Below are 54,619 nucleotides of genomic sequence, written 5' to 3' on the forward strand. Positions count from 1 at the left end.
GCGGCTCGCCGAGCTGCTGGACGAGGACGGGGCGATCACCGAGGCCGGCGTCGACAAGCTGGTCGGCATGGTGGCGTCCTCGCTCCGGGTGGCCGAGGACAAGGGCGTGGTCGACCTGCTGCCGTTCGCCACCTCGGCCGTCCGGGAGGCGGCCAACGGCGAGGCGGTGATCCGCCGGGTGGCCGAGGAGACCGGGGTCGAACTGCGGGTGCTGTCCGGGCAGGACGAGGCCCGGCTGACCTTCCTGGCGGTCCGCCGCTGGTACGGCTGGTCCGCCGGGCGCATCCTCGATCTGGACATCGGCGGCGGCTCGCTGGAGCTGGCGGCCGGTCTGGACGAGCAGCCCGACGTGGTCTGTTCGCTGCCGCTCGGCGCGGGCCGGCTGACCGCCCGGCTGCCCGGGGACATCGCGGACCCGGACGACGTCCGGGAGCTGCGCCGCTACATCAGGGCCGAGATCGCCCAGGTGGTCGGCGAGTTCGCCCGGCGGGGCGCGCCGGACCACGCGGTCGGCACCTCCAAGACCTTCAAGCAGCTGGCCCGGATGACCGGCGCCGCCCCCGCCGACGCGGGTCCGCTGGCGGTCCGCAAGCTCACCCGGGCTGGTCTGGCCGCCTGGGTGCCCCGGCTGGCCGGCATGACGGTGGCCGAGCGGGCGCAGATCCCCGGCGTCTCCGAGGGCCGGGCCAGACAGCTGCTGGCGGGTGCTCTGGTGGCCGACGCGGCGATGGACCTGTTCGGCCTGGACGAGCTGGACATCGGCCCGTGGGCGCTCCGCGAAGGAATCATCCTGCGCCGGCTCGACACCCTGGACAGCCCGTCCGACCGGCGGCCCGCGCTGACCGGGTGACCGGTGGCACGGCACCGGCACACACCAATACCGCGCGCGGCCGCATACGCTGTTCCCCGTGGCGGAACCAGCGGACGAGGACGGAACGCGGGCGGGCCGCGCGGCCGGTGACCCTGCCCGGCAGCCGCGGCCGGCCCGGCCGCGCCGCGCCAGGGCCGCGGCCGAGCGCATCCCGGACGGCGAGGGAAAGCGGACCCTGGGGGAGCGGGTCGCAAAGCCGGTGAAGCCCGCGAAGGCCGCCAAGGCGGCGAAGAAGGGCTCGGCGAAGAGCGGCGGAGCCACCACCACACCAGCTCCGCCCAAGCCCGCGCGGAAGCAGTCGCAGCTCGCGCTGGCCACCCAGGCGGTGAAGGCGGTCCGGGCCGCGAAGAAGCCGGCCGGCCGGGCCCCGCTGCTGCGCACCACCGACCGGCTGGTGCTGCCGCCGCACGGCGACGGTCTGCACGTACCGGACACCAAGGTGGTGCTCTCCACCGCCTCGGTCTACCCCGAGAACACCGTGACCGCCTTCGAGCTGGCCGCCAAGCTCGGCTACGACGGCGTCGAGGTGATGGTCTGGAACGACCCGGTCAGCCAGGACGTGGACGCGCTCCGCCGGCTCTCCGACGCGCACCGGATGCCGATCCTCGCGGTGCACGCGCCCTGCCTGCTGATCACCCAGCGGGTCTGGACCACCGACCCGTGGACCAAGCTGGTCCGGGCCAGGGCCGCGGCCGAGAAGCTCGGCGCGGACACCGTGGTGGTGCACCCGCCGTTCCGCTGGCAGCGGCAGTACGCCCGGGAGTTCGTCGAGGGCATCGACCGGATGTCGGGCATGACCGACGTCCGGTTCGCGGTGGAGAACATGTACCCGTGGCGCTACCGGGACCGCGAGATGCTGGCGTACGCGCCCGGCTGGGACGTCACCGAGGAGGCGTACCGGCACTTCACCATCGACCTCTCGCACGTCTCCACCTCGCGGATCGACGCCTTCGAGATGGTCGACCGGATGGGCGACCGGCTGGCCCACATCCACCTCGCCGACGGCGCGGGCTCCGGCAAGGACGAGCACCTGATCCCCGGCCGGGGGACCCAGCCCTGCGCCGCCCTGCTGGAGCGCCTGGCCAGGACCGGCTTCACCGGCCACGTGGTGCTGGAGGTCAACACCCGCCGCGCGCTGTCCCCCGCCGAACGCGAGGCCGATCTCGCCGAGGCCCTGGCCTTCACCCGCCTGCACCTGGCCACGGCCAAACGCCTCTAGGCACACGGTGCGGCACCAAAGCCCCGAGCCCCTGATGGCTGATGCCCGGAGGGCCTAGGCTGTCCGGGTGACGACCTATCAGCGGCAGGATCACGCGAACTCCTTCGGTGCGGTGGCCGCCGAGTACGACGCCGGGCGGCCCTCCTACCCCGCCGAGCTGTTCGACGAGCTGGAGCGGCTGACGGGGCGTCCGCTCAAGGACGCCGAGGTGCTGGACGTCGGCGCCGGCACCGGTATCGCCACCCGGCTGCTGGCCGCCCGGGGTGCCAGGGTGACCGCTGTGGAGCCGAGCCCGGGGATGGCCGCGGTGCTGCGGCGGGTCAGCCCGGAGCTGCCGCTGGTCAAGGGCACCGGTGACGAACTGCCGTTCCACGACGGCACCGCCGACCTGGTCACGTACGCCCAGGCGTTCCACTGGACCGACCCGGACCGCTCGGTCCCGGAGGCGCTCCGGGTGCTCCGCCCCGGCGGCTCGCTGGCCACCTGGTGGAACGTCAAGGACCAGCGGGCCCCGTGGATCAAGGCGATGGGCGAGCGGTTGGACGCCGGCATCCCCGGGGGCTACCACGGGTACGGCGCGGTCAACGAGATCGCCGAGGTGTTCGCCCCGTACGGCCTGCCGGTCGGCCGGGCGGTGCTGCACTGGGAGCGGGTGATCACCGTGGACGCCGTGATCACCGACCTGCGCTCGCGTTCCTACATCGCGGTGCTGCCGCCCGAGCGGCGGGAGCCGCTGCTCGCCGTGGAGCGGGCCGAGCTGCTGGCCGCGTTCCCGGACGGGCAGGTCACCGAGCCGTACGTGCTGGACCTCACGGTGCTCACCAAGGGGTGACCGGATGCCGGACAGAGTGTCCGTCCGCTGGTACCGGGGCGTAGGCTCGAAAGCCACGGCGACCCTGCACCCTTCCACCTTCAGCAGGGCCGCGAACGCGCCTGAGAAGGAGTGGACACAGTGCCCGAGCTGAAGTCCCGTACGGTCACCCACGGTCGCAACATGGCAGGCGCCCGGGCGCTTCTCCGGGCCGCCGGCGTAGCCCGCGAGGACTTCGGCAAGCCGATCATCGCGGTGGCCAACTCCTTCACCGAGTTCGTGCCCGGGCACACCCACCTGCAGCCGGTCGGCCGGATCGTCTCCGAGGCGATCCAGGCCGCGGGCGGCATCCCGCGCGAGTTCAACACCATCGCGGTGGACGACGGCATCGCGATGGGCCACCACGGCATGCTCTACTCGCTGCCCTCGCGCGACCTGATCGCCGACTCGGTCGAGTACATGGTGAGCGCGCACTGCGCCGACGCGCTGATCTGCATCTCCAACTGCGACAAGATCACCCCCGGCATGCTGATGGCCGCGCTGCGCCTCAACATCCCGACCGTCTTCGTCTCCGGCGGCCCGATGGAGGCCGGTCAGGCCGTCCTGGTGGACGGCACGGTGCGCAAGCTCGACCTGGTGAACGCGATCTCCGACGCCGTGAACGAGAACGTCTCGGACGCGGACATCGCGATCATCGAGGAGAACGCCTGCCCGACCTGCGGCTCCTGTTCGGGCATGTTCACCGCCAACTCGATGAACTGCCTGGCCGAGGCGATCGGCCTGGCCCTGCCGGGCAACGGCTCGGTGCTGGCCACCCACACCGCCCGCAAGGCGCTGTACGAGGACGCCGGCCGGACCATCGTGGAGATCACCAAGCGCCACTACGAGCAGGACGACTACTCGGTCCTGCCGCGCTCGGTCGCCTCCCGCGCCGCGTTCGAGAACGCGATGGCGCTGGACATCGCGATGGGTGGCTCGACCAACACGATCCTGCACCTGCTGGCCGCCGCCCAGGAGGCGGAGATCGAGTTCGACATGCGGGACATCGACGCGATCTCGCGCAAGGTGCCCTGTCTGTCCAAGGTCGCGCCGAACGGCAAGTACTACATGGAGGACGTGCACCGGGCCGGCGGCATCCCCGCCATCCTGGGCGAGCTCTACCGGGGCGGCCTGCTCAACGAGGACGTCACCACCGTGCACTCCACCTCGATGGAGCAGTGGTTCAAGGACTGGGACATCCGGGGCGGCGCCGCCACCGAGACGGCGGTCGAGCTGTTCCACGCGGCCCCCGGCTGCGTGCGGTCCGCCACCGCCTTCTCGCAGTCGGAGCGCTGGGACACCCTGGACACCGACGCGGCGAACGGCTGCATCCGCAGCATCGAGCACGCGTACTCGACCGAGGGCGGGCTCGCCGTGCTGTACGGCAACCTGGCCGAGGACGGCTGCGTGGTGAAGACCGCCGGTGTCGACGAGTCGATCTGGACCTTCAGCGGCCCGGCCGTGGTGCTGGAGTCCCAGGAGGACGCGGTGGACGCGATCCTCACCAAGCGGATCAAGGAGGGCGACGTCGTCGTCATCCGCTACGAGGGCCCCAAGGGCGGCCCCGGCATGCAGGAGATGCTCTACCCGACCTCGTTCCTCAAGGGCCGGGGCCTGGGCAAGGCCTGCGCGCTGATCACCGACGGCCGGTTCTCCGGCGGCACCTCCGGTCTGTCGATCGGTCACGCCTCGCCCGAGGCGGCCTCCGGCGGCACCATCGCACTGGTCGAGGACGGCGACGTCATCGCGATCGACATCCCGAACCGCTCGGTCGAGCTGAAGGTCTCCTTCGAGGAGCTGCACGAGCGCCGGCTCAAGCTGGAGGCCGGTACGGGCTACCGCCCGAAGAACCGGGTCCGCCCGGTCAGCGCGGCGCTGAAGGCGTACGCGGCGATGGCCACCTCCGCCGACAAGGGCGCGGTGCGCGACGTGAGCAAGCTGGGCTGACGCCCGGTCAGGCGGCCGCTTCCTGTTTTGGGAGGCGGCCGCCTTCGTCGTTCCGGTGGGTGGCCGGGCCATAATCGGTCCCGTGGACGAGCAGCTGAACCCCCAGGCCAAGCCGGTAGGCGCCCCCGAGCCCGAGCCGATCCGCTGGTTCGGCACCAGCTGGCTGGAGCGCGGCAGCGGTTACTGGGCCCGCCGGGTCGCGGTGCCGCTCGGCGCGCTGGTGGCGGTGGCGGCCGGGGCACTGCTGCTGCGCTTCGCGGTCGCCGGGGTGCAGGACTCCTCGGCCGGCGGCTTCGTCTACGGGCTGCTGGTCGCCGCGATTGGGCTCTGCTCGCTGCTCTCCGGCCTGCGGATGTGGAAGCTGCTGAGCGAGGGCAAGCCCGCCCTGACCGGCTGGATGACCGAGGAGAAGTCGCTCGGCGCGGTCTGGCTGATCGGGTTCGCCGGGGCCCTGTTCGCCTACTTCCTGCGCAGCCTCGCCGAGGCCCCGGGCGAGGCGGTCAAGCGCGCCGAGTACGACCGCGCGGTCGCCGCCTTCGACCGGCGGAAGACGGGACAGGCCGCCCGCAGCGGGAACCCGAAGCGGGCGAAGAAGCGTCGCTGAGCCGTCCTCCGACCCTGGGTCAGACCGGCTTGGGCACCTCGGTGACCGCCTTGAGCGTGAAGTCCGCGCTGGGCTGCGCGGGGGCCGGGCTGCTCGGGGCCGGGCGCGGGCTCGGCTGGACGCCGACCGTGTCGGTGGCGACCTTGAGGCTGAACAGCACGATCGCGATCACCGCCAGCACGATCAGCCAGGTCTGCCAGGACTTGCCGCCCTCACGCGCCGGCCTTCGCCGCGGCCCGTCGTTGACGGAGCGTCGGCCGCCCGGATCGACCGGCGGCTGGTGCTTCCAGCGCGCGGCGAGCATCCGGGTACGCCCGGACGGCTCCTTCACGGTGGCGGCCCGGACGAACTCCTCGTCCAGCACCAGCCCCTCGAACGGGTCGGGCTGCTCCGCCGGACGGGGCTCCGGCTCTTCGGCTATCGGCACGTCGTCAGTATGCCTCGCGGAGCCGTCCGGGGGCCGCCCGTTTCCGATCAACTCCGGCTGACCGTCCCGCATCCGCCGCCCTGACGGAGGTCCCCGCTGCGGTCGTACGGGTCGGTGGTCGGCCCGGTCCTGGACGGCTCCGGCGAGGTGCCGATGGCGAGCTGGGCGAACTGCGGGTGGTAGAAGCCGTCGTAGACGTCGCACGCGCTGTTGCCGGCTGAGCTGTTGGTGTCGTGGAAGTTGATCTTCTTCGGGTCCACCTGGAACGCCTTGGGGTTGGCGAACCGGACGGTGATCAGCCGCCGCACCACGGTGCGGGCGGTCCAGGTGGCGGGGGCCGCCGTACTGCCGGGGACCGGGGCGGCGCCGGTGCCCGGCCGCAGGGCGTAGACGAAGGTGTAGTCGGTGTGCACCAGCACACCCTTCTCGCCGTCACCCTCGAAGGTCATCCGGCCCTGCACCTTGACCGTGTCGGTGGCCGGAATCGCGTCGCGCAGGTTGAAGCGGCTGAACAGCGAGGTCCCCTCGTGCTCGACCGAAGGGTGGTCCAGTGCGGTCTCCGCCCGTTCCCGGGGCTTGCGGTCCAGCAGCGCGAGGGCTGCCTCGGGGCGGCCCGCCGCGATCACCGCCGGGTCGAGGTTGGCGGCCACCAGGAAGTCCTTGACCAGCTTGAGCTGGGCAGTCACGTCCTCCTCGTCGAAGACGCCGACGGCGGTGGCCGGCGGCAGCACGATCGCGTCCGGCCCGGCGGGCCAGCCCTCGGCGGGGGAGCCGGCCCAGGGGTGGGCCACGGTCGGCTGGTTGTCGTCCACCGGCGGCGGGGCGGCGGACGGCTTGGCGGTCTCCGGGCCGACGGTCGGCACGGCGCGGGCGGGGGCACCGGTCGAGTCGGTACCGCGCCGGGCGGCGTTCCAGTTGCGCAGGTCCTCGATGTTGATCGCGGCGATGGCCACCCCGACCGCGAGCACGACGAAGACCGGGGTCTGCCAGTTCCGCTTCGGCCGTCGCCGGACGTTGCCCCAGGGGTCGACCGGCTTCGGCTTCCGGCCGAACCGCCGCTTGGGCTTCGGCCCGTCGTTGACGGAGCGTCGGCCGCCCGGATCGACCGGCGGGCTGTCCTTCCAGCGGGCGGCGAGCATCCGGGTGCGCCCGGACGGTTCCTTCGTCCGGGCGGCGCGGATGAACTCCTCGTCCAGGACGAGTCCCTCGAACGGGTCGTCGGCGGGACGCTGCTGTGGATCTTCGGCGGTCGGCACGCGCACAGTATGCAGATCGGCTTTTCCCAATACCTCCACCGGGTCCGGGGTTTGACGGGCCGACCAGGGAGTTCCGTACCGGTACGACGTGTTTCGTCCGGTGCTGACCCGGTGTCAGCCCTGCTTCCGGGCCTTCTTCACCGAGCCGACCACGCCCGCGATCAGCAGCAGCACCCCGGCGGGCAGCAGTGAGCCGAACAGCGCCGCGAACAGCCCGGACCCGCCGAGCAGCATCATCGACACCGTGTTCAGCCCCCAGAGCGCACCCGCCGCCGGCAGGGCCGAGCGCCACGGGTGCTCGCTCGCCCAGCGGTGCAGCCGCCGGTCGGCGGTGTCCCGGCGGAGCTTGCCGCCGACGGTGCCCACCAGGAAGAAGAAGAACAACCCGAGCCCGACCGGCCCGGCCAGGATGTCCAAGGACCAGTGCCCGGTCACCACGTCCACCCCGAGCGCGGCCCCCCCGACCAGAGCCCCGACCCCGGCCGCCGTCCGCCACGGCCCCAGGCCCGCCGAGGCGACCGCCAGCTGCCGGTTCTCACTACGCGACAAATCTCCGTGTCCCATACCTCCAAGGTGCTCCGCCGACGGCCCGGAAGCCATAGGGGTAGCCCCGGAGTTTCCCCCTACGGGGTATCCGGCGCCGGGTGACCCGGCCGGAGTCGTCCGGCCGGGTCACGCCGGGGTCAGCTTCGGTACTCGACCGTGAGCGTGGCGTTCGCGCCGCGCTGGAGGAAGAGGTAGGCGGTCGAGGTCAGGGCGTGGTCGAAGCCGAGGCGGAGCTGGAGGGTGCCGCCCGGGGTGATGGCCGCGAGGCCGGCGGGGCTGAAGTCGGTCGAGGTCCGGGTGCCGGTGGTGAAGGCGGCGAGGGTGGCCACGGCGGGGGCGTCGGCCGTCGCCGCGTAGTCGTCGGTGCCGGTGGTGCAGGTGGTGCCGAAGCAGCCGGTCCGGGCGTCGACCGTCAACTGGCCCTCGTTCCACGGGTTTCCGCTGCCGCTGCCGTACGAGACGGTGAGCCGGGCGGCGGTGACCACGGCTCCGGCGGGGAGGGCGGTGGTGTCGAAGGAGAGCAGCGAACGGTTCTGCTTGCCGTCGGTGCCGCGGCCGACGGCCAGGCCGAGTGAGCCCGCGAGGGTGCCGACGGCGGGGGCGGAGCCGTCCGCGTTGGCCTTCACGTAGCCGTCCCGGGTGGTGTCGTCGGTCAGGGTGAGGGTGCCGCCGCCGCTACTGGGGGAGGGCGAGGGGGTGGGGGTGGGGGTGGGTGAACTCCCGTCCAGGCCCCAGAACTTGCCGATCCGGTAGGACGCGCAGATGTTGACGTCCAGCAGGTACGCCCCGGCCGTCCCGCACTGTTCGGGGCCGGTGCCCGGGTCGACCGGCTGGCCGTGACCCATGCCGGTGAGGGAGTAGGTCTCGACCCTGGCCTGTCCGCCGGCGTCGGTGTAGACGGCGTGCGGGTAGCCGCCGACGGTGTCGCTCACCGTCGGGGTCTGGCCGGTCCCGTTGGCGTCCGTCCACTGCTCCATCAGCTCGGTGAGGTTGGTGGACTTCACCACGTAGTCCGAACTGCCGTGCCAGATCGACACCTTGGGCCACGGTCCGGTCCAGGACGGGTAGGAGCCGCGGACCAGGTCGCCCCACTGGGCGGGGGTGAGGTTGCGGCCGGTGGTCATGCAGTCGACGCTGGCCTGGGTCTGGCTGGTGGCGCACCGCGCGGGCAGCCCGGCGACCACGCCGCCGCCCGCGAATACGTCGGGGTAGTCGGCCAGCAGCGCGGCGGTCATCGCACCGCCGGCCGAGAGCCCGGTGACGTACACCCGGGCGGCGTCGGTGCCGAGGTCGGCCTTGGTCCGGTCGATCATCTGACGGATCGACAGCGCCTCGCCCTGGTCCCGGGAGAAGTCGCCGGACTGGTACCAGTTGAAGCAGGACGAGGAGTTGTTGGCGGACTGCTGCTGCGGCAGCAGCAGCGCGAAGCCCCACTGCTCGGCCCACCTGGTCCAGCCGGTCTCGTCGTCGAAGGCGGCGGCGGACTGGGTGCAGCCGTGCAGCGCGACCACCAGCGGCCGGCCGCTCGCCAGCCCGGTCGGGACGTAGCGGTACATCAGCAGGTTGCCCGGGTTCGAGCCGAAGCCGGTGACCTGGGTGAGCGAGGCGGCGGCGGTGGCCCGGCCGGGCTGGAGGCCGAGCAGCCCGGCCAGGACGGCGAGCAGGGTCAGTGCGGCCCAGCAGAGTCTGGGGACGGAACGGACGTGCATGGTGGCGGCTCCTGGGTGGGGGTGGAGGCCATGGGTGGGGTGCCGCGACGGTACGGCGGAGCGGAACCGGTCGGGCACGGTCCGGGCGAACACCACCGGGACCACCGGGTATCGGCCACCCACATTGCCCACACCGTGGAACGTCGTCCCGGCCGCACCCGGCCTGGTGCGAGGATGGCCGCACACGTACGTAAGGAGCGGCCATGTCCGGACAGAAGATCGCCTTCCTCGGTACCGGCAAGATCGGGGAGGCGCTGCTCTCCGGCCTGCTGCGGGCGGGCACCGACCCCGCCGACGTGCTGGTCACCGCCCGCCGCCCGGAGCGGGCCGCCGAGTTGGCCGAGCGGTACGGCGTGACCGCAGTGACCAACGCGGAGGCGGCCAAGCTGGCCGACACCCTGATCCTGGCGGTCAAGCCGCAGGACATGGGCACCCTGCTGGAGGAGCTCTCCCCGCACGTCAGCCCGGACCGGCTGGTGATCTCGGCCGCCGCCGGTGTGCCGACCCGCTGGTTCGAGGCCAGGCTCGCCGCCGGTACGCCGGTGGTCCGGGTGATGCCCAACACCCCGGTGCTGGTGGACGAGGGGATGAGCGTGATCTCCGGCGGCTCGCACGCCGAGGAGCGGCACCTGCAGCGGGCCGAGGAGATCTTCCGCTCGGTCGGCAAGGCGCTCCGGCTGCCGGAGTCCCAGCAGGACGCGGCCACCGCGCTGTCCGGTTCGGGCCCGGCCTACTTCTACTTCCTGGTCGAGGCGATGACCGACGCGGGCATCCTGCTCGGCCTGCCCCGGCAGGTGGCGCACGACCTGATCGTGCAGTCGGCGATCGGCGCCTCGGTGATGCTGCGCGACTCGGGCGAGCACCCGGTCAAGCTGCGCGAGGCGGTCACCTCCCCGGCCGGCACCACCATCGCGGCCATCCGCGAGCTGGAGAACCACGGCGTGCGGGCCGCGCTGCTCGGCGCGCTGGAGGCGGCCCGGAACCGCTCGCAGGAGCTTGCCTCCGGCGGAATGTGACCCTCGCAGTAGGCTCGCCCGGGTGAGCTACGACTTGGTGATCTTCGACAACGACGGCGTCCTGGTGGACAGTGAGCCGATCTCCAACCGGGTGCTGGCCGAGTACCTGACCGAACTCGGGTACCCGACCACGGTCGAGGACTCCTACCGGGACTACATGGGCTGCGCCGCGCACACCGTGCACGACGTGATCGGCGAGCGGTACGGGGCGACCCTGCCGGAGGGCTTCGACGAGCTGTTCCACGCCCGGGTGTTCGCCGCCTTCGAGCGTGGACTCGTCGCGGTCCGGGGCGCGGAGCAGCTGCTGAAGAAGCTTCAGCAGCACGGTGTGCGGTACTGCCTGGCCTCCTCCGCGCACCACGAGTGGATCAGGACCGCGCTGGACCGCACCGGCCTGCGCGGCCACCACGCCGAGCAGCGGATCTTCAGCGCCCAGGACGTCGGCATCGGCAAGCCCGCGCCCGACCTGTTCCTGCACGCGGCCCGCACCATGGGCGTCGAGCCCGGCGCCTGCCTGGTGCTGGAGGACAGCCGCAACGGCGTGCTCGCCGCCCGGGCGGCCGGGATGGACGTGTACGGCTACGCCGCGCTGACCGATCCCGCGAAGCTCACCGGCGCGGGGGCCACCGGCCTGATCACCGCGCTGTCCGAGGTGCCGGCCCTGCTCGGGCTGCCGGACTGACCTCGGGGCTCACGAGCCGTCAGTTCTGGTCCTCGCCCGTCTTCTCCGGCCGTCTGCGGGTGCCCAGTTCGCCGAGCGGGCGGGGCCGGGGGACGGCCGGGCGGTTCTTGCCGCGCCGCCGCCGATGGGCCATCAGCTCCCGGCCGCGCTCCGTGTCGGACGCGCCGACCAGCGGGATCGGGTGCGGGAAGCGCAGCACGGTGCCCTGGTCGGTGGAGGGCTCCAGGGTGTCGGGGAGCTCACCGGCCAGTTCGAGCAGCTCGGCCACCAGGTCGGCGGTGACGGCCGGTTCGCCGACCGGGGCGGCGGGGGCGGGAGCGGCCGGGCCGGATTCGATCCGGGGGCTGCCGCCGACCGCCGCGCACTGGTAGGCCATCGAGTCCTGCCAGCCCATCGCGTAGGAGCGTTCCTCGGCCCGGCCGAGTTCCTCCCTGGTCATCACCACCAGGCCGTCCGGCACCGCGAGATGGGCCAGCCGGGCGAGCAGGCGGGCGACGGCCTCCGGGCCGAGCACCCGGGCGGCCTCGATGCCCGAGAGCTGGTCGGCCGAGCCGTCCTGACGGTCCGTCGGCCCCGGCCGGTGGTCAGTCCCCGGGCCCCGAGGCCCACCGTCCCGCTCCACCCCGCTGCACCTTCCTGTGTCCGACTACCCCGCGGCGCGCCTTCCCCCGACGTTGTCGTCGGTCTCCTCCAGGGCGAACTGTGCGGCGATCCGCAGGAACATCGCGCGGCGCTCGGCGGGGATGCCCAGGGCCTCTGCCGCCTCGTCAGTCGTCATCCGCCGCCGGGATTCTTCGTCCTGGGAAGAGTACTCGGTCGCCATCGGAAGATCATCAGCGGTCAGCTTTCCGGACCTGATCAGGACCTCTCTGACCGGCACCTGGAGTGCCCGGGCCAGCCCGCGCATGGTGTCCAGGTCGGGCATGCTCTGCCGGAGCAGCAGCCGGGTGACGGCGGCCCGGTGCACGCCGGCGTCCTCCGCCAGCTTCGACTTGCCGCCCCCGCGCGGGCTGTCGATGTCGTAGCCGCGATCCCGCATCAGGCCTTCGATCCAGGCCGCAAACGGTTCGAGGCCGCTGTCCTTGTTGTCCATTGGTCGCGCTCCCTCCATCCAAGGGCAAGGCTATCGCGCGCACGCGCACGTGACTTGACAGTGCGCGCATGCAACGGCGTCGATTTGGTCAAGAAACGCCGGAGATCCTGGGCGGGATCGGGTGCGACGGCCGACTCGGGTGGCGATAAGCCCTTGCGTGCGCGAGCGCAACAAGACAGGATCGGAGCGCGCCCGCAACATCCACCCCTCCCGTCCCGTCGCACGCAGGAGTACCACCGCCATGCCCGGACGCCCCGGCCCCTCGCTCCCCCCGCACCTGCTGCTCGACCAGGACCAGGACCTCGACGCCGGCCGTCCGGACACCCCGGTCGCCGCCTGTACCGGCCTGCCCGGCGGCACCGTCTTCGCGACCCGGTACGCCCAGGCCCTGCCCGCCCTGCTGGCCTGCGGCCGGTGCCCGCTCCGGGCCGAGTGCGAGGCCGCCGTCGACCCGGCCAACTCCTGGTTCGACGGGGTCTGCGGCGGCCGGCTCTGGCGGAACGGCCGCCCGATCGCCGACTCCCCGGAGCTCGCCGCCTCGACCGCCGCGCCCGCGGCCTGACGTCCCGTCGGCCCCGTACCCGTCCCACGCCCCGTCAGAGGAGCACTGCCATGCCCCGTACCGCCCCGTCCGCCGCCACCTCCTCGGTGCTCGCCGAGTCCGATGCCGCCCGGGCCCGGCTCTGGCTCGAGATCCTGGCCCGCCAGTTCCCCGAGCTGATCGAGGAGTTGGCGCCCGGTCGGCCGGGCGCCCGGCACACCCCGGCTCCGCTGGACCCGGCGGCGCTGGCCGCCCGTGCCGTCCGCGACCGGGAGGACCGGGCCGCCGCCCGCTGGAACGAGCAGCACGGCCACTCGACGGCGGGCAGCGGGGCGGCACCGATCCGGCTGCACGTCTCGGACGCGCTGCGCGACATCACCGACGGCGTGGTCGAGTTGGAGGAGGCGGTGCTGGACAAGCTCGGCGCGGGCCGGCCGCGCAAGGCGGGGGTCCCGGAGCGACTGGCCAGGCTCACCGCGCTGCTGGGCCGGATCGGCGAGCACCCGGTGCTGGCCTCGCACGTCCTGGACGAGTGCCGCCGGATGGCCCGCCGCTGCTCGTCGGCGCTCGGCGAGGCGGAGTCGCTGATCCGGGTCCGCGGCCGCTGCCCCTGGTGCGACTCGGTGTCGCTCCGGGCCTTCCCGGCCTGGCGGGCGGTGCTCTGCGTCAACCCGGGCTGCCGGTGCACCGAGCCGGACTGCGGCTGCGGCGAGAACCCCTCCCACCGGCACACCTGGCGGGAGACCTCCTGGACCCAACTCGCCCTGGACGCCGGGGTGGACGCAGAGGAGATCGCCACGCTGGTGGACGAGGCCGAGGCCACTCCGGCGGTGCGGGCATGAGCGCCGCCCTCGCGCTCGGCGCGGCCCTGGTGACCGGCCCGATCGCGGCCGAGGAGGTGATGGTGGCCCCGGCGACCATCCGCAAGTGGGTCCAGCTCGGGCACCTGACCCCGGCGGGGAACCGTGGGCGGGCCCTGCTGTTCCGGCTGGAGGACGTGTTCGCGGCCGAGCGGGCCACCCGGCGCCGGCCCAGATCTTGACGTCGTCTCAACTCATGGAACCCCCTTCGCACTTCCGTGCGGAGGGGGTTTTCTGCATTCGTGCTGCGAACCCGCTCGTACAAGTTGCGCGCTCGCACGCACATGGATCACAATGAGTGCAGCGGCGGAGCTGTGCCCGACACCGGGTCACGGTCCGCCGTTTCGCGTCGGACGGTCTTCCCGGTCCCGAGCGCACACGGCACCCCAACCTCCCTCCATCCAATCGGGCTGCCCTGTCGTGCACTTGGGACAGGGGAGCCGTCCGGCGCCCACTCCGCCCCTCCATGCAGAAGGGAGCAGCCCCTTGAGCGGTCCGGTGATCGCCTTCCCCGACGTCGAACGCGTCGTCGTGGACTCTCTGAAGAACCGCCCCGAGCTGACCGGGGTGACCGTCGACAACAAGCCTCCGGCCGGTTTCGACGGCACCCAGAAGGCCGTCCTGGTCTCCCGGGTCGGTGGCGCCTGGCTGGACGACCAGTTCCTCGACCGCCCGCTGGTCGACCTGGAGGTCTACGGCCCGGACAAGACCACCGCCCACGGCATCGCCCTGGCGGCCCGCTCGCTGGTGCTCCAGCTCGGCGGCACCGCGGCGGGCACCGGCACGGTGACCGACGTCGCCGAGGCCGACGGCCCGCGCTGGCTGCCGGACTTCAACCGCCCGGCGGCCAGCCGGTACATCAGCACGGTGCGGCTCACGCTCCGGCTGTCCTGAACGTCCGCTGACGGACGCTCACCCCTGATCGGGCCCCGCTCTCGGGCGGGGCCTTTGCCGTACCCGAGCCCGGGTCGGCGCTCCACCACCTCACCAAGGAGTACGCATGGCAGGCAACAACGCCGCTGAGATCCGCGTGGCCGGCACCGGTCGCATCCTCGTCGCCCCGGTCGGCACGCTCGCCCCGGTCGACACCTCCGTCGCCTGGGCGGCGGGTTGGAAGGACCTCGGCTACACCTCGCCGGACGGCATCAAGTTCACCAAGAAGGACAAGCTGGACCCGGTGGACACCTGGCAGTCCGTCAGCCCGGCGCGGTTCATCTACGCCGACCGCGACCTCACGGTGAAGTTCGCCCTGCTCCAGATGAACGAGGACACCCTCCCGTTCTTCATGGGCGGCGACTCCATCGCGGAGACCGCGGCCGGCTCGGGCATCTACAAGTACGACCTGTCCAGCAACCCGAAGTTCAACGAGAAGGCGCTGGGCGTCGAGTTCACCGACGGCAACGCGATCACCTACCGCTTCGTGATCCCGCGCGGCCAGGTGACCGAGAACGAGGAGATCTCCCTCACCCGCACCTCGGCCATCAAGCTCGGCGTCACCTTCACCGCCCTCGCGGTGGACGACACCAAGCCGCTGGCCACCTTCCTGATGAAGGACGGCGCGTACAACCCGGCCTCCTGACCGGGTAGTTCGCTCCACTCCTGGCCCGGTGCCGCCCCGGCACCGGGCCAGGCCCCTTTCCCCGTTTCTTTCAACTCCCCGGATGGAGAACAGCCATGGCCCGTTTCGACGTGAACGCCGCGCGTGCCCAGCGCCAGGAAGCGCTCGGCCGTATCTGGACCTTCGAGCTCGATGAGGACGTCTTCGAGCTGCCGACCGAGCTCACCCGCAAGGTGGCCCGCAAGCTCGGACAGCTGGAGGACGACGACGTCGACGGCCTGTTCAAGCTGCTGCTCGGCGAGAAGCAGTTCGCTCGCTTCGACGAGCACGACATCACGATGCAGGACATCAGCGCGATCCTCGAGGCCTACGGCAAGGAGACGGGGCTGGCCCTGGGGGAAGGCTGAGCCTCGTCGCGTTCGTCGATGAACACGCCGAGGCCCTCGAAGCCGACCTGCTGAAGCACTACGGCGTGGACCTGCTCGACTGGCACCGCGGCCGGCTCTCCTCCCGCCGACTGTCGGTGCTGCTCAAGCACCTTCCGCGCGACAGCAACACGGTCCGCGCCCTGCACGGCGAATCCGCCGAGTGGACCCTGACCGACCACCTCCTGGCCGCCGCCGTCGACCACCTCGCGGTGGCCAACTGGATGTTCCTCTCCGTCAACCGTGACGAGGACGGGGAGGCTCCGGAGCGACCGCAGCCGGTTCCCCGGCCGGGCGAGGACGTCGAGGACGAGGCGGAGGCCGTGACGGAGCGGGCCCAGACCACTCCGGAGGAACTGCGGCAGTTCTTCCGATGACCACCGGCCGGGCCGGCGGGGCGGCCGGACTGCTGTCGAACTGCATTCCGGAGAAAGGGAGTTGTGTCCATGGGTGAGATCGATCCGGCAGTTGCCGCCGAGCTGGCCAAAAAGGCCTCGGCGACCGATGTCGAGGACATCAAGAAGGACCTGAAGAAGAAGGAAGACGAGGAGAGCCAGTGGATCGCCGAGTGGAAGAACCGGCTCCCCACTGAAATCAACGGCTTCAAGAGCGAGTTCAACATTCTGAACGCCGCGGTCAACGTGATCAAGGCGGAGACCCCGGCGCTGATCAACACCGAAGAGTTGATCAAGAAGCAGCTGAACCTCGACTACAACAAGTGGGGAGTCCTCACCCGGGCCGCGCCCGACCCCGGCACCGGCCCGCGTGGCCCGGTCGGCCCTGCGGGCCCCGAAGGCCGGCAGGGCCGTAAGGGTGAGCGCGGCGACAAGGGCGAGCGTGGCAACAAGGGCGAGCGCGGCGACAAGGGACGCCAGGGCGACAACGGGCGCAAGGGCGAGCGCGGCGACAAGGGTCCTCGCGGCGATGCCGGTGCGGCCGGCACCCGGGGTGCCCAGGGTGAGGCCGCCGACTCGACCGAGATCCGCGAGGTCACCCGCCAGGCCCGAGAGGCCAAGTCGGCTCTGGAGGAGCTGATCCGCACGGCCGAGACCACCGGTCGGACGATAGCCAGTTAGTGCTCGCTGTCGGACTCCGACGAGTACAAGGGAGCGGAAATGAAGAAGGCAGTCAATGACGTCGCGGCGTCCCTCCGGAAACTGCAGCAGTCCGCCCGGCAGGCCGGCTCCGGGATCGAGCGGGTCAAGGGCACCGCGAAGTCCGCCGAGGGTGGACTGAAGAGCCTCAAGAGCTCTGCCGACGAGGCCGAGAAGGCCGTTTCGAAGACTGGGAAGACGGCCGGGTCCTCCGGCGGTCTGATGGGCAAGTTCAAGTCCGGGCTCGGTGCGGCGACCACCGGGGTCAAGGGGCTGAACACCGCGATGAAGGCCAACATCATCGGCCTGCTGCTCGCGCTCCTCGCCCCGCTGATCGCCAAGATCGTCGACATGGCGATGCAGTCGAAGACCATGCAGAAGGTGATGCAGAAGGTCTTCGCGGTGGTCCAGAAGGTCATCGACGTGGCGATGAAGATCGCCGTGAGCGTGATGAAGTGGGCGGCCCAGTGGATCGCCAAGATCTGGCCCGGCATCAAGAAGGTCATCGAGACGGTCGTCAAGGTCATCTCGACCGTCATCAAGTTCTACTTCAACCTGTACAAGACGATCATCACGACCGTCTTCAACGTGGTGAAGAACTTCATCAGCACGGTGTGGAACGGCATCAAGAAGGCGATCGAGGTGGTCGTCAAGGTCATCTCGACGGTCATCAAGTTCTACTTCAACGCCTACAAGACCGTCATCATGGCGGTCTTCAACGCCGTGAAGTCCTTCGTCTCGATGGTCTGGAACGGCATCACCGGCGCGATCCGGTCGGCCGTCAACACGATCAAGAGCGTGATCGAGGGCGTCCGGCGGGTCTACGAGGTGGTCCGGGACGCCTTCGGGCGGGCCAAGGACGCCGTCGCGGACAAGATCGGCGGGATGGTCGACTTCGTCCGCGAGCTGCCCGGGAAGATCACCAACGGGCTCGGCAACATGGGGCATCTGCTCTACGACAAGGGCAAGGACATCATCAACGGGCTGATCAACGGCCTGAAGGACATGATGGGCCGGGTCGGCGACGTGGTGAAGAGCATCGCGGACAAGATCACCGGCGGGCTGTCCAGTGCGCTGAAGATCTTCTCGCCGTCCCGCGTGATGATGGGCCTCGGCGGTCACGTCGGTGAGGGCCTGGCGATCGGTATCGAGCAGACCGGGGACCGGGTCAAGAAGACCATGGCCGAGCTGGTGCCGGTGCCGGACGGGCCGCAGACCCGGGCCGCGATGGCCAACGCCAGTAAGGCCAGCCTGTTCCAGAGCCGGACCGACATCCTGCGGGCCAGGGCGGCCGCGGTGCAGTCGACGGCGCACGGATACGCGTCGAACGCCGGGCTGGCGATCCAGAACTACTACGAGTCCAGCACGGGCGGCGCCCGGCAGACGGCCGAGGAACTGATGTTCCTGGTCAAGGCGCGAGGGTGAGGAGGAGTCAGTCATGCCCGACAACCCGACAGCACAGGGCGACCCAGGCTCGCTGATCACCCGGGACGGTCAACTGCAGTGGGGCGGGCTGCTGATGGGGCCCGGCACCCGCTACCAGCTCACCGCCGAGGGCCTGACCGGCTGGCACGACCTGCCGGGGATGGACCTGGGCGACTCGCCCCGGGCGGCCGACCACGGCAGCACCCCGGGCACCCGGCTGGCGCAGGCCCGTACGGTCGGCGCCACCGTGCTCGCCATGCCGGGGCGGTCGACCGACCCGGCGCAGGACTGGCAGTCGGTCGCCGACGACCCGGACCCGGCCACCGCGCTGACCGAACTGCGGTGCCACACCGGCCTGTTGGCCGGTGAGCAGTGGCTCGCCGTACGGCTGCACGGAGTGGTCAGGGCGGTCCGGGCCCGGGTCTCGGCCCGGGTGGTGCCGGCCAACCGGCAGTACGCCGTCTCCGGGCTGGCCCGGGTGGCGCTGCAGTGGGTCTGCACCGATCCGTACGTGTACTCGGCGGAGCAGTACCAGGCCCGCACCCCGGTCCGCCGTGGTGGCGGCCGGGTCGGCTACCCGCTGGTCTACCCGGTGGCGTACGGCACCGCCGGGATCAGCGGTGCGGTGGCGGTGGTCAACGTGGGCAACGCGGCGGCCCGGCCGGTGCTGAGCATCAACGGCCCGGTGGTCAATCCGCGGATCGCCAACGCCGCCACCGGCAAGGTGCTGGAGTACCGGATCACCCTGACCGAGGCCGACCGGCTCACGGTCGACACCGGGGACGGCACCGTCACCCTGAACGGCTCGGTCTCCCGGCTGGGCAGCGCCAGCCCGAGCAGCACCCACGAGCAGGACTGGACGCTGGTCCCGGGCGCCAACCAGGTGGAGTTCTCCGACGACGCGAGCGACGCGGCGGCCGCCCTGGTCATCGCCTGGCGGGACGCCAGCCTCTGACGATCGGTCAGCTCACCGCACAACATCCAGGCAGTCCAAGGGAATTGGGCTGCCCCAACCTCCGGAGCATCCCATGACAGTACGTGTCGGCCGACTGGCCAGCGGCATGTCCGCCGAGGACCACCGGCTCGCCGCCGCCATCTTCATGTCCCCCACCGGGCCGGTCACCACCCGGGGCGGCTGCGTCCCGGGCGGGTTCGTCCGGGACGTCGCGCTCGGCGACGGCATGCAGATGCGGATCCTCCCGGGTCAGGCCTGGGTGGACGGCAACAGCAAGAGCGCGCAGGGCGGTTACACCGTCACGGTGGACGCGCCCGAGACCGTCTCGTTCTCCCCGGGGCACCTCAGCTACGACCGGATCGACTCGGTCGTGCTCCAGGTCTTCGACGACGCGACCGACCAACTCGGCCAGGGCACCCGGGGGTTGGTCCGGGTGGTGGAGGGTGTGCCGGCCGCTTCGCCGGTGGCCCCGATCTCGCCGTTCAACAGCGAGAAGCTGTACGAGGTCCGGGTGCCGAGCAAGGCCTCCACCACCAACACCGGCATCCCGTTCACCACCGGCGCGGCCAGCGACCGGCGGCGCTACACCTCGGCCTTCGGCGGCATCATCGCCGAGGGCTGGGGGAGCGCCTTCAGCGGCGGCTACCCGGGCCAGTACCGGGACAACAAGGGCCGGTTGGAGCGCTGGGACGGCGCCGCCTGGCAGCCGCTGCCGGGCACCGTCGGCCCCTCCGACGCGCCCGGCGGCTACGTCGGCCAGTACCGCGACAACGGCACCCGGATGGAGCGCTGGAGCGGCTCCGCCTGGCTGCCGGCCGCCCCCGCGACCGCCTTCGCGTACAGCGCGGACTGGGGCGGCACCACCTCGATCACCTACGCGGAGACGCTGACCGACACCCCCGGTGTCGCGCTCGCCGCGACCTTCACCGCGCCGGCCTCCGGCCAGGTGCTGGTCACGGTCGGCTCGTACGCGGGCAACTCGCTGTCCACGGTGGCCTCGTACGTGTCGGCCAACATCCGCAAGGGCTCGACCATCGTCTCCGCCGCGATGGACGAGCACGCCGCGCTGACCTACAAGAACGCCGGCCAGAGCTCGGTCGTCTGCACCTACCAGGTGACCGGACTGACCGCCGGCGCGGTGCACACCGCGACCCTGGCGTACCGGACCGGCGCCGCCACCGGCACCGCCGGTTTCGACAACCGCTTCGTCCGCGTCGACCCGATGCTCTGACCGACCACCCGCCAGCAGCAGGAGGAGCAGCCATGCCCACTCCCAGCGCGGTACTCGACACCACCACACCCGGCTCACTGATCACCTGCGACGGACAGGTGCAGTGGGCCGGGCTGCTGATGGGCCCCGGTACCCCGTACCAGATCACCGCCGACGGCATCACCGGCTGGGAGGACCTGCCCGGCCTCTCCTCGTCCGACGTGCCCCGGCCGACCGCCCACGGCGCCTGGCCGGGCGCCCGCTGGGCCCAGCCCAGGACCGTCACCGCGACGGTCTGGGTGCTGCCGCCGAGCGGCGGCGCGCCCGACGACGCCCTGGCCACCCTGCTCGCCGTCACCGCCCCGGCGCCCGACGGCGACGGGGAACGCTGGCTGACGGTGCGTCTGCGCGGCGAGACCCTGGCCTGCCGGGCCCGGGTGGCCCAGCGGACCGTACCGGTGGACCGCACCTACGCCCGGCAGGGCGCCACCCGGGTCGTCCTGCAGTGGACGGCCAACGACCCGCGCCGGGTCGAACCGGCCCGGCTGACCGTGGTCAGCGGCCTCCCCGAGCCGGAGGCCGGGCTGGAGTGGAACCTCACCTGGGGCCAGCGCGACCCGGCCAACCCGAGCTGGGAGTCGCTGGACTGGGGCGTGCTGCCCGGCACCGGCGACCTGCTGGTCCGGAACGAGGGCAGCGCCCCCGCGCAGCCGGTCATCACCATCACCGGCCCGGTGGTCCGGCCCCGGCTGACGGTGGCCGCCACCGGTGCACGGCTGTCCTACAACGTCAACCTGGCGTACGGGCGGCGGCTGGTGATCGACACCGCCACCGGCAGCGTGCTGGACGGCAAGGAGGACCGGCGCTCCACCGCGACCGCGGGCAGCCTGCCGGAGACCCTGTTCACCGTCCCGCCCGGCGAGACGGTGCTGCGGTTCCGGGCCGACTGGGGCACCGGGGACGCCAAGGTCTCGGTCCGGCTGCGCAACACGCACTGGTGAGGCCGTCGGTCTGACCCGCCGTCAATTCGCCCGCGCGCCCGGCCGGCGCCACCACCGACCAGGAGTATCCACATGACCATTCGTACCGCCTGGCTGCCGCCGACCGGGCAGACCAGGGCCGACACCAGGCTGGCGCTCTCGGCGCTCACCACGCCGGGCAACGCGCTGGCCGTCAACCACGGGTGCACTCCCGGCGGTCTCACCCTGACCGGGCTGACCGGCGCGGACGGGATGAAGTGCCGGATCGGCACCGGCCGGGCCGTCGTCCAGGGGCTCAGCGAGCAGGGCAGCTACCCCGTCGCGGTGACCTCCGGCGAGACGCTGGAGTTCGAACCGGGCGACCCGACCATGGACCGGATCGACCTGATCGTCCTTCAGGTCTACGACGCCGACTACGACAACAGCGGCCGGACCGACGCGGTGCTGCGGGTGATCAAGGGCGCGCCCGCCGCCGCACCGGTGGCCCCGGCCACCCCCGGCTGCGCGCTCGCCCTCTACCGGGTGCTGGTCAAGGCCAACGCCTCGGTCGCGAACGGCGGCATCGCCTGGGCCGTGGACGGCGTCAAGGTGGACGTCCGGCACTACACCGCCGCGCTGGGCGGCATCCTGCCGCCGCGCGACCCGGCGTTCAGCGGCGTCTACGCCGGTCAGTACCGGGACAACGGCGGCCGGCTGGAGCGCTGGGACGGCACCGCCTGGCGGCCGAACCCGGGCGCGGTCGGCCTGCCGAGCGCCCCCGGGGTGTACGCGGGCCAGTACCGGGACACCGGTGACCGGATGGAGCGCTGGGACGGCTCGGCCTGGCGCCCGTACCCGATCCCGACCGCGCTGGCCTACACCGCGGACGCGGGGTACACCACCGGCGTCACCACCTTCGTGGAGTACCTCGCCGACACCCCGACCAACAGCACCCTGGCGGTGACCTTCCTGGCCCCGCCGTCCGGCCGGGTCGCGGTCAGCGTGGGCGCCAGGTTCGACCTGCTCGGCACCACCGCCACCACCTTCGCCGAGATGTCGGCGACGGTCCGGCAGGGCAGCACCGTGGCGTCCGCCCCGGCCGACGAGACGGTGGCCACCGTGCTGAGCACGGTCAGCCCGACCCGGGTCTCCGCCTCGACCACCTTCGTGGTCACCGGTCTGACCAAGTACTCCACGTACACCGCGACCACCTGTTACCGGATCTCCGAGGCCACCGGACGGGCCTGGTTCGACAACCGGTACGTCCGGGTCGACCCGCTCTAGTCCGCACCAACTTCACTGTCAGGAGGCAGAGATGGCCGAGTTGAACCCCGTCACCGCGTGGCTCCAGCCCACCGGTCAGACCCGCGCACACACCCGCGCCGCTCCGCTGGGAGCAATGGCTCCCGGCAGCGGCCACCGGATCAGCGTCAAGTCCGGCGTACTGCCCGGTGCCGACCCGTTCGGTCTGCTGGAGCCGTCCGGGATGCAGTTCAAGCTCCAGTCCGGCAAGGCGGTGCTCCAGGGTGGCGCCTACCAGGGTGCCTACCCGGTGATCTGGTACGGCGACGACCCACTGGTACTCGCCGACGGCGACGCGCAGTTCGACCGGATCGACTCGGTCGTGCTGCGGGTCTACGACACCGGTTACGAGGCGGCCGCGAGCGACCGGGCCACCATCGAGATCCTCAAGGGCACCCCGGCCGCCGCGCCGGTCGCACCGGCCCTGCCGGCCGCACCGGCGGTGGCGATCCGGCTCTGGGACATCCGGGTCCGCAAGGGCGCCTCGGCCGGCACCGCGATCGACTGGAACCTGGACGTCACCGACAAGCGTGCCTGGACCGTCGGCGTCGGCGGCATCCTGCCGAAGGACACCAGCGGCGTCGGCGGCGGCTATCCGGGCCAGTACCGGGACAACGGAAGCGGCCTGGACCGCTGGGACGGCACCGGCTGGGCGGAGGTCGGAGCCTGGAAGGCCTACACCCCGGTGTGGACCGCCGAGACCACCAACCCGACCCTCGGGGACGGCACCCTGGAGGCCAGGTACACCAGGATCGGCCGCACCGTGCACGTCCGCGGCTACCTGCTCACCGGTACCACCACCGGCTACGGCGCCGGGCGTTGGCAGTTCACCCTGCCGCTGACGGCCTCCGCCGTCCCCGGCTATCAGATCGGCCAGGTCCAGCTCAGCGGCCAGTTCCGCTACATCGGCCAGCTGATGGTCTCGCCCAACACCGGTGCGGTGACCGTCTACTCACCGGGCCCGACCGGCTCGGCCCTCCAACTGGTCACCTCCACTTACCCGTTCACCTGGGGCGGCGGCGGGCAGCTGCTCCGCTTCTCCATGACCTATGAGGCGATATGACCGGCGCGGACCCCGGCTACCGCGCGGTCTTCTGCGATCTGCGCACCGACCAGGTGATCGACGTACTCCCGCTCAGGGACGTCGAGTTCGACGACTACATCGGCAAACCGGGATCGCTGAGCGGGACCATCCCGGTGCCCAACCCCGACCTCGGCCGCCGGGTCCGCCGGGTGATCGAGGGCCGCACCTCGCTCTACCTGGAGCGGGCCGGCGAGGTCTGGTGGGGCGGCATCGTCTGGACCGTCACCCCGCAGTCGGACGAGAACGGCGTGCTCACCGTCCCGGTGCAGGCCGCCACCTTCGACTCCTACCCGGCCCGCCGGCGGATCCGCGACGACCTCCGGCTGAACACCCGGGACAGCGCCGACCTGGTCACCGACCTGTGGCGGTACGTCCAGTCCGCCGCCGGCGGCGACATCGGGGTGACCTACGGGGACGGACTGGCCGGGGTCGAGCAGGAGTTCTTCTGGAAGGGCAGCGACGACACCGTCGTCGAGGAGGCGATCGACCAGGTGCTGGCCGGAGCCGGCGGCCTGGAGTACCGGATCGCGGTCTACCGCGACCCGACCACCGGGGTCCGGCTGCGCCGGCTCCAGCTCGGCACCCCACAGATCGTCAGCACCGCCGCCGAACTGGTGCTGGACCGCCCCGGCGCGGTGCTCAGCTACTCCTTCCCCAGGGACGCCACCCGGGGCGGCACCACGCTCCGGGTCAAGGGCGCCGACGTGGCCGGCGGCGACCTGTCGAACGACGCCAAGCCGATGCTCTCGGCCGAGGCCGTCGCGCAGAACCTGATCGACGGCGGCCACCCCAGGATCGACCTGTCCGCCGAGTTCAGCACCGTCAGCAAGCAGGCCCAGCTCGACAAGATCGCCAAGGACCAACTCAAGGCCGCCACCGGGGCGGTGGTGATCCCGACGGTCCGGATCGCGCTCGGCCAGGGCGCCCCGTCCGCGCTGCTCGGGCGGACCGCCCGGCTGCGGATCGTGGACGAGTGGTTCGCCGAGGGCCTGGACGCCCGGTACCGGGTGGTCGGCCTGCGGGTCACCCCGCCGGAGCGTGGCCGGCCCGAGGCGGCCGACCTCTACCTGGAGGAACTGTGACCAGCACGTTCGAGGAGGGACCGTAGATGGCAGTGCTGCCCGAGAACATCGTGGACCGGCTGCGGGACATGCAGCGGAAGATCCAGCAGGTCGCCGTCGAGGCCCGCAACCGCCCGGCGCTCACCCGCATCCTCGGCGACCTCACGGTCTCCGGCGGCGGTCGGCTCACCGTCCGCGCACCCGACGACAAGACCCTGCTCCGGATCGGTGACATCACCGCGCCGAACGCCGCCCCGCAGCAGGGCATGCTGACCTACCGGGACGACGGCACGCTCGCGTTCAGCATCAGCGGCAGTGGCAGCGACCGGCAGTGGGTCGGCATCTGGGACCGCTTCGAGCACCTGGTGGTCTCCGACGACACCCTGACCGGCGGACTGGCCCGGCCGTACATCCCGATCCCGCTCTACCCCGCCCCGACGCCGATCACCTCCTCCGGCTGGACCCGGGTGCTGCAGGCCGGGATGTTCCTCCAGCACCCGAAGATCGCGGTCGGCGTCTGGGTCTCGGCGGCGGCCGCCACCACCGTCGAGGCACGCGTGATGTACCTCAACTCCTCCGGTGTATCGGTGCAGTTGGGCAGCAGCGTGACCGCCAACGGGACGGCGACCACCCAGCAGGTGATCGACTTCCACGGCCAGACCCCGTTCACCTGGAGCAACCTCTACATCGAGGCCCGCCGCACCGTCGGCACGGGCGCGGCCTCGGCGGGCGTGCTGTTCGCCGAGGGCCGCCAGACCTGACCAGCCGTCAACTCCCAGGAGGACCACATGTCCGTACCCGCGCCGGAGCAGCCGGCCGAGGAGGTCATCACCTTCCCCGGCGGCTTCATCCTGCTCCCGCCCGACCCCAATCCGCTGCCGCTGCCCGAGCTCCCGCAGGACGAGGTGCCGGCCGCACTGCCGGTGGACGTCGAACTCCCCTGACCCGTCCGCGTGTTCGGCCCCGTACCCGCCTCTCCGGCGGGTGCGGGGCCGCTTCGTTTCCCCGACTCCCCTGGAGGCACCGCCATGTCCGACTCCACCCGCCGCACCCTGCGCACCGCCGTACAGACCGTGCTCGGTCTGCTCGCCGCCCTTCCGCTGCTGGTCGACAGCGGCACCCTGCCCGCCACCCTGCCGGGACTGGCGCTGGCGGTCACCGTCTCCGGGACGGTCACCCGGCTGATGGCGCTGCCCGGCATCGAGCGGCTGCTGCCCGGCTGGCTGCACCGCGAGACCGCCGACGCGCCGTCGGGCGACCGGTGATCGCAGACGCCCTCGGCACGGCCCCCGTCGACACCGTCGTGGTCTGGTGCGGCGCGCTCACCGCCGTCACCGCGGCGACCGGAATGCTCTGGCGGCTGGGCCGGGTCGTCCGCCAGATCGCCCACCGGGTCGAGGAGTTCAGCGAGGACTGGCAGGGCACCGAGCCCCGCCCCGGCGTCCCGGGCCGCGAGGGCGTGATGACCCGGCTCGACGGCATCGAACGACGGCTCAGCGCCGTCGAGCACGAACTCCGCCCCAACAGCGGCTCCTCGATGCGCGACGCGATCGACCGGGTGGACCGCCGCACGCTCCGCTTCTCGCCCGACGCGGAGGCGTGAACTCCCTTGCCCATACACTGAATTCAGGAGGCAGCCATGCAGTTCGTCTCACGCGCCCAGTGGGGCGCCACCCCGCCCAGGAGTGACTGGCGGTACGTCGACGGCACCCGCGGCGTCAAGATCCACTACGAGGGCACCGCCGTCCCGTCCGACCTCCCCGCCGACCACTCCCGCTGCGCCGGCCGGGTCCGGGCCATCCAGGCCGCCCACCTGGCCGACCGGAACGAGGGCTGGATCGACATCGCGTACACGGCGGTGGTCTGCCCGCACGGCCACGTCTTCGAGGGCCGCGGCGCGCACCACCAGACCGGCGCCAACGGCGGGGCCTCGCTCAACCGGGACCACTACGCGGTCTGCGCGATGGTCGGCGACTCCGGCCTGACCGAGCCCACCGAGGCGATGCTGCACGGCCTGCGGGACGCGGTCGAGTGGCTCCAGCGCGACGGCGGCGCGGGCCCGGAGATCAAGGGCCACCGGGACGGCTACGCCACCAGCTGCCCCGGCGGCCCGCTCTACGCCTGGGTCCAGTCCGGCGCCCCCCGCCCCGGCGGGGCACCCGCCGTGCAGCCGCCCGCCCCCCAGCAGCCCACCGGCCCGGACTGGCCCGGCGTGTACCTGCGCGCCACCACCCACCACGAGGCCGCCCGGATCTGGCAGCAGCGGATGCGCGACCGCGGCTGGCCGATCGACGTGGACGGCTGGTTCGGCCCGGCCTCGGCCGAGGTGGCCCGCCGCTTCCAGGAGGATTGCACAACTCACGGTTGGCCACTGAGTGCTGACGGTATTGTTGGTCCGGCCACCTGGAAGGCTTCTTGGGAGCGGCCGGTCTCGTGAAGGTATGCACGCGATGCACTGTTGAAAAGTCGATGGACGCCTTCCACGCGCACGCCGGGCAGCCGGACGGCCGGCATCCTTGGTGCAAGGACTGCCGTAGTGTCCTTGGCAAGGCGGAACGTCTGGCCAAGAACCAGCATGCCCTGCGGGCAGCGGAGTTGGCGAAGGACGGCCTGAAAGCCTGCTCGAGTTGCGGGCAGGTCAAGGACTTCGAGGACTTCTACCGGCGTTCGGCCAGTCCGACGGGCCGGAAGTCCCAGTGCATCGCGTGCTACCGCGACGGGCAGCGGGAGTACAACGCGACCGAACAGGCCAAGCGGCGCAAGCACGCCGAGCGCGCCCGCCGCCGCGCCCAGGACCCTGAGCGCTACGACCGTTCGCTGCGGGCAGCGCAGTTCAAGAGCAAGTACGGGATCACGCTGGCGCGTTACGAGCAGATGCTCGCCGACCAGGGAAGTTGCTGTGCGGTGTGTGGCCTGCTTGCGGGGGACCGGGCCTTGCAGGTGGACCACTGTCACACGACCGGGAGAGTCCGAGGCCTGCTCTGCCGGAAGTGCAATAGCGGAATCGGGATGCTGGGCGACAGCCCGGAAGGCGTTCAGCGAGCTCTGAGTTATCTGCTGCGGACGTAGCCCGGCAGGGATTCGGTCCGACCCCTCCCGGAAACACGATCGAACGCCTACGCTCACGGCTCAACATCTCCGTACCGGCCGGTAGCGCCGTAGTGAGTGAGGCCGAGCCATGCCCGAGCAGCAGGTGGACGCGCGGTTGCGCCGGTCGCGGGCGGCGGTGGCGGTGAGCTTCGTGCTGCAGGGGGTCACCTTCGCGCTGCTGGTGACCTGCATCCCGGAGATCCAGCGCCGGTACGGGCTGAGCGACGGGCTGCTGCCGGTCTTCCTGGCGGCGGTGCCGATCCTGGCGGGTGTGGGTTCGGTGGCCTCCGAGTCGGTGGCCGGGCGGGTCGGGGCGAAGGTCGTGCTGCGGGTGGTGCAGCCCGCCGTGTGCGTCAGTCTGGCGCTGGTCGGGCTGGGCGGCGAACTGTGGGAACTCGCCATCGCGCTGGGCCTGTTCGGCCTGCTGGTCGGGGCTCTCGACGCGAGTATGAACATGCTCGGGGTCGGCCTTCAGCGCCGGTACGGCCGGAGCATCATGATCGGCTTCCATGCCGCGTTCAGCCTCGGCGGCATCCTCGGCGCCGCACTGGCCGGCCTCGGCTCGCACTACGAACTCGACCTGCCGCTGCTGTTCGGCGGCGCGGCCGCGCTGCTGATCCCGCTCGCGCTGGCGGCCGGCACCCGCTTCCCCGGACCGGCCGAACTCGGCGACGCCGTACGGGAGGCGGCCACCGCCGCGGCCGCCCGGATCCCCTGGCGTCCGCTGCTGCCGCTGTGCGCCGCGATGGCGTTCGCGTACATCGCCGACGCCTCGGTCTCCAACTACAGCGTCAAGTACCTGACCGACGTCCTCGGCAGCCCGGAGGACCTGGCCAAGCTCTCCTACCTCGGCTACATGGTGGCGATGCTGCTCGGCCGGGCGCTCGGCGACCGGGCGGTGGAGCGCTGGGGCGCGGTCCCGGTGGTGCGCGGCGGGGCGGCGCTGGCCGCGCTCGGCTTCGCGCTGGCCGCCGCCGCGCCGGGCGAGTGGGCCGGGGTGGCCGCGTTCACTGTGCTGGGCTTCGGCATCTGCGCGATCATCCCGCAGGTCTTCGCGGCGGGCGGCCGGCTCCTCCCGGACGCCTCCGACGCGGCGGTCGCCCGGCTCAACCTGTTCAACTACGTCGGCTTCCTGATCGGCTCCCCGCTGGTCGGCGCCCTGGCCGAGGCGGGATCGTTCCGGCTGGCGCTGCTGGCCCCGATGGTGCTGATCCTCGCCATCCTCCCGCTGGCCCGGCACTTCGGCGGAGCACCCGTCGCCCGATAACGTGTCACCCATGCCCGAGAACTGCGCCGGCCTGCACCTGTACTGGGACGAGGCCGTCACCTCGTACGACTTCGGGGCGGGGCACCCGATGGACCCGACCAGGCTGGCGTTGACCATGCGGCTGGTGGAGGCGTTCGGGCTGACCACTGCGCCCGGGGTGACCGTCCGGGCCGCGCCGCCGGCGGGGGAGTCGACGCTGCGGCTGGTGCACACCGCCGGGTACGTGGACGCCGTCCGCCGGATCGCCGCCGAACCGGAGCGCAGCGACCCCGCGCACGGCCTGGGCACCGCCGACAACTGGGCGTTCAAGGCCCAGCACACCGCCTCCGCGCTGATCGCCGGCCAGTCGGTGGCCGGCGCCGAGGCGGTCTGGCGCGGCGAGGAGGTCCGACACGCCGTCAACTTCGCGGGCGGCCTGCACCACGCGATGCCCGACAAGGCGGCCGGCTTCTGCGTCTACAACGACCCCGCGCTGGCGATCGCCCGGCTGCTGGAGCTCGGCGCCGAGCGGGTCGCGTACGTGGACGTGGACGTGCACCACGGCGACGGCGTGCAGGCGGCGTTCTGGAACGACCCCCGGGTGCTCACCGTCTCGCTGCACGAGAGCCCGGCCACCCTCTTCCCGGAGACCGGCTGGGCCACCGAGACCGGTGGCCCGGACGCCCCCGGCACCGCCGCCAACCTGCCGCTGCCCGCCGGGACGGGCGACGCGGGCTGGCTGCGCGCCTTCCACGCCTTCGTCCCCGAGCTGCTCTCCGCGTTCCGCCCGCAGGTGATCGTCAGTCAGCACGGCGCCGACACCCATCTGGCCGACCCGCTGGCCCACCTGACGGTCAGTCTGGACGCCCAGCGGCTGGTCGCCGAGGCGATGCACGAGCTGGCCCACCACTACGCGGACGGCCGCTGGCTGGCCCTGGGCGGCGGCGGGTACGCGGTGGTGGACGTGGTGCCGGCCGCCTGGACCCACCTGGTGGCGATCGCTGCCGGGCACCCGATCGACCCGGCCACCGAGCTCCCCGCCGAGTGGCGCGCCGAGGCCGAGCGGCTGACCGGCCGCCCGGGCCCGGCCCGGATGACCGACGGCGTCGAGCCGCACTGGCGGGACTTCCACGACCACGGCTACGACCCCGGCGACCGGCTGGACCAGGCGATCCTGGCCGCCCGCCGCGCCGTCCTCCCGCACCACGGCCTGCTGCCGTGACCCGGGCGGAGCTGACCCGGGCCGAACTGATCGCGCACCTGCTCCGGCACCGGCTGGCGGGCCCGGCCGTCCCGACGCCCCGGCAGAACAACCTGCGGCACTACCGCCTGTTCGGCCAGGCCGACCCGGCGGCCCTGATGGGCCTGGACCCGGAGCGCCGCTGGGGGCCGGGCGCGGTGCTCGAGCTGATGGCCGAGCGGGTCGGCGTGCACCCGGACTTCGGCTACGGCCAGGGCCCCGACACCATCGACCCCGAGCGCACCGTGGACGCGCTGGAGCGCCTCGCCGGGCTGCTGGCCGCCACCGCCCGCCGCCGGGGCAGCGTGCTGGCCGGGACGGGGCACCCGACCAAGCTGGCGGGCTTCCACGGCGCACTGGCCCGCGCCCTGGAGCGCGCGGGCTGCGCCCTGCGCACGCCGGCGCTCGGCACCCGGTTCCGCGAGCCCACCCCGGCCGGACAGCGGACCTGCGTGCTGGACGCGGTCGGCCCGGTCCTGGTGGTCCGCTCCGCGGACAGCGCGCGCGAGCTGCTGCACACCCACTCGCCGCAGCCCGTCCGACTGGCCCTGGCCGCGCTCACCGCGGCCGGGGAACCGCTGCCCGACCTGGTGCTGGGCGACCACGGCTGGCTCTGCGGGGCGGGCCGACTGGGCATCCCGGCCGGTGGACCGGCCGACTCCAACGACGTGGCCCCGTTCGTCGCCGAGGCCGAGGGCACCGTCGCGGTGGCCGTCCCGATGGACGACGGTGCGCACCCGGACTGCTACAGAGCGCTGAGCGACTACGTACTGCAACGGGCGGATCTCGCACCGTACAAGGACTGAGCTTCCCCCTCTTCCCACTGGTACCACCCTTAACTACTCTGGGGATACACGTGTGCCGGTGGAGTCACCGAAGGGGAAGTCGGTGCCTTGCACACGGGTAAGGGTCGGGTGAGGGTCATGAGTTCCGGCGAACGCCCATTGCAGGAGGTCGTCTTCCTGACCGTGGCGGAGGTTGCCTCGGTCATGCGGGTGTCCAAGATGACGGTGTACCGCTTGGTGCACAGTGGAGAGCTGCCCGCGATCAGGGTCGGCCGCTCCTTCCGAGTTCCCGAGCAGGCCGTCCACGAGTACCTCAGGGATTCCTACGTGCGGCTCGAAAGCGCGTAACGTAAGCCCCCATCAGGGCGCGATTACGGCTTATCCGAGGTGACGGGTAGGCTAGGCCCTCCGTCAGTCGTATGGACTCCGTCTCTCACGGACGAGAGTCTCAGTGAGCGAGGGTAGTTCCGTGGGCTCTGTCATCAAGAAGCGTCGCAAGCGTATGGCCAAGAAGAAGCACCGCAAGCTTCTGAAGCGCACTCGCGTTCAGCGTCGTAACAAGAAGTAGGCACCCACGGCCGCGCCCTGCGCGCCAGGTGTGCAGACGGCGCCCGTCCCGGCTCAGGCCGGGGCGGGCGCCGTCGTTTGTCCGGATCGAACCCCGGCGCGATACGGTGCGTGCAGGGCTTTCGAGAGGGGTGCGGCGCAGTGGGCAAGGTCGTGCTCGTCACCGGCGTCGCCCGGCACCTGGGGGCCAGGTTCGCGGCCCGGCTGGCCGGCCGGCCCGGCATCGACCGGGTGGTCGGCGTGGACAGCCGGGAGCCGTGGGGCGGGATGACCGCCGACGGCGTCGAGTACGTCCGGGTCGACCTGCGGCGCCCCGCCGTCGCCCGGGTGATCGCCGAGTACGACGTGGACACCGTGGTGCACCTGGACGTCAGCGCCGGGGTGCAGGGTGGCAGGGCCACCGCCAAGGAGACCAACGTCATCGGCACCATGCAGCTGCTCGGGGCCTGCCAGAAGGCACCGGGGCTGCGCCGACTGGTCGTCAAGTCCACCACCGCCGTCTACGGCTCCGCCCCGCGCGACCCGGCGGTGTTCGGCGAGCGGATGCAGCTCAAGGACCTGCCGCGCAGCGGCTTCGGCAAGGACGCCACCGAGGTCGAGGGGTACGTCCGGGGCTTCGCCCGGCGCCGTCCCGACGTCGCGGTCACCGTGCTGCGGTTCGCCAACATCGTCGGCCCGGCCGGGGACACCCCGCTCTGCGACTACTTCGCGCTGCCGGTGCTGCCCACCGTGCTCGGCCGCGACCCCCGGCTGCAGTTCGTGCACGAGGACGACGCCGTCGCGCTGCTGCACCTGGCCGCCACCGAACCCAGGCCCGGCACCTACAACGTGGCCGGGAACGGCGTGCTGCTGCTCTCCCAGTGCGCCCGCAGGCTGGGGCGGCCCACCGTCCCGCTGCTCGGCCCCGCGCTCGGCCTGGTGGCCGGTCTTGCCCGGCGGACCGGGCTCGCCGACATCTCGCCCGAGCAGCTCCAACTGCTCAGCCACGGGCGGGTGGTGGACACCACCGCGCTGCGCGAGGGTTTCGGCTGGACCCTGAGCATGACCACCCCCGAGGCGTTCGCGGACTTCGCCGCCGCCCAGTCCGGCGGGCTGCTGCCGCCCGAGCGGCTGGCCGCCGCCACCGACCGGCTGGCGGGGCTGCTGACCCGTCAGAACCCTCCGAGGAGCTGAGGCCGAGATGACCGCTGCGAGGAACGCCGAGCAGGCGAAGGTGATCCCGATCGAGTCCGCGCCGAGCTGGCAGCCGGAGCCGTCCGGGCCTGCCCTGGCGGACCGGATCGCCGACGCGGTCGGCGGCGCGCTGGCCGGTCCGCTCGGCGCGGCCGCCACCCGGGCGCTCGGCAAGGGCTGGGAGCAGCGGGCCGCGGGCGGCCTGTCCTTCCTGCGGCGGCGGATCACCGGCGACTACGAGGTGGACGAGTTCGGCTTCGACCGGGAGCTCACCGAGGAGGTGCTGCTCTCGATGCTCCGCCCGCTGGCGGAGAAGTACTTCCGGGTCGAGGTCCGGGGGATCGAGAACATCCCGGCCGAGGGCGGGGTGCTGATCGTCGCCAACCACTCCGGCACCATCCCGCTGGACGCGCTGATGACCCAGATCGCGATCCACGACCACCACCCCCGGCGGCGGCACCTGCGGATGCTCGCGGCCGACCTGGTCTTCGTCCTGCCGGTGGTGGGTGAGCTGGCCCGGAAGGCCGGGCACACGCTGGCCTGCGGCGAGGACGCCCAGGCGCTGCTGGAGCGCGGCGAGGTGGTCGGGGTCTGGCCGGAGGGCTTCAAGGGGATCGGCAAGCCGTTCGCCGAGCGGTACAAGCTGCAGCGCTTCGGCCGGGGCGGCTTCGTGGCCTCCGCGCTGCGGGCCGGGGTGCCGATCGTGCCGTGCTCGATCGTCGGCGCGGAGGAGACCTACCCGATGATCGGGAACGCCCGGACGCTGGCCCGCGCGCTCGGTCTGCCGTACCTGCCGATCACGCCGACCTTCCCCTGGCTCGGCCCGCTCGGCGCGATCCCGCTGCCGACCAAGTGGACCATCCAGTTCGGCGAACCGATCCCGACCGACAGCCACCCTCCGGAGGCGGCGGACGACCCGATGCTGGTCTTCGACCTGACCGACCAGGTCAGGGAGACCATCCAGCACACCCTGTACAAGCTGCTGGTGCAGCGGCGGTCGGTGTTCTTCTAGCTCGGTCCTCTTCCGGACGTGCCGGAGGCGGGGCCGGGGCAGCTGCCCCGGCCCCGCCTTTTTGGTGCGCTCAGCCCAGCGAGATCTCCGGCAGCAGGCCCGGGATCAGCGCGGGGATGCGCAGTTCCTGGGTCGGCGGCTGGTCCTGCGTGGTGGTGCCGGCGTCCGGGGCGGGTGCCTCGGCGGCGCGCTCCGGCGTACCGGCGGCCGGGGAGGCCGAGCCGCCACCGGTGAGGCCGCCAGGCAGCAGCTTGTCGAGCAGGCCGGGGCTGGCCTTGCCGCTCGGCGTGGCCGCGCCCTGTCCGGTGCCGGAGTTGGGCCGGCCCGGCTCGGTCCGCGGGCGGTCCGCGCTGCCCGTACCGGCGGCCGGGGAGGCCGCCGCACCACCGGCGGACTGGGGTGCGCCGCCGGGAGCGGCCGGGGTGTTGCCCTTGGCGGCCGGCGGAGCCAGCTGGAGCGGGGCGACGTCCTCGGTCATCTCGTCGAAGAGCTCGTTCACCTTGCTGGCCTGGCCGGTGAGTTGGGCCGGCAGCTGACCCTTGACGGCCGCCCACCGGTCGTCCTCGCCGTCGGCGAAGCCGGCCAGCTTGCGCATCGGGTCGAGCGATCCGTTGCTCCGGTAGACCGAGCGCAGCAGCTCCCGGCCCTTGACCGCCTCGGCGTGCATGTCGTCCAGTGCGCGGCGGACCTGCTCCACCGTGGCCGGGCTCAACGTCGTACCGGTGTCCGCCCGGCCGAGCAGGCCCTGGGCCTCCTCCAGCCGGGTGGAGGCCTGGTCCAGCAGCAGGGCGCCGACCTCGGTGTCGGAGCCGGCCCAGCTCAGCCGGAGATCCTCCAGACCGCGCTTCATGCCGTAGAGGGTGTCCCCCGGGAGGGCGTTGGAGCTGGCTGCGGCCGCGCCGGCGAAGCTGCCGACCGCGACGCCGGCCACCAGGCCGCCGATCGCCAGCCGGCGGCCCCAGCGCAGCCGGGCCCCGGACCTGACCGCCCGATGCCTGCGCTGCTGCGGCACCCTGGCGGCCGGGCTGCCCGTCCAGTCGCGCTCGAACGCGGCCATCAGCTGGGCGCGTTGGAGCGTCCTGGCCTCGGTGCTCAGCTCAGGCTCGGGCAGGGCGCCGAGGGCGTCCGCCATGCTCAGCAGCTCCGCCATCGCGGTGGAGCCGCCGGGCTGACCGCTGTCGGGTCTCCGGTCCCCCTGGTGGGGCTCTGTGCGGTGGGCCTCCAGCGCCTCGGCGAAGGCCCTCGCCCGCCGGTGTTCCAGCATGTTTGCCGTCACGGGCCACACCTCCCTTCGTCGTTGTCGACTCCCCGGCCTACCGGACGGTTGCCTCGGTGGGCCAAAACCACTCCATCGGGTGAGCGTGGCCGATCCTGCTTGACCGACGGCCCGGTGGGGGCTTGCAGGTTGGCCAACGAGCAGGGCGGGGCGTCGGTTACGCACGGCCCCTCTTCCGCATTAAGCAGAGCATGTGACCGCTCGTTCACCCGGCCGGGTAAGCCAGGCAGTTGATATGACGCACGGTCAGCTATTGCGCTCACCGGGCGTCGGGCGGCAGCAGCCGGGCCAGGGTGCGCACCGCGCGGTACTGGAGGGTCTTGATCGCGCCCTCGTTCTTGCCCATGATCCGGGCCGTCTCGGCCACCGAGAGCCCCTGCAGGAACCGGAGCGTGACGCACTCCTGCTGCTGCGGATTGAGCCGTCGCACCGCGTCGAGCAGGGCGGCGTTGGAGAGTGACTCCAGCACCGAGTCCTCGGGGCTGCGCTCGCACTCGTTGGAGTCGAGCATCTCGCCGGTGGTGACCTCGAGGCGGAACCGGCTGGACTTGAAGTGGTCCGCCACCAGGTTGCGCGCGATGGTCACCAGCCAGGCGCCGAAGTCCCGGCCCTGCCAGGTGAAGGTGCCGATCCGGCGCAGCGCGCGCAGGAAGGTCTCGCTGGTCAGGTCCTCGGCGGTGGCCCGCCCGCCGACCCGGTAGTAGATGTACCGGTAGACGGTGTCCGAGTAGTGGTCGTAGAGCCGGCCGAACGCCTCGCTCTCGCCGGCCTGGGCCCGCTCGACCAACTCCATGATCGGGTTGTGCTCGGACTCCAGCCCGGGGGTGGGCGTGGTTCTGGCCCGGCTCCGGGAGCCCGGGCCGGTACCCGCGCCGACTCGGCCGCGAGTGCCGGCACCGGCACCGGTGCCGCTGGTGGTGGTCGAGGAGCGCAGCGCTACCCCGGCGCCCAACGGGACACCGGCCAGGGCCGGTTGGGGCACGTACAGCTCGAACTCCCGGATCGCGGACCGGAGTCGGTCGAGGTGTGTACCGCGGCGCAGGTTGGTGGGCGACGGGCGGGAGGAGGCAGGCGCGTCGTTCCGGACGGGTGGGTACACGGGACTCCCAGAGGCAGAACTGTGGACGGATCACCTCCGCCTGCGCGGAGAGCACACTCCGACTGACCCCTCGTCACCGGGGACGTGTGGGTGGCGTGCATCCAGGAGAGAATAACGCTTTGTGCAATGACAGCTACACCCTGTGGCCGAAGTGGTCGTTTGAGATCCGCTTGGCGTGCATATGCGGCTGGAACTGACCGAACATGGCATCAGCCGCCCGGCTCAATGTGATCGCGCGTGTGCGCCGGGTGACAGTTTCCGGAGGTGGCGGGCCCGATTCCCGGGATCCGGGCTCAGCAACCCCCGACTTTCCCAAGTCTCCGAACGATCGCTTCCGGTCACGGTCGAACACGATCGGAACGCCCGGATCGGGTGGCCGAGTTCGCCCTTAAGAGTGAGTCGTGGCCGGTGCGTTGCTGACCAGCCGTCAGGCCAGCCGTCAGACCGGCCGTCAGGCCGCCCGCTGCCGCCGTCGGATCGCCACCGCGGCGGCGGTCGCACCGGCCAGAACTCCCAGGCCGGCCGCGGTCGGCAGCCCGATCCTGGCCGCCTTCCGGCCGGTCCTGAAGTCGCGCACCCGCCAGCCGTTGGCCCGGGCGTGCCGCCGCAGCGCCGAGTCCGGGTTCACCACGTACGGGTGGCCCACCAGCGCCAGCATCGGGATGTCGTTGGCCGAGTCGCTGAACGCGGCGCACCGGCTCAACTCCAGCCGCTCCCGCCGGGCCAGCGCCGTGACCGCCGCCGCCTTGGCCTCACCGTGCAGCAGCCCGCCGACCAGCCGGCCGGTGTAGACGCCGTCCACCTCCTCGGCCACCGTGCCCAGCGCACCGGTCATGCCGAGCCGCCGGGCGATGATCCTGGCCACCTCCTGCGGGGCCGCGGTGACCAGCCAGACCCGCTGCCCGGCGTCCAGGTGCAGCTGCACCAACGCCCGGGTGCCGGGCCAGATCTTCCGGGTGAGCACGTCCTCGAAGATCTCCTCGCAGATCTCCTCCAGCTCGGCGGTCCGCTTGCCCGCCACCAGGCCGAGCGCCTTGTCCTTGGCGTCCGCCATGTGCGCCGGGTCCTCGGCGCCGTGCACCCGGAACCACGCCTGCTGCCACGCGAACCTGACCATGTCGCGGCGGCTGAAGAACCTCCGCCGGTACAGGCCGATGCCCAGGTAGAAGATCGCCGCACCGCGCAGGATGGTGTTGTCGCAGTCGAAGAACGCGGCGGCCCTCGGGTCGTCCGGGGCCGGCGTGTGGTCCTCCGCGGCAGCGGCGGCGGCCTCACCCGCCAGGGCCGACTGCTCGTTCGGAGAGCGCCGTACGTGGGAGAGCCTTCTGAGGGCGACCATGGCCCCGAGCATAACCAGGCCGCGTGACGGGCACTTGAACGCAGGCGCAAGGTCAGGGCACATGGTTCGGAAAGCAGGGGCTCGGGGAACTGCGACGCCGACCTCGTGCAAGGTGATCGCTGCGTGGGTGGTCAGGCACTTTCGCCTGTGACCCCGGCGCCAGATCTCCTCGCAGTTCCCCGAGCCCCTGGGCCGTAGACGGCTGAGCAGTTGCAGAATGGTGCGGTGAGCCCACTGTTGCGACGTGACACCAGCAAGAAGCCCGCCGAGCGGACGGTGACCCTGATCGGGAAGCCCGGCTGCCATCTGTGCGACGACGCCCGGGCGGTGATCGTGCGGGTGACCGGGGAGCTGGGGAGTGCCTTCGAGGAGCGGGACATCACCCAGGACGAGGAGCTGTACCGGAAGTACTGGGAGCAGATCCCGGTGACGTTGATCGACGGGAAGCAGCACGATTTCTGGCGGGTCGACGAACGGCGGCTGCGCGCGGCGCTCGGCGCCTGACGACACGGCAGCCCCTCCGTTCGGCGGGGGTGCTTCGCCAAATCGTTGTCTGCAAAAGTGAAGATCGGCTTAGGAAACGTCAATTGGTCGGCTTACGATCTAAAACGTTTCTGTCCGCCGGGGGCTGGATGACGGAGGAGAGCGTTCATGCTTCCCGGCCGACAACTTCCGCCCGCGTCGGGCGGTTTCGCCGTGGTCGATGTCGAGGCCACCGGCCGCAGTCCGTGGCGGCACCGGGTGGTCGAGGTCGCCGTGGTGCTGTTGGACGGTCAACTGCGGGCCGAGGGTGAGTTCTCCACCCTGATCGACCCGGTCGGGCCGGTCGGGCCGACCCATGTGCACCGGATCAGCCAGTCCGACGTGGTCGGTGCGCCGAGGTTCCGCGAGGTCGCCCCGACCCTGCTGGAGCTGCTGGCCGGTCGGGTGCTGGTCGGTCACCACGTCAGCTGCGACCAGGCGTTCCTGGAGCGCGAGTTCGCCCGGATCGGGGTGCCGCTGCCGCCGATACCGACGCTCTGCACGCTCCGGCTGGCCCGGGCCCACCTGGCCGAGGCCGGCGGGTACGGCCTGACGGCCTGCGTCGAGGCGGCCGGGCTCGGCTGGTACCCGGCGCACACCGCGCTCGGCGACGCCCGCGCCACCGCCGACCTGCTCCGGTACGTCACGGGGGCGCGCCCGGACTGGTCCCCGCCGCTGCGCGAGGCCGCCGGGCTGTCCTGGCCCCGACTGGGCCGGGCGCTGTCCCAGCGCCAGGCGGGCGCACTGCCGCTGATCCGCCGGGAGGCCCCGTTCGGGCCGTGGCCGCAGGGCGTCGAACCGCCGGCTCTGGTGCTCACCGCTCTGGGCGCCGAGCGATGAGTGGCGCACACTGTCGCAAGGGCGACCTGACATACGGCGTGATGCGCGTCACTGTGCCCGGACAAATCGGACACCATCTTTGTGCACACGTTCACAAACGCATAGCCTGGCTGCCAAAGCCCAGCTTCACCCACAGGAGCACCGTGGCAATCGGCCGATCCACCCAGAGCACTTCGCAGACGCCCGAGCCGGGCGCCGCGCGCCGACCCTCGCGTGCCCGGGGCATCCCGGAGGCGACCGTCGCCCGCCTTCCCCTCTACCTGAGGGCACTCACCGCGCTCTCCGAGCGCTCCGTACCCACCGTCTCATCCGAAGAACTGGCCACCGCGGCCGGGGTCAACTCGGCGAAGCTCCGCAAGGACTTCTCCTACCTCGGCTCCTACGGGACCCGTGGCGTCGGTTACGACGTGGAGTACCTGGTCTACCAGATCTCCCGCGAGCTGGGCCTGACCCAGGACTGGCCCGTGGTCATCGTCGGAATCGGTAACCTCGGCCACGCGCTCGCCAACTACGGCGGCTTCGCCTCCCGCGGTTTCCGGGTCGCCGCCCTGCTGGACGCCGACCCGACCGTGGTCGGCAACAGCGCCGCCGGTCTCCCGGTGCGGCACATGGACGAGTTGGAGGCGATCGTGGAGAGCCAGCACGTCTCCATCGGCGTCATCACCACCCCGCCCGGTGCCGCCCAGCAGGTCTGCGACCGCCTGGTCGAGGCCGGGGTGACCAGCATCCTGAACTTCGCCCCGACCGTGCTGACCGTCCCGGACGGCGTGGACGTGCGCAAGGTGGACCTCTCGATAGAGCTCCAGATCCTCGCCTTCCACGAGCAGCGCAAGGCCGGCGAGGAGTCCGGCCAGGGCGACTCGATGCTCGACCGCGCCCCCGGCCCGGTCCGGGCCGCCGCCGCCAAGCTCCGCCGCGCGGCCGGTGCCAAGGCCGAGCCGGTCAAGGGCAAGCCCGCCAAGGGCACCGAGGGCGACCTCTCCGCGGTGATGCCCGCGTGAGCCGCCAGCAGATCCGCAACTCCAGGGGGCGGGCATGAGTCTTCTCGTCGTCGGTCTGAGCCACCGCAGCGCCCCCGTCGGCCTGTTGGAACGCGCCGCGCTGACCGGTCAGGTGCCCACCCGGCTGCTGCACGACACCGCCGCCTCGCCGGCCGTCGGTGAAGCCGCCCTGCTCAACACCTGCAACCGGATCGAGCTCTACGCCGACGTGGACAAGTTCCACGCCGGGGTGGCCGAGCTCTCCCTGCTGCTCGCCCACCACAGCGGCGTGGACCTGGAGGAGCTCACCTCGCACCTCTACGTGCACTACGAGGACCGGGCCGTGCACCACCTCTTCTCGGTGGCCTGCGGGCTGGACTCGATGGTGGTCGGCGAGGGCCAGATCCTCGGCCAGCTGCGCGACGCGCTGGCCCGCGCCCAGGAGGAGCACACCGCCGGGCGCGGTCTGAACGAGCTGTTCCAGCAGGCCCTGCGGGTCGGCAAGCGGGCGCACAGTGAGACCGGCATCGACAAGGCCGGCCAGTCCCTGGTCACCTTCGGCCTGGAGCAGGTCGCCGTCGGGGCCGGGGAGATCGCGGGCAAGCGCGCCCTGGTGGTCGGCGCGGGCTCGATGAGCTCGCTGGCCGCCGCCACCCTGGTCCGCGCCGGGGTCGCCGACCTGCTGATCGCCAACCGGACGGCCGAGCGGGCCGAGCGGCTGGCCGCCAACCTGGGCGCCCGTACGGTCGACTTCGGCAAGGTCCGCGAGACGCTCGCCGACGTGGACCTGGTGATCTCCTGCACCGGCGCGGCCGGTGTGGTGATCAGCGCCGAGGACGTCGCCGCCGCAGTGGCGGTCCGGACCGCCGAGGCGCCGCTGGCCTTCCTCGACCTGGCCATGCCGCGCGACGTGGACCACGCCGTGCACGGCCTGGCCGGTGCGCTGCTGGTCGACCTGGAGAGCCTCTCCCAGGCGCACGCCGCCACCCCCGGGGCCGGGGACGTGGACGCCGTGGTCGGCATCGTCGCGGACGAGGTGGACGCCTTCGGCGCCGCCCAGCGCGCGGCCCGGATCGCGCCCACCGTGGTGGCGCTCCGTCAGATGGCCTCCGAGGTGGTGCTGAGCGAGCTCGGCCGCCTCAACACCCGGCTGCCCGACCTGGACGAGCGCACCAGGGCCGAGGTCTCGCAGACCGTCAAGCGCGTGGTGGACAAGCTGCTGCACGCCCCGACCGTCCGGGTGAAGCAGCTCGCGGCCGAGCCCGGCGGGGCCGGGTACGCCGACGCCCTCCGCGAACTGTTCGACCTGGACCCGGCGGCAGTGCAGGCTGTCTCCGGCACACCCATCGGCGCGCAGGCCAAGGCCGATGCCACTCTCGCGGGGGGAAACCCCCGATGAACCACCAGCCAGCCCACGAGCATGACCGGGACGATCACCTCATGAATGGTCAACTGAGCAGCAGCGACGGCCAGTCGCAGCCGCTGCGCCTCGGCACCCGCCGGAGCGCCCTTGCGATGGCCCAGTCGGGCATGGTCGCCCGCACGGTCGAGCGGGTCACCGGGCGCCCCGTCGAGCTGGTGGAGATCACCACCTACGGCGACACCTCCCGGGAGGCGCTGGCGCAGATCGGCGGCACCGGGGTCTTCGTCTCCGCGCTGCGCGACGCGCTGCTGGAGGGCCGGATCGACCTGGCCGTGCACTCGCTCAAGGACCTGCCCACCGCGGCCCCCGAGGGCCTGCTGCTGGCGGTCGTCCCCGAGCGCGAGGACAGCAGGGACGCCCTGATCGCCCGGGACGGCCTGAGCCTGACCGAGCTGGTCGAGAAGCTGGCCGGGCACACCGCCCGGATCGGCACCGGCTCGCCGCGCCGGATGGCCCAGTTGAACGCCTGGGCGAAAGCCCGCGGCGTCGAGCTGGAGACCGTCCCGATCCGCGGCAACGTGGACACCCGGATCGGGTACGTCGGCTCGGGTGAGCTGGACGCCGTGGTGCTGGCCGCCGCCGGGCTGAACCGGCTCGGCCGGAGCGCCGAGATCACCGAGCTCCTGGACCCGGAGCTGATGCTCCCCGCCCCCGGCCAGGGCGCCCTGGCCGTGGAGTGCGTGAGCCCCGAACTCGCCGCCGTACTCGGCGAGTTGGACCACCTGCCGACCCGGGTTGCGGTGGCCGCCGAGCGCGCCCTGCTGGCCCGCCTGGAGGCCGGCTGCTCCGCCCCGGTTGCCGCCCTTGCCACCTGGCAGGGCACCGAACTGCGGCTGGAGGGCGTGGTCGGCACCGTCGACGGCGCCACCCTGCTGAAGAAGACCGCCAACGGTCCGCTCGTCCTCGACGAGACCGCCGAGCGGCAGGCGGTGGCCCTCGGCCACGCGCTCGCCGAGCGGCTGCTCGACGCGGGAGCGGCCAACCTGATGGGGGAGCGAGCCCGATGAGCGCCGCCGCCAACCTCGCGCACACCCCGGCCGTTCCGGCCGGCCGCTGCACCTTCCTGGGTGCGGGCCCCGGTGACCCGGGCCTGCTCACCCTGCGGGCCGTGGACGTGCTGGCCTCCGCCGACGTGCTGATCGCCGACCCGCTCACCGCGGCCGCCGTCCGCACCCACTGCCCGGTCGGGGTCGTGGTGCACAGCACCGTCGGCGAGGACTGCCCGGACGTGGCGGCCCTGGTCGCCGAGGCCGTCCGGTCCGGCAAGCACGTGGTCCGCACCGTGGACGGCGACCCCGGCCTGGACGGTGGCGCCGCCGAGGAGATGCTCGGCTGCGCGCAGGCCGCGATCCCGTTCGAGGTGATCCCGGGCGTCGCCCAGTCGGTCGGCGTGCCGGCCTACGCCGGGGTGCCGCTGCGCGGCAGCCGGGGCGCGGACGTCCGGTTCGTGGACGGAGCCGGCCTGCTGGCCGGTCAGACCGTCGACCTCGGCGCCCCCGAGACCACCCTGGTGGTCCGCACCACGCTGGGCCAGCTGCCCGCCACCGCCGCCGCGCTGGTGGCCAACGGCCGCAAGCCGGAGTCGCCGCTGTCGGCCACGCTCTCCGGCACCACCACCCGGCAGCGCACCTTCACCGCCACCCTGACCACCATCGCGGCCGACCTGAAGGCCGCCCGGGTGCTGCCCTCGCCGGTCTCGGCGCCGGTCGACCCGGCCACCTCGGTGATAGCCGTGGTGGGCGAGCAGGTCGCCCACCGCTCCTCGCACTCGTGGTTCGAGACCAAGCCGCTGTTCGGCTGGAACGTCCTCGTGCCGCGGACCAAGGAGCAGGCGCACGGCCTCTCCGACCAGCTGCGCTCGTACGGCGCGGTGCCGCAGGAGGTGCCGACCATCGCGGTCGAGCCGCCGCGCACCCCGCAGCAGATGGAGCGCGCGATCAAGGGCCTGGTGACGGGTCGTTACGAGTGGATCGCCTTCACCTCGGTGAACGCGGTCCGCGCGGTCCGGGAGAAGTTCGAGGAGTACGGTCTCGACGCCCGTGCCTTCGCCGGGATCAAGGTCGCGGCGGTCGGCGAGACCACCGCGCAGGCGCTGGTCGACTTCGGCGTGAAGCCGGACCTGGTGCCCAGTGGCGAGCAGTCCGCCGCCGGTCTGCTGGAAGACTGGCCGCCGTACGACCCGGTCTTCGACCCGATCGACCGGGTGCTGCTGCCGCGCGCCGACATCGCCACCGAGACCCTGGTGGCCGGCCTGGTCGAACTCGGCTGGGAGGTGGACGACGTGACGGCCTACCGCACCGTCCGCGCCTCGCCGCCGCCGGCCGAGACCCGGGAGGCGATCAAGGGCGGCGGCTTCGACGCGGTGCTCTTCACCTCGTCCTCGACCGTCCGCAACCTGGTCGGCATCGCGGGCAAGCCGCACAACGTCACGATCATCGCCTGCATCGGCCCGGCCACCGCGAAGACCGCGGAGGAGCACGGCCTGCGGGTGGACGTGATGGCCCCGGCCCCGTCGGCCGCCGCACTGGCCCAGGCCCTGGCAGACTTCGGCGCGGGGCGCCGGGACACCGCCACGGCGGCCGGTGAGCCGGTCTACCGCCCGAGCGAGCGTCGTCCGGGCTCCCGCCGCAAGGCTCGCTGAGGCACACGCTTCGGCAGACAGGGGCTCGGGGAACGGCGACGAGATCCGGCGTGCGGGTCACGGCGAAAGTGCCTGACCATGCACGCGGAGGTGACCTTTTCCGAGGTCGGCGTCGCAGTTCCCCGAGCCCCTGATGGTTCCCATCGTCGTTCGGAGAGAGAAGCTCGTGTCCGCTGAGTTCCCGTACGTTCGTCCGCGTCGTCTGCGTTCCACTCCGGCGATGCGGCGGCTGGTCGCCGAGACCAGGTTGCATCCGGCCGAGCTGATCCTGCCCGCGTTCGTGCGGGAGGGGATCAGTGAGCCGCGTCCGATCGGGTCGATGCCGGGTGTGGTGCAGCACACCAGGGACACGCTGCGGCGGGCGGCCGTGGAGGCGGCCGAGGCGGGGCTGGGGGGCATCATGCTGTTCGGGGTGCCCGAGGTGCAGGACGCGATCGGGAGTGAGGGCACCAACCCGGACGGGATCCTGCAGCAGGCGATCCGGGACGTGGTCTCCGAGGTCGGGGACCAGCTGGTGGTGATGTCCGACCTGTGCCTGGACGAGTACACCGACCACGGGCACTGCGGGGTGCTGGCCGAGGACGGCAGCGTGGACAACGACGCCACCCTGGAGCGGTACAAGGAGATGGCGCTGGTGCAGGCCGAGGCCGGGGTCCACCTGGTCGGCCCGTCCGGGATGATGGACGGTCAGGTCGGGGTGGTCCGGCGGGCGCTGGACGAGGCCGGGTTCCAGGACACCGGCATCCTGGCCTACACGGCCAAGTACGCCTCGGCCTTCTTCGGCCCGTTCCGGGAGGCCGTCGGCTCCTCGCTCAAGGGCGACCGGAAGGCGTACCAGCAGGACCCGGCGAACGCCCGTGAGTCGCTGCGCGAGCTGGAGCAGGACATCGCCGAGGGGGCCGACCTGGTGATGGTCAAGCCGGCCATGGCGTACCTGGACGTGCTGCGGCAGGTCGCCGACGCCTCCCCGGTGCCGGTGGCGGCCTACCAGGTGTCGGGCGAGTACTCGATGGTCGAGGCCGCCGCCGCGAACGGCTGGGTGGACCGGGAGCGGCTGATCCTGGAGACGCTCACCTCGATCCGCCGGGCCGGTGCCGAGCAGATCCTCACCTACTGGGCGACCGAGGCAGCCGGGATGCTGCGCTGAGCAAGCGGTAGCCGAGCATGCGGAAGGGGTGGTGGGGAACCAGGTTCCCCACCACCCCTTCCTGCTGACCGGACGTCAGTCGATCGTGGCGCCGCCCTCGGCGCCGCCGGCCGCCCAGTCGTCGCCCGCCACGAACCAGTCGTGGAAGCAGGCCTCGATGTGGCTGGTCTCGGCGTGACCCCAGCGCTCGACGGCCAGGAAGGGCTCGTCGGCGGTGGCGGCGAACTGGGCGCCACCGCTCGCGCTGACATGGGCGTAGGCGGGGGCCGAGATGCCGGCCAGGGCCAGGGTGGCAACCGCGGTGATCGCGGCCTTGCCCAGGATGCTCTTCATCAGATGTTCCTCTCTGCGTGACAGCAGTGTGACTACACGTGACCACAGTTCGGGCCGCCCGGCGCGCAGCACGCGCCGCTTGATCGACGGGCCACCCGAAAGCAGCAGAAAACCGCCGGGCCCGAGGGGAGTTGCTCCCCCTCGGGCCCGGCGGCCTGGTGCATCGGGCTTGATCAGCCGATCAGGTGGGAGACGCCACCGTCGCCGCTGCCCAGGGTGTTCTGGCCCACGTTGCAGATCTGCTTCGGCTCGTTGTTCAGAACGTCGGCCTCGATCGGCACCGCGACACCGATGACCGCGACGGCGATGTTGTGAACCTCGGGCAGGCAGATGTTCGGGTTGTCCAGGGTGTGGAAGTTGTTGCTGTGGTCACCGTGGGTGCCGGTGGCGTTGGTGCCGCCGTTGCCCGAGATGGAGGTGGCAGCACCGTCGGAGTCACCGATCGCCATGGCGGGAGCGGCGGTCATGGCCAGACCAGCGGTGGCAACGCCCACGGCGGCGAGAGCCTTCTTGATCATTGTTCTGTTCCTTTTCGGATCTGATGGGAGAGATGGAGCAGGGTGGATCAGTCGGCCCTTACGGGCCAGGCCGGCGAGAGGTCAGCCGACCAGGTGGGAGACACCACCGTCACCGCTGCCGAGCGTGCCCTCGCCGACCACACAGGTCTGCTTGGGCTGGTTGCTCAGAGCCGCGACCTCGACCGGCACCGCGACACCGAGCACGCCCACGCCGATGTTGTGCACCTCGGGCAGGCAGATGTTGGGGTTGTCGAGCACGTGGTAGTTCGGGCTGTGGTTGCCCCAGGTACCCGTGGCGTTGGTCCCGCCATTGCCCTGGATGGAGCCGGCCGCACCGTCCGCGTTGCCGATCGCGGAGGCCGGGGCGGCGGTGGCGGCCAGGGCGGCAGCGGCCAGTCCGACAGCCGCGAAAGTCTTCTGGAGCATGGTGGAGCTACCTCTCTGGATGAATCACATCGGTTGCCGGCCTGTCCGGGGGGATTACCTCCGACACCGTCCTGGCTGCGACATTTAGATCAAAGAATGACGGGCGCGAAGGTTACGCGGAATCTTCGGAAATCGATGACGGATCGCCAAAGTCCTTGCCGTGCGGTCGGATTATTAGGCCATACCGGTTAACCCGTGCTATCCCGAGCGCCGCTTACTCGTTTAGGCAGATTGCTTTCGGCCGCGCGGCGGCCGTCATCCAGGCTCCACAGGCAAGCTCCACAGACAGAACGGTGAACAGCATGAAGCTCTCCAAGCGGGCGACCGGCGCGTTGTTGCTGGCGGTCGGGTCCGGCGTACTCGCGGGCCAGTCGGCCGCGATGGCCGCCCCCGGCAACGCTCCGGTGACGCCCGGTCAGGTCGCGACGATCGAGGAGGAGTGGGGCACCGAGGAGGTCCCGTTCACCATCCCGCTGGAGACCGTCAGCGAGCACCTGCCGCTGCTGCCGAAGGGCGGTCAGGTGTCGGGCGGGGTGCCGACCTCGCTGCTGATGCCGCCGGTGCCGGACGCGAAGCCGGGCGCCCAGCTGATCCCGGACCGGGTCGTCCCCGGGGTCGAGGTCGGCAAGGTCGGCCCCCGGCTGCAGGCCGCGCTGCCGCTGCCCACGGCCGATCACAGCACCGAGCTGGGTGACCTGGCGCTGGACGCGCCGGCCGCCCCGTTGAACGCCAAGGGGCCCGGTCTGACCCTCGGTCAGCCGTTCTCCGTGGTCGAGGGCGGCACCGGTTCGGCCGCCGACGACGTGCTGACCGCCGGCGAGCTGGACCCCCAGCTGATCACGGCGCCGGTGCAGGCGATCCCGGGCGCCAAGGCGAGCCTGGGCAAGGGCGACGAGAAGATCGCGGTCACCGACTCGCTGGCCGACCTCACCTCGACCACCACCGGCACCATGCGTGAGGTGCTCGACCAGGCCTGACGCACCGTCTGACGCGCCGTACACCTGACGCACCGTACGGAAGAGCCCGGCATCCACCGTCCAGGAGGTGCCGGGCTCCGCTGTACGCGTGGGGGAGCGGGGTCAGCCGGGCAGCAGGTCGGTGACCTCACCGACCAGCAGCAGGTCCTCCGGGCCGCCGCCGCCGCTCAGCGGGGCGGTCAACGGGGCGGTGGAGACCGGCTGGAGGCCGTTGTCCGGTTCGAGCGCGAGGCCGTTGTTCAGCACGTCGGCCGAGGACTGGGCGAACGGGTCGAGCCGGAGCGTCTTGGCCGGCCGGACGCCGTGGCCGAGCGCGCCGGTCACCGCGCCGAGTCCCGCGCCGGCGTCCACCGGCTGCAACTGGCCGCCGGGCGCGGGCAGATCGACCGCCTGGGCGGCGGTGGGGGCGCCGAGCAGGGCGACGGCGGTGAGCAGGCCGAGCGACAGGTTCTTCCTGAGCGTCATGGGTGCAACTCCTGGATGGTGCCTGGGCGGACGCCGAAGCCCCTCGGTCGGCGGACCAAGGGGCTTCGCACGGATGTGCTGCCGATCAGGGGAGATCAGCAGTCCTCGTCGACCACCGGCGCCTCGACGTTGGCGCAGGAGTTGCCGAACGCCGGGTTCAGCAGGCCGACCAGGTTGGCGCTGTTGCCGCACAGGTTGACCGGGATGTGCACCGGAACCTGGATCGAGTTGCCGGAGCCGACGCCGGGGGAACCGGCGGTGACGCCCTCGGCGGAGGAGCTCGCCAGCGCGGTGCCCGCACCGGCCGCGACGATGCCGACAACGGCGGCGCCGACGGCGGCGGCCTTCTTCACGTTCTGCATGGGGGTTGATCTCCTAGATCACACAGGTGGGGTGGGTGGTGCCCCCGTACGGGTACGGGGGCACCACCCGGTGAGGCGTGGCTCAGCCGGGGCCGAGTCAGCCGACGTTGGCGCAGGAGTTGCCGAACGCCGGGTTGAGCAGCGCGATGACGTTGACGGTGTTGCCGCAGACGTTCACCGGGATGTGGATCGGGACCTGGACGTTGTTGCCCGAGAGCACGCCCGGGGAGCCCGCCACGACGGCCTCGGCCTCGGAGCTGGCGGTGGCGGCACCGGCCGAGCCGAGCAGCAGGCCGGCGGCGGCGAGGGAGAGGACAGCAGCCTTCTTGATGTTGCGCATGGGGATTCCTCCGTTTGGGCGGGCGAACCGAAATGTCGCCCGAGTTCTGGGGGGTACCGTGTGTGGTGTTTCAATCGAGCGGCCCAAGTGCCTTGTTGCGCCCGTGGCTTGGACGGTCTCGCTCGGCCGCTTCGTTCACGCGCCCCGTCGTTCAGTTCTCGCACGGTCGAGATCCGGACGCAATCGCGGCGCGCCCAGGCGGGTGTCGAAATACTCCACCTGGAAGTCTTCGGTCTGACGGATCGTCAGAGTCAGGCGTTGACGCAGGAGTTGCCGAACGCCGGGTTCAGCAGGCCGATCACGTCGACGGTGTTGCCGCACAGGTTGATCGGCACGTGCACCGGGACCTGCACGGAGTTGCCGGAGAGCACACCGGGCGAGCCGGCCGTGACGGCCTCGGCGGAGGCGCCACTGCTGTGGTGGCCGTGGGCGGCGGCAGCAGCGGCGCCGCTCAGCAGCAGGGCCGCGGTGGCGGCGGTACCGAGGGTGCCGTAGGCGAGCTTGCGCATGGTGCGAACTCATTTCTTGCGTGTGGATCAGTGGACTGGGTGGAGCTGGGTTCGCCAGTAAGAACGACGCAGTGCGCGGAGGGAAACGGGCGGCTTCCGCGATCACCCAAATGCCCGGATTGCTGCATCCGGGTGATTGTCGGAGGGTCGGCGCAACCCCGCCGGTCGGCCCTCGTTGGACTCGACGCACGCCTGTGCGCTTCCTTGCTCGTCCGCTGTTGGTACGGCAACTGGAAGAACTGATCTACGAGGAGACTCAAATGAGCGTCAAGAAGGCCGCCGCTGTCGGCGCCGCTGTTGTCGGCATCGTTGCCGCCGGTGCGGGCACCGCGATGGCGAGTGCCGAGGCCGAGGGCGTCACCGCCGGCTCCCCGGGTGTCATCTCCGGCAACTCCGTCCAGGTTCCGGTGCACGTTCCGGTCAACCTCTGCGGCAACAGCGTCAACGTGATCGGCGCGCTGAACCCGTCGTTCGGCAACTCCTGCGCGAACGTCGGCTGAATTCAGCCGCGTAACACCTGAGTTGTACCCGAACAGCGTCTGACGCCCGGCGTCGGACCGCCTCTCGGTCGATTCCGCCGTACCCGAGCCGCCGCTCCACGCCTCCCCTCCTGAGGCGCGGGGCGGCGGTTCCGCGCTGTCCGGCAGGTGTCAACTCCCTTGTCCTGAACGCGTCCTGACTCTTGTTGCGTTACTTGTCAGTACCTAGCATGTGAGTCGGGCTCATCTTTGCGCCCGCCGTTCCACGCCCGATACTCCGCCCCCACCCTCAAGGAGTCACGCGTGATCAGGACAGCTCTGCCCGGTGCGCGGCGACCACGCCGTGCCGCCCTGACGGCCGCCGTCGGCCTGCTCGCCGCCCTCACCCTGGCGGGCACCCCCACCGCCTCGGCCGCCCCCACGGCCACCGTGAAGCCCGCCGCCGTCGTCGCGCTCGGCGACAGCGCCATCTCCGGGGAGGGCGCCGGCACCGACACCAACGACGCCTACGTGCCCGGCACCGACACCCCCACCAACTACTGTCACCGGCACGCGAAGTCGGAGATCTTCGTCACCGACCTGCCCGGTGTCACCCCGGTCGACCTGGCCTGTTCCGGCGCCCAGACCGGCGACCTGGTCAGCGACCCGGAGCTGGCGAAGATCACCGGCCCCGGCAGCGGCGACTTCGGCGAGGTCAAGCAGGACGTCCAACTCGCCCGCACGGCCGCCGAGTACGACGTCAAGATGGTGGTCGTCACGATCGGCGCCAACGACGACTTCGACTTCAGCGGCATCATGATGAGCTGCCTGACCCAGTACTTCCCGGTCCCCAAGGACCAGGGCTGCCGGGACACCATCGGCAGCGCCGCGATCACCCAGCGGGCCGAGCGGGTGATCCCCAAGGTGGTCGCGGCCCTCACCAACGTGCGCAACACCATGCGGACCGCCGGGTACGCCGACTCCTCGTACCAGCTGGTCTACCAGTCCTACTTCACCCCGATCACCCCGGACATCCGGCGCAACGACTACGTCGGCAAGGTCGCGGACGGCTGCCCGGCCTTCCCCGAGGACCTGGCCTGGGGGCACAACTGGGTGGTCCCGACGCTCAGCGACGCGCTCCGCACGGCGGCGGCGCGGGTGCCGGGGGTCCGGTACCTGGACCAGCGGCGGGTGTCCTACGGCCACGAGGTCTGCGCGGGCTGGACCAGTTCGCCGTACGAGTACACCAACGGTGACGTGATCGACCTGTCCGAGAAGACCAGGAACGGCTGCGACCACGAGATCGGCATCCCGGGCGTCTGCATGAACATGGTGCGGCAGTCCTACCACCTGCGGGTGGCCGGGTACCGGGGCGAGGGGGTCTGCCTCAACCAGTTCTACCGGCAGCCCGAGCTCAAGGAGGCGTTCTGCACGCTCAATCCGCAGAACACCACCTCGATCCAGCCGCTGACGCCCGGTCAGCCGTTCCCGGACAAGCCGGAGGCGGGCGCCTGGTACCAGCTCACCAACCTCGCCACCGGCCAGGTGCTGGACTTCGCGGGCGGTGGCACGTACGGCGACAGCACCAACGGCCGGGCCGCGATCGGCTACCGGGCGACCGGCGGGCTGAACCAGTCCTTCGTGCTCAACTCCCGCTCGGCGGGCGGCTTCTCGCTCAACTTCAGCGGCAACAGGTCGATGTGCCTGGACGCCACCGGCGCGGCCACCGCACCCGGCACCCGGCTGGTCCAGTGGGCCTGCCACAGCGGTGACAACCAGCGCTGGATCTTCAAGCCCGCCGCGGCCGGCGGCTACCAACTGGCCGCCGCGATGGACCAGTCCAAGGTGATGGGCCTGTCGGCCCAGCTGGACGGCCAGGGCAACCGGGTGGCCGAGCTGGCCGTCGACACCGGTGCGGCGGACCAGCGTTGGCAGATCACCAAGCTCGGCATCGCGTACCTGCCGTGATAACGCCCCCCAATCGCCGGAGGGCCTGAGCTGCAGCCGTACGGGAGACCGTGGTGGGCTCCCGTACGGCTGCGGCGGACCGGCTACGGCAGCCAGTGGTTCCCGGTGATCGCGATCATCACCTGGAGCTGGATGCTGGCGCCGTAGTAGCCGCTCGGGTCCAGCGGGGTGGCGTTCAGCTTGTTCCAGATCGCGTCCAGCCAGGCCTGGCTGGACGCGTCGGTGGCGGCGGCCACCGCGAACGGTGCGATGAAGGCGACCGAGGAACCGGCCTCCGCCACCGAGCCGTTCAGCTTGTAACCCTGGGCGATCTTGCTCGGGTCGCCGCCGGTGGCGGACTTCACCCAGGTGTTCATCTTCCGCACCGCCGCCAGCGACTTGGCGTCGCCGGTGGTGAGCGCGTCCACGCCCAGCCGCCAGGGGTCACGACAGGCGTTCCAGGAGTAGGCGCCGTCCAGCGTGGACTCCAGCACCTTGCCCGGGGCGGGCTTGAGGTCGCTGGTGTTGGTGTTGACCACGAAGTCGGGGAGCAGCCCGGTGCTGGGGGAGTAGGAGCTCTGCAGGTGGGCGACCGCGTTCTGGTGGGCGGTCAGGATGCCGTCCCAGGCCGCGTCGCCGGTCGCCTTCCGGAAGGCTTTGAAGTGGCCCGGCAGCCAGTCCGATGTGCGGCTCATGGTGTTGTAGTTGCCGTCGGACCAGTCGCCGAAGTTGGTCAGCTTGGTGCCGGCCACCACCTCGCTCGCCTTGATCGCGTTGATCCGCTTCACCGCGAGGGACTTGTAGTTGTAGCTCCCGGTGCTGCCCCACTGCCGGTCGGCCAGCAGCAGCGCGTACGCGATCTCCAGGTCCCCGTCGGTGGCGGAGTCGCTGCCGTCGACGCTCTTGCAGCTCGCGTCCTGCTCGGCGGCGTGCAGCGCGGAGTTGTTGACCGAGGGGTGGTCGAGGACGAACTTGAGCACCTTGTCGAAGGAGGTCCTGGCGTCCGGGTCGGCCCCGGCCATGGTGGCCAGGATGGTCAGGCCGTAGCCCTGGCCCTCGGCGACGTACGGGTGGTCCGCGTCGGTGGAGGCGATCGCCGACCAGCCGTTGCCGCACTTGGAGGTGACGAAGGCGGCCTTCCACTTCTTGTAGTAGTCCACCACCTTGGCGTCGTTGACGGCCTGGCTGCCGGACACCTTGATGGTCCCGGCGGCGTACGGGAACGCGTGGCTGCCGAAGGGCACGTTCGCGCCGCCGCCGGGGGTCGGGGTGGGAGTGGGTGTCGGGGTGGGCGTCGGGGTGGGCGTGCCGCCGCCGTACGCCTCCAGCTCGAACAGCGAGTAGCCGTAGGCCGTGCCGCGCGCGGTGCCGAAGACCCGCAGGTAGCGGCCGGTGCCACTGACCGTCAGGTCGTCGGTGCCGCCGTCGCCGGTGCTGGTGGCGTACACCTGACGCCAGCTGCTGCCGTCGTCGGACAGCTCCACCCGGTACGCCTTGGCGTACGCGGCCTCCCAGTTGAGGACGACCCGGTTGACCGAGGTGCCGGCTCCGAGGTCGACCTGGATCCACTGGTTGTCCACGCCCTCGACGCTGGCCCAGCGGGTGGTGCCGCTGCCGTCGACGGCCTTGGCACCGCCGTAGGTGCTGGTCTCGGAGGAGGAGACGGTGACCGGCCGGTTGAGCGCGAGGTTGCCCGGGGCGGCGTTGGCGGGGCTCAGGGCGAGCAGGCTGGTGAGCAGCGCTCCGGCTGCCGTGGCCGCGCAGAGCGCGACCGAAGTCTTGCTTCTGGTAAGGGACATGGCGGGAGCATGTTGGCTCGGGAGGGTGGGGGTCAACAGGTAGGTTAGTAAAGTTTCCTAATGGAGACCGGTGTTCAGCGGGCTGTAATGCTCCGTGCCCGGACGGGTCGGCTCCGGTTGGCGGGACTGTCCAGCGGGCCGACCACCAGGCGGACAGCTCAGCGGATTCCGGGCCGGATCCAGCAGGATCGACGTACCACCTGCCTGCTCTGGAGCCCGTGATGACCACCGCAATACCCGGCCCCCGGATCGCCGCCGTCGCCGAGGAGTTCGGCACCCCGGTCTGGATCTACGACGCGGAGCGCATCCGGCGTCAGATCGCCAGGCTCCGGCAGTTCGACACCATCAGGTTCGCCCAGAAGGCCTGCTCCAACACCCACCTGCTCCGGCTGATGCGCGAGCAGGGCGTCGCGGTGGACTCGGTCTCGCTCGGCGAGATCGAGCGGGCGCTCAAGGCCGGCTACCGGCCGGACGGCGCCGACGAGCCGATCGTCTTCACCGCCGACCTGCTGGACCGGGCCACCCTGGCCCGGGTGGTCGAGCTCGGCATCCCGGTCAACGCGGGCTCCCCGCAGATGCTCGAACAGCTCGGCGAGGCGGCCCCGGGCCACCCGGTCTGGATCCGGATCAACCCCGGGTTCGGCCACGGCCACAGCCGCAAGACCAACACCGGCGGCGAGCAGAGCAAGCACGGCATCTGGCACGAGCACCTGGCCTCGGCGCTCGCGCTGGTCGACCGGTACCGCCTCGACCTGACCGGCTTCCACATGCACATCGGCTCCGGGGTGGACTACGGCCACCTGGAGGCGGTCTGCGAGACCATGGTCAAGCAGGTCAGGCTCTCCGGCCACGACGTCCGCGCCATCTCGGCCGGCGGCGGCCTCTCCGTCCCGTACGCCGCCGGGCAGCCCGAGGTGGACACCGACCGCTACTTCCGGATCTGGGACGCCGCCCGCCGCGAACTGGCCGGTGAACTCGGCCACCCCGTCCGGCTGGAGATCGAGCCCGGCCGCTTCCTGGTCGCCGACTCGGGCGTGCTGGCCGCCGAGGTGCGGGCCCAGAAGCCGGTCGGCAGCAACCACTTCGTGCTGGTCGACGCGGGCTTCAACGACCTGATGCGCCCCGCCATGTACGGCAGCGCGCACCGGGTCACCGTGCTCCGCGACGGCGCCGAGGTCGGCGCCCCGCTGATCGACACCGTGCTGGCCGGGCCGCTCTGCGAGTCCGGCGACGTGTTCACCCAGGAGCCCGGCGGCGACGTGCTCCCCGTCCCGCTGCCCCGGGTCGAGATCGGCGACCTCGCGGTCTTCCACGACACCGGCGCCTACGGCGCGAGCATGTCCTCGACCTACAACACCCGCCCGCTGATCCCCGAGGTGCTGGTCGACGGCCCGGAGACCCGGCTGATCCG

The 54,619-nt window shown here is 71.9% G+C and carries 63 protein-coding genes (2 of these 63 cut by a window edge); 46 read left to right on the forward strand and 17 right to left on the reverse strand.

All coding sequences use genetic code 11. The features are described from left to right. From F4556_RS20260 to F4556_RS20280, 5 genes are all read left to right on the forward strand, one after another. Positions 1-850: the 3' portion of a Ppx/GppA family phosphatase gene (locus F4556_RS20260; RefSeq protein ID WP_184918198.1), read on the forward strand. The gene continues 107 nt to the left of window position 1, outside the view; 850 of the gene's 957 nt are visible here — the last part of the coding sequence; its start codon lies off the left edge, out of view; it ends in the stop codon at positions 848-850. A gap of 439 nt (positions 851-1,289) precedes the next feature. Next, the gene (locus F4556_RS20265; RefSeq protein WP_184924870.1) at positions 1,290-2,090 is read left to right on the forward strand and encodes a sugar phosphate isomerase/epimerase family protein; all 801 of its coding nucleotides are present in this window, start codon (positions 1,290-1,292) and stop codon (positions 2,088-2,090) included. A 67-nt stretch (positions 2,091-2,157) separates the two neighbouring features. Beyond that, entirely contained in the window at positions 2,158-2,922 is a 765-nt protein-coding gene (locus tag F4556_RS20270; RefSeq protein WP_184918201.1) for a class I SAM-dependent methyltransferase, read from the forward strand. 120 nt (positions 2,923-3,042) lie between these two features. Beyond that, entirely contained in the window at positions 3,043-4,887 is a 1,845-nt protein-coding gene (gene ilvD, locus F4556_RS20275; protein WP_184918204.1) for a dihydroxy-acid dehydratase, read from the forward strand. An 82-nt stretch (positions 4,888-4,969) separates the two neighbouring features. Continuing rightward, complete coding sequence (locus F4556_RS20280) at positions 4,970-5,491, forward strand: hypothetical protein (RefSeq protein ID WP_184918207.1); 522 nt, start codon at positions 4,970-4,972, stop codon at positions 5,489-5,491. A 19-nt stretch (positions 5,492-5,510) separates the two neighbouring features. On the opposite strand, the gene F4556_RS20285 is transcribed toward F4556_RS20280, so the two are convergent. From F4556_RS20285 to F4556_RS39135, 4 genes are all read right to left on the reverse strand, one after another. Next, positions 5,511-5,918: an SCO2583/SCO2584 N-terminal domain-containing protein gene (locus F4556_RS20285; RefSeq protein WP_184918210.1), complete on the reverse strand. Its 408-nt coding sequence runs from the start codon at positions 5,916-5,918 to the stop codon at positions 5,511-5,513. A gap of 47 nt (positions 5,919-5,965) precedes the next feature. Then, positions 5,966-7,174: an SCO2583/SCO2584 N-terminal domain-containing protein gene (locus tag F4556_RS20290; RefSeq protein WP_184918213.1), complete on the reverse strand. Its 1,209-nt coding sequence runs from the start codon at positions 7,172-7,174 to the stop codon at positions 5,966-5,968. Positions 7,175-7,288: 114 nt separating this feature from the next. Next, positions 7,289-7,723 carry a hypothetical protein gene (locus F4556_RS20295; RefSeq protein ID WP_184918216.1) on the reverse strand — a complete coding sequence of 145 codons (435 nt, stop codon included), beginning with the start codon at positions 7,721-7,723 and terminating at the stop codon, positions 7,289-7,291. 134 nt (positions 7,724-7,857) lie between these two features. After that, positions 7,858-9,429, reverse strand: a complete 1,572-nt coding sequence (locus tag F4556_RS39135; protein WP_184918219.1) for an extracellular catalytic domain type 1 short-chain-length polyhydroxyalkanoate depolymerase — start codon at positions 9,427-9,429, stop codon at positions 7,858-7,860. Positions 9,430-9,632: 203 nt separating this feature from the next. On the opposite strand from F4556_RS39135, the gene proC reads away from it, so the two are divergent. Then, on the forward strand, positions 9,633-10,445 hold the full coding sequence (proC, locus tag F4556_RS20305) for a pyrroline-5-carboxylate reductase (RefSeq protein WP_184918221.1): 813 nt from the start codon (positions 9,633-9,635) through the stop codon (positions 10,443-10,445). Positions 10,446-10,467: 22 nt separating this feature from the next. Further along, on the forward strand, positions 10,468-11,127 hold the full coding sequence (locus tag F4556_RS20310) for an HAD family hydrolase (protein ID WP_184918223.1): 660 nt from the start codon (positions 10,468-10,470) through the stop codon (positions 11,125-11,127). 19 nt (positions 11,128-11,146) lie between these two features. Here the strand turns inward: F4556_RS20310 and F4556_RS20315 are convergent, their stop codons facing one another. Continuing rightward, positions 11,147-11,749: a hypothetical protein gene (locus F4556_RS20315; RefSeq protein WP_184918225.1), complete on the reverse strand. Its 603-nt coding sequence runs from the start codon at positions 11,747-11,749 to the stop codon at positions 11,147-11,149. A gap of 24 nt (positions 11,750-11,773) precedes the next feature. Next, positions 11,774-12,220, reverse strand: a complete 447-nt coding sequence (locus tag F4556_RS20320; protein WP_184918227.1) for a helix-turn-helix domain-containing protein — start codon at positions 12,218-12,220, stop codon at positions 11,774-11,776. Positions 12,221-12,461: 241 nt separating this feature from the next. On the opposite strand from F4556_RS20320, the gene F4556_RS20325 reads away from it, so the two are divergent. The 28 genes from F4556_RS20325 to F4556_RS20460 all read left to right on the forward strand — a co-directional run bounded on the left by F4556_RS20325 (position 12,462) and on the right by F4556_RS20460 (position 33,807). Next, the gene (locus F4556_RS20325; protein ID WP_246511051.1) at positions 12,462-12,782 is read left to right on the forward strand and encodes a hypothetical protein; all 321 of its coding nucleotides are present in this window, start codon (positions 12,462-12,464) and stop codon (positions 12,780-12,782) included. Positions 12,783-12,832: 50 nt separating this feature from the next. After that, positions 12,833-13,603, forward strand: coding sequence for a hypothetical protein (locus F4556_RS20330; protein ID WP_184918229.1), 771 nt, complete (start codon positions 12,833-12,835; stop codon positions 13,601-13,603). Further along, positions 13,600-13,803, forward strand: a complete 204-nt coding sequence (locus F4556_RS20335) for a hypothetical protein (protein ID WP_184918231.1) — start codon at positions 13,600-13,602, stop codon at positions 13,801-13,803. Before F4556_RS20330 ends, F4556_RS20335 begins: the two co-directional genes overlap by 4 nt. A gap of 304 nt (positions 13,804-14,107) precedes the next feature. Beyond that, complete coding sequence (locus F4556_RS20340; RefSeq protein WP_184918233.1) at positions 14,108-14,515, forward strand: phage tail termination protein; 408 nt, start codon at positions 14,108-14,110, stop codon at positions 14,513-14,515. A gap of 106 nt (positions 14,516-14,621) precedes the next feature. Continuing rightward, positions 14,622-15,200 (forward strand): phage tail tube protein, encoded by a 579-nt coding sequence (locus tag F4556_RS20345; protein ID WP_184918235.1) that lies wholly within the window; start codon positions 14,622-14,624, stop codon positions 15,198-15,200. Between the two features lie 95 nt (positions 15,201-15,295). Further along, a complete protein-coding gene (locus F4556_RS20350) occupies positions 15,296-15,586 on the forward strand; it encodes a hypothetical protein (protein ID WP_184918237.1) in 291 nt (96 codons plus the stop codon). A gap of 65 nt (positions 15,587-15,651) precedes the next feature. Further along, positions 15,652-15,981, forward strand: a complete 330-nt coding sequence (locus F4556_RS20355) for a hypothetical protein (RefSeq protein WP_184918239.1) — start codon at positions 15,652-15,654, stop codon at positions 15,979-15,981. Between the two features lie 69 nt (positions 15,982-16,050). Then, positions 16,051-16,680 (forward strand): collagen-like protein, encoded by a 630-nt coding sequence (locus tag F4556_RS20360; protein WP_184918241.1) that lies wholly within the window; start codon positions 16,051-16,053, stop codon positions 16,678-16,680. Between the two features lie 39 nt (positions 16,681-16,719). Then, positions 16,720-18,123, forward strand: coding sequence for a phage tail protein (locus F4556_RS20365; protein WP_184918243.1), 1,404 nt, complete (start codon positions 16,720-16,722; stop codon positions 18,121-18,123). Between the two features lie 13 nt (positions 18,124-18,136). Next, positions 18,137-19,078: a phage distal tail protein gene (locus F4556_RS20370; RefSeq protein WP_184918245.1), complete on the forward strand. Its 942-nt coding sequence runs from the start codon at positions 18,137-18,139 to the stop codon at positions 19,076-19,078. A 73-nt stretch (positions 19,079-19,151) separates the two neighbouring features. Further along, entirely contained in the window at positions 19,152-20,309 is a 1,158-nt protein-coding gene (locus F4556_RS20375; RefSeq protein ID WP_184918247.1) for a hypothetical protein, read from the forward strand. A 32-nt stretch (positions 20,310-20,341) separates the two neighbouring features. Continuing rightward, positions 20,342-21,289, forward strand: coding sequence for a phage tail family protein (locus tag F4556_RS20380; RefSeq protein ID WP_184918249.1), 948 nt, complete (start codon positions 20,342-20,344; stop codon positions 21,287-21,289). Positions 21,290-21,361: 72 nt separating this feature from the next. Continuing rightward, entirely contained in the window at positions 21,362-22,531 is a 1,170-nt protein-coding gene (locus F4556_RS20385; protein WP_184918251.1) for a hypothetical protein, read from the forward strand. A 31-nt stretch (positions 22,532-22,562) separates the two neighbouring features. Then, entirely contained in the window at positions 22,563-23,612 is a 1,050-nt protein-coding gene (locus F4556_RS20390; protein ID WP_184918253.1) for a hypothetical protein, read from the forward strand. Continuing rightward, entirely contained in the window at positions 23,609-24,715 is a 1,107-nt protein-coding gene (locus tag F4556_RS20395) for a hypothetical protein (protein ID WP_184918255.1), read from the forward strand. Before F4556_RS20390 ends, F4556_RS20395 begins: the two co-directional genes overlap by 4 nt. Before the next feature lie 26 nt (positions 24,716-24,741). Continuing rightward, complete coding sequence (locus F4556_RS20400; protein WP_184918257.1) at positions 24,742-25,455, forward strand: hypothetical protein; 714 nt, start codon at positions 24,742-24,744, stop codon at positions 25,453-25,455. A gap of 27 nt (positions 25,456-25,482) precedes the next feature. Then, complete coding sequence (locus F4556_RS20405) at positions 25,483-25,638, forward strand: hypothetical protein (RefSeq protein ID WP_184918259.1); 156 nt, start codon at positions 25,483-25,485, stop codon at positions 25,636-25,638. Positions 25,639-25,722: 84 nt separating this feature from the next. Continuing rightward, complete coding sequence (locus tag F4556_RS20410) at positions 25,723-25,959, forward strand: hypothetical protein (RefSeq protein ID WP_184918261.1); 237 nt, start codon at positions 25,723-25,725, stop codon at positions 25,957-25,959. Beyond that, positions 25,956-26,297 (forward strand): hypothetical protein, encoded by a 342-nt coding sequence (locus tag F4556_RS20415; RefSeq protein WP_221503659.1) that lies wholly within the window; start codon positions 25,956-25,958, stop codon positions 26,295-26,297. Before F4556_RS20410 ends, F4556_RS20415 begins: the two co-directional genes overlap by 4 nt. A gap of 36 nt (positions 26,298-26,333) precedes the next feature. Continuing rightward, positions 26,334-27,131: a peptidoglycan recognition protein family protein gene (locus tag F4556_RS20420; protein ID WP_184918263.1), complete on the forward strand. Its 798-nt coding sequence runs from the start codon at positions 26,334-26,336 to the stop codon at positions 27,129-27,131. A 32-nt stretch (positions 27,132-27,163) separates the two neighbouring features. Further along, complete coding sequence (locus F4556_RS20425) at positions 27,164-27,763, forward strand: endonuclease VII domain-containing protein (protein WP_184918265.1); 600 nt, start codon at positions 27,164-27,166, stop codon at positions 27,761-27,763. Positions 27,764-27,872: 109 nt separating this feature from the next. Further along, positions 27,873-29,051 carry an MFS transporter gene (locus tag F4556_RS20430; protein WP_184918267.1) on the forward strand — a complete coding sequence of 393 codons (1,179 nt, stop codon included), beginning with the start codon at positions 27,873-27,875 and terminating at the stop codon, positions 29,049-29,051. Positions 29,052-29,061: 10 nt separating this feature from the next. Next, positions 29,062-30,252 carry an acetoin utilization protein AcuC gene (locus F4556_RS20435; RefSeq protein ID WP_184918269.1) on the forward strand — a complete coding sequence of 397 codons (1,191 nt, stop codon included), beginning with the start codon at positions 29,062-29,064 and terminating at the stop codon, positions 30,250-30,252. Beyond that, positions 30,249-31,076, forward strand: a complete 828-nt coding sequence (locus F4556_RS20440; protein ID WP_313068394.1) for a phosphatase — start codon at positions 30,249-30,251, stop codon at positions 31,074-31,076. Before F4556_RS20435 ends, F4556_RS20440 begins: the two co-directional genes overlap by 4 nt. Before the next feature lie 117 nt (positions 31,077-31,193). Further along, positions 31,194-31,403: a helix-turn-helix domain-containing protein gene (locus tag F4556_RS20445; RefSeq protein WP_184918271.1), complete on the forward strand. Its 210-nt coding sequence runs from the start codon at positions 31,194-31,196 to the stop codon at positions 31,401-31,403. 121 nt (positions 31,404-31,524) lie between these two features. Beyond that, entirely contained in the window at positions 31,525-31,623 is a 99-nt protein-coding gene (locus F4556_RS20450; protein ID WP_003948845.1) for a 30S ribosomal protein bS22, read from the forward strand. A 140-nt stretch (positions 31,624-31,763) separates the two neighbouring features. Next, positions 31,764-32,795, forward strand: coding sequence for an NAD-dependent epimerase/dehydratase family protein (locus F4556_RS20455; protein WP_184918273.1), 1,032 nt, complete (start codon positions 31,764-31,766; stop codon positions 32,793-32,795). Between the two features lie 7 nt (positions 32,796-32,802). Continuing rightward, positions 32,803-33,807 (forward strand): lysophospholipid acyltransferase family protein, encoded by a 1,005-nt coding sequence (locus tag F4556_RS20460; RefSeq protein ID WP_184918275.1) that lies wholly within the window; start codon positions 32,803-32,805, stop codon positions 33,805-33,807. Between the two features lie 70 nt (positions 33,808-33,877). Here the strand turns inward: F4556_RS20460 and F4556_RS38360 are convergent, their stop codons facing one another. From F4556_RS38360 to F4556_RS20475, 3 genes are all read right to left on the reverse strand, one after another. Beyond that, positions 33,878-35,083 carry a DUF5667 domain-containing protein gene (locus tag F4556_RS38360; protein WP_184918277.1) on the reverse strand — a complete coding sequence of 402 codons (1,206 nt, stop codon included), beginning with the start codon at positions 35,081-35,083 and terminating at the stop codon, positions 33,878-33,880. 259 nt (positions 35,084-35,342) lie between these two features. Beyond that, on the reverse strand, positions 35,343-36,182 hold the full coding sequence (locus F4556_RS20470) for an ECF subfamily RNA polymerase sigma factor, BldN family (protein WP_313068397.1): 840 nt from the start codon (positions 36,180-36,182) through the stop codon (positions 35,343-35,345). A 451-nt stretch (positions 36,183-36,633) separates the two neighbouring features. After that, on the reverse strand, positions 36,634-37,521 hold the full coding sequence (locus F4556_RS20475; RefSeq protein ID WP_184918279.1) for an HAD family hydrolase: 888 nt from the start codon (positions 37,519-37,521) through the stop codon (positions 36,634-36,636). A 225-nt stretch (positions 37,522-37,746) separates the two neighbouring features. On the opposite strand from F4556_RS20475, the gene F4556_RS20480 reads away from it, so the two are divergent. The 7 genes from F4556_RS20480 to hemB all read left to right on the forward strand — a co-directional run bounded on the left by F4556_RS20480 (position 37,747) and on the right by hemB (position 45,074). Then, on the forward strand, positions 37,747-38,025 hold the full coding sequence (locus F4556_RS20480; RefSeq protein ID WP_184918281.1) for a glutaredoxin family protein: 279 nt from the start codon (positions 37,747-37,749) through the stop codon (positions 38,023-38,025). A 147-nt stretch (positions 38,026-38,172) separates the two neighbouring features. Beyond that, on the forward strand, positions 38,173-38,883 hold the full coding sequence (locus F4556_RS20485; RefSeq protein ID WP_184918283.1) for a 3'-5' exonuclease: 711 nt from the start codon (positions 38,173-38,175) through the stop codon (positions 38,881-38,883). Between the two features lie 143 nt (positions 38,884-39,026). After that, positions 39,027-39,884 (forward strand): redox-sensing transcriptional repressor Rex, encoded by an 858-nt coding sequence (locus F4556_RS20490; RefSeq protein ID WP_313068399.1) that lies wholly within the window; start codon positions 39,027-39,029, stop codon positions 39,882-39,884. Positions 39,885-39,918: 34 nt separating this feature from the next. Beyond that, positions 39,919-41,262: a glutamyl-tRNA reductase gene (locus F4556_RS20495; protein WP_184918285.1), complete on the forward strand. Its 1,344-nt coding sequence runs from the start codon at positions 39,919-39,921 to the stop codon at positions 41,260-41,262. A gap of 41 nt (positions 41,263-41,303) precedes the next feature. Further along, positions 41,304-42,293, forward strand: coding sequence for a hydroxymethylbilane synthase (hemC, locus tag F4556_RS20500; protein WP_184918287.1), 990 nt, complete (start codon positions 41,304-41,306; stop codon positions 42,291-42,293). Beyond that, complete coding sequence (locus tag F4556_RS20505; protein ID WP_184918289.1) at positions 42,290-43,927, forward strand: bifunctional uroporphyrinogen-III C-methyltransferase/uroporphyrinogen-III synthase; 1,638 nt, start codon at positions 42,290-42,292, stop codon at positions 43,925-43,927. The genes hemC and F4556_RS20505 overlap by 4 nt, the downstream gene beginning before the upstream one ends. 133 nt (positions 43,928-44,060) lie before the next feature. After that, a complete protein-coding gene (hemB, locus tag F4556_RS20510; protein ID WP_184918291.1) occupies positions 44,061-45,074 on the forward strand; it encodes a porphobilinogen synthase in 1,014 nt (337 codons plus the stop codon). Between the two features lie 75 nt (positions 45,075-45,149). On the opposite strand, the gene F4556_RS20515 is transcribed toward hemB, so the two are convergent. The 3 genes from F4556_RS20515 to F4556_RS20525 form a co-directional block, all read right to left on the reverse strand. Further along, positions 45,150-45,407: a hypothetical protein gene (locus F4556_RS20515; protein WP_184918293.1), complete on the reverse strand. Its 258-nt coding sequence runs from the start codon at positions 45,405-45,407 to the stop codon at positions 45,150-45,152. Positions 45,408-45,580: 173 nt separating this feature from the next. Beyond that, positions 45,581-45,925 (reverse strand): rodlet layer protein, encoded by a 345-nt coding sequence (locus F4556_RS20520; protein WP_184918295.1) that lies wholly within the window; start codon positions 45,923-45,925, stop codon positions 45,581-45,583. 81 nt (positions 45,926-46,006) lie between these two features. After that, entirely contained in the window at positions 46,007-46,351 is a 345-nt protein-coding gene (locus F4556_RS20525) for a hypothetical protein (protein WP_057231624.1), read from the reverse strand. Positions 46,352-46,653: 302 nt separating this feature from the next. Here F4556_RS20525 and F4556_RS20530 point away from each other — a divergent pair, with 302 nt between their 5' ends. After that, the gene (locus F4556_RS20530; RefSeq protein ID WP_184918297.1) at positions 46,654-47,328 is read left to right on the forward strand and encodes a hypothetical protein; all 675 of its coding nucleotides are present in this window, start codon (positions 46,654-46,656) and stop codon (positions 47,326-47,328) included. A gap of 102 nt (positions 47,329-47,430) precedes the next feature. Here the strand turns inward: F4556_RS20530 and F4556_RS20535 are convergent, their stop codons facing one another. The 4 genes from F4556_RS20535 to F4556_RS20550 all read right to left on the reverse strand — a co-directional run bounded on the left by F4556_RS20535 (position 47,431) and on the right by F4556_RS20550 (position 49,004). Further along, on the reverse strand, positions 47,431-47,793 hold the full coding sequence (locus F4556_RS20535) for a hypothetical protein (protein WP_184918299.1): 363 nt from the start codon (positions 47,791-47,793) through the stop codon (positions 47,431-47,433). Between the two features lie 95 nt (positions 47,794-47,888). After that, positions 47,889-48,155: a chaplin gene (locus F4556_RS20540; protein ID WP_184918301.1), complete on the reverse strand. Its 267-nt coding sequence runs from the start codon at positions 48,153-48,155 to the stop codon at positions 47,889-47,891. Between the two features lie 97 nt (positions 48,156-48,252). Next, the gene (locus tag F4556_RS20545; RefSeq protein ID WP_184918303.1) at positions 48,253-48,495 is read right to left on the reverse strand and encodes a chaplin; all 243 of its coding nucleotides are present in this window, start codon (positions 48,493-48,495) and stop codon (positions 48,253-48,255) included. A gap of 251 nt (positions 48,496-48,746) precedes the next feature. Next, complete coding sequence (locus F4556_RS20550) at positions 48,747-49,004, reverse strand: chaplin (protein ID WP_184918305.1); 258 nt, start codon at positions 49,002-49,004, stop codon at positions 48,747-48,749. 260 nt (positions 49,005-49,264) lie between these two features. Here F4556_RS20550 and F4556_RS20555 point away from each other — a divergent pair, with 260 nt between their 5' ends. Together F4556_RS20555 and F4556_RS20560 are read left to right on the forward strand one after the other, a co-directional pair. Beyond that, positions 49,265-49,504, forward strand: coding sequence for a chaplin (locus F4556_RS20555; protein ID WP_184918307.1), 240 nt, complete (start codon positions 49,265-49,267; stop codon positions 49,502-49,504). Between the two features lie 282 nt (positions 49,505-49,786). Further along, positions 49,787-51,430, forward strand: a complete 1,644-nt coding sequence (locus tag F4556_RS20560; RefSeq protein WP_313068403.1) for an RICIN domain-containing protein — start codon at positions 49,787-49,789, stop codon at positions 51,428-51,430. Positions 51,431-51,513: 83 nt separating this feature from the next. Here F4556_RS20560 and F4556_RS20565 read toward each other — a convergent pair whose 3' ends face one another. After that, positions 51,514-53,208 carry a glycosyl hydrolase family 8 gene (locus tag F4556_RS20565; protein WP_184918309.1) on the reverse strand — a complete coding sequence of 565 codons (1,695 nt, stop codon included), beginning with the start codon at positions 53,206-53,208 and terminating at the stop codon, positions 51,514-51,516. 221 nt (positions 53,209-53,429) lie between these two features. On the opposite strand from F4556_RS20565, the gene lysA reads away from it, so the two are divergent. Then, positions 53,430-54,619: the 5' portion of a diaminopimelate decarboxylase gene (gene lysA, locus F4556_RS20570; protein WP_184918311.1), read on the forward strand. 43 nt of this gene lie beyond the right edge of the window; 1,190 of the gene's 1,233 nt are visible here — the first part of the coding sequence; the start codon lies at positions 53,430-53,432; its stop codon lies off the right edge, out of view.

Source organism: Kitasatospora gansuensis (assembly GCF_014203705.1).
In the GTDB taxonomy this organism is placed as follows: Bacteria; Actinomycetota; Actinomycetes; order Streptomycetales; family Streptomycetaceae; genus Kitasatospora; species Kitasatospora gansuensis.

What these genes read in the sequence shown, in the direction of transcription:
- F4556_RS39135 (WP_184918219.1), bottom strand. Translation starts at nt 9,429, where the DNA reads ATGCACGTCCGTTCCGTCCCCAGACTCTGCTGGGCCGCACTGACCCTG.
- proC (WP_184918221.1), top strand. Translation starts at nt 9,633, where the DNA reads ATGTCCGGACAGAAGATCGCCTTCCTCGGTACCGGCAAGATCGGGGAG.
- F4556_RS20320 (WP_184918227.1), bottom strand. Translation starts at nt 12,220, where the DNA reads ATGGACAACAAGGACAGCGGCCTCGAACCGTTTGCGGCCTGGATCGAA.
- F4556_RS20325 (WP_246511051.1), top strand. Translation starts at nt 12,462, where the DNA reads ATGCCCGGACGCCCCGGCCCCTCGCTCCCCCCGCACCTGCTGCTCGAC.
- F4556_RS20330 (WP_184918229.1), top strand. Translation starts at nt 12,833, where the DNA reads ATGCCCCGTACCGCCCCGTCCGCCGCCACCTCCTCGGTGCTCGCCGAG.
- F4556_RS20335 (WP_184918231.1), top strand. Translation starts at nt 13,600, where the DNA reads ATGAGCGCCGCCCTCGCGCTCGGCGCGGCCCTGGTGACCGGCCCGATC.
- F4556_RS20345 (WP_184918235.1), top strand. Translation starts at nt 14,622, where the DNA reads ATGGCAGGCAACAACGCCGCTGAGATCCGCGTGGCCGGCACCGGTCGC.
- F4556_RS20350 (WP_184918237.1), top strand. Translation starts at nt 15,296, where the DNA reads ATGGCCCGTTTCGACGTGAACGCCGCGCGTGCCCAGCGCCAGGAAGCG.
- F4556_RS20360 (WP_184918241.1), top strand. Translation starts at nt 16,051, where the DNA reads ATGGGTGAGATCGATCCGGCAGTTGCCGCCGAGCTGGCCAAAAAGGCC.
- F4556_RS20365 (WP_184918243.1), top strand. Translation starts at nt 16,720, where the DNA reads ATGAAGAAGGCAGTCAATGACGTCGCGGCGTCCCTCCGGAAACTGCAG.
- F4556_RS20370 (WP_184918245.1), top strand. Translation starts at nt 18,137, where the DNA reads ATGCCCGACAACCCGACAGCACAGGGCGACCCAGGCTCGCTGATCACC.
- F4556_RS20375 (WP_184918247.1), top strand. Translation starts at nt 19,152, where the DNA reads ATGACAGTACGTGTCGGCCGACTGGCCAGCGGCATGTCCGCCGAGGAC.
- F4556_RS20380 (WP_184918249.1), top strand. Translation starts at nt 20,342, where the DNA reads ATGCCCACTCCCAGCGCGGTACTCGACACCACCACACCCGGCTCACTG.
- F4556_RS20385 (WP_184918251.1), top strand. Translation starts at nt 21,362, where the DNA reads ATGACCATTCGTACCGCCTGGCTGCCGCCGACCGGGCAGACCAGGGCC.
- F4556_RS20390 (WP_184918253.1), top strand. Translation starts at nt 22,563, where the DNA reads ATGGCCGAGTTGAACCCCGTCACCGCGTGGCTCCAGCCCACCGGTCAG.
- F4556_RS20395 (WP_184918255.1), top strand. Translation starts at nt 23,609, where the DNA reads ATGACCGGCGCGGACCCCGGCTACCGCGCGGTCTTCTGCGATCTGCGC.
- F4556_RS20400 (WP_184918257.1), top strand. Translation starts at nt 24,742, where the DNA reads ATGGCAGTGCTGCCCGAGAACATCGTGGACCGGCTGCGGGACATGCAG.
- F4556_RS20405 (WP_184918259.1), top strand. Translation starts at nt 25,483, where the DNA reads ATGTCCGTACCCGCGCCGGAGCAGCCGGCCGAGGAGGTCATCACCTTC.
- F4556_RS20410 (WP_184918261.1), top strand. Translation starts at nt 25,723, where the DNA reads ATGTCCGACTCCACCCGCCGCACCCTGCGCACCGCCGTACAGACCGTG.
- F4556_RS20420 (WP_184918263.1), top strand. Translation starts at nt 26,334, where the DNA reads ATGCAGTTCGTCTCACGCGCCCAGTGGGGCGCCACCCCGCCCAGGAGT.
- F4556_RS20425 (WP_184918265.1), top strand. Translation starts at nt 27,164, where the DNA reads ATGGACGCCTTCCACGCGCACGCCGGGCAGCCGGACGGCCGGCATCCT.
- F4556_RS20430 (WP_184918267.1), top strand. Translation starts at nt 27,873, where the DNA reads ATGCCCGAGCAGCAGGTGGACGCGCGGTTGCGCCGGTCGCGGGCGGCG.
- F4556_RS20435 (WP_184918269.1), top strand. Translation starts at nt 29,062, where the DNA reads ATGCCCGAGAACTGCGCCGGCCTGCACCTGTACTGGGACGAGGCCGTC.
- F4556_RS20445 (WP_184918271.1), top strand. Translation starts at nt 31,194, where the DNA reads ATGAGTTCCGGCGAACGCCCATTGCAGGAGGTCGTCTTCCTGACCGTG.
- F4556_RS20460 (WP_184918275.1), top strand. Translation starts at nt 32,803, where the DNA reads ATGACCGCTGCGAGGAACGCCGAGCAGGCGAAGGTGATCCCGATCGAG.
- F4556_RS20475 (WP_184918279.1), bottom strand. Translation starts at nt 37,521, where the DNA reads ATGGTCGCCCTCAGAAGGCTCTCCCACGTACGGCGCTCTCCGAACGAG.
- F4556_RS20485 (WP_184918283.1), top strand. Translation starts at nt 38,173, where the DNA reads ATGCTTCCCGGCCGACAACTTCCGCCCGCGTCGGGCGGTTTCGCCGTG.
- F4556_RS20495 (WP_184918285.1), top strand. Translation starts at nt 39,919, where the DNA reads ATGAGTCTTCTCGTCGTCGGTCTGAGCCACCGCAGCGCCCCCGTCGGC.
- hemC (WP_184918287.1), top strand. Translation starts at nt 41,304, where the DNA reads ATGAATGGTCAACTGAGCAGCAGCGACGGCCAGTCGCAGCCGCTGCGC.
- F4556_RS20505 (WP_184918289.1), top strand. Translation starts at nt 42,290, where the DNA reads ATGAGCGCCGCCGCCAACCTCGCGCACACCCCGGCCGTTCCGGCCGGC.
- hemB (WP_184918291.1), top strand. Translation starts at nt 44,061, where the DNA reads ATGGTTCCCATCGTCGTTCGGAGAGAGAAGCTCGTGTCCGCTGAGTTC.
- F4556_RS20515 (WP_184918293.1), bottom strand. Translation starts at nt 45,407, where the DNA reads ATGAAGAGCATCCTGGGCAAGGCCGCGATCACCGCGGTTGCCACCCTG.
- F4556_RS20520 (WP_184918295.1), bottom strand. Translation starts at nt 45,925, where the DNA reads ATGATCAAGAAGGCTCTCGCCGCCGTGGGCGTTGCCACCGCTGGTCTG.
- F4556_RS20525 (WP_057231624.1), bottom strand. Translation starts at nt 46,351, where the DNA reads ATGCTCCAGAAGACTTTCGCGGCTGTCGGACTGGCCGCTGCCGCCCTG.
- F4556_RS20530 (WP_184918297.1), top strand. Translation starts at nt 46,654, where the DNA reads ATGAAGCTCTCCAAGCGGGCGACCGGCGCGTTGTTGCTGGCGGTCGGG.
- F4556_RS20535 (WP_184918299.1), bottom strand. Translation starts at nt 47,793, where the DNA reads ATGACGCTCAGGAAGAACCTGTCGCTCGGCCTGCTCACCGCCGTCGCC.
- F4556_RS20540 (WP_184918301.1), bottom strand. Translation starts at nt 48,155, where the DNA reads ATGCAGAACGTGAAGAAGGCCGCCGCCGTCGGCGCCGCCGTTGTCGGC.
- F4556_RS20545 (WP_184918303.1), bottom strand. Translation starts at nt 48,495, where the DNA reads ATGCGCAACATCAAGAAGGCTGCTGTCCTCTCCCTCGCCGCCGCCGGC.
- F4556_RS20550 (WP_184918305.1), bottom strand. Translation starts at nt 49,004, where the DNA reads ATGCGCAAGCTCGCCTACGGCACCCTCGGTACCGCCGCCACCGCGGCC.
- F4556_RS20555 (WP_184918307.1), top strand. Translation starts at nt 49,265, where the DNA reads ATGAGCGTCAAGAAGGCCGCCGCTGTCGGCGCCGCTGTTGTCGGCATC.
- F4556_RS20565 (WP_184918309.1), bottom strand. Translation starts at nt 53,208, where the DNA reads ATGTCCCTTACCAGAAGCAAGACTTCGGTCGCGCTCTGCGCGGCCACG.